At 62.8% G+C, this 56315-nt stretch carries 48 protein-coding genes and 1 pseudogene; 25 read left to right on the top strand and 24 right to left on the bottom strand.

Annotated features, from left to right (window positions below; genetic code table 11):
* The first annotated feature begins 166 nt into the window (after positions 1-166).
* The 8 genes from ACNQPL_RS15940 (at position 167) to ACNQPL_RS15905 (ending at position 7449) form a co-directional block, all read left to right on the top strand.
* Positions 167-1495, top strand: coding sequence for an OprD family porin (locus tag ACNQPL_RS15940; RefSeq protein WP_346612537.1), 1329 nt, complete (start codon positions 167-169; stop codon positions 1493-1495).
* Positions 1496-1659: 164 nt separating this feature from the next.
* Positions 1660-2298, top strand: a complete 639-nt coding sequence (locus tag ACNQPL_RS15935) for a peroxiredoxin (RefSeq protein ID WP_346612536.1) — start codon at positions 1660-1662, stop codon at positions 2296-2298.
* Positions 2299-2708: 410 nt separating this feature from the next.
* Complete coding sequence (gene ssuE / locus ACNQPL_RS15930; protein ID WP_346613486.1) at positions 2709-3302, top strand: NADPH-dependent FMN reductase; 594 nt, start codon at positions 2709-2711, stop codon at positions 3300-3302.
* Between the two features lie 95 nt (positions 3303-3397).
* Positions 3398-4363 (top strand): sulfonate ABC transporter substrate-binding protein, encoded by a 966-nt coding sequence (locus ACNQPL_RS15925; RefSeq protein ID WP_346613487.1) that lies wholly within the window; start codon positions 3398-3400, stop codon positions 4361-4363.
* A gap of 60 nt (positions 4364-4423) precedes the next feature.
* Complete coding sequence (ssuD, locus tag ACNQPL_RS15920) at positions 4424-5572, top strand: FMNH2-dependent alkanesulfonate monooxygenase (protein ID WP_346613488.1); 1149 nt, start codon at positions 4424-4426, stop codon at positions 5570-5572.
* Between the two features lie 10 nt (positions 5573-5582).
* Positions 5583-6380 carry an aliphatic sulfonate ABC transporter permease SsuC gene (gene ssuC, locus ACNQPL_RS15915; protein WP_416467228.1) on the top strand — a complete coding sequence of 266 codons (798 nt, stop codon included), beginning with the start codon at positions 5583-5585 and terminating at the stop codon, positions 6378-6380.
* Positions 6377-7189: an aliphatic sulfonates ABC transporter ATP-binding protein gene (gene ssuB, locus ACNQPL_RS15910; protein ID WP_346613490.1), complete on the top strand. Its 813-nt coding sequence runs from the start codon at positions 6377-6379 to the stop codon at positions 7187-7189. Before ssuC ends, ssuB begins: the two co-directional genes overlap by 4 nt.
* A 44-nt stretch (positions 7190-7233) precedes the next feature.
* Positions 7234-7449: a TOBE domain-containing protein gene (locus tag ACNQPL_RS15905; protein WP_008095172.1), complete on the top strand. Its 216-nt coding sequence runs from the start codon at positions 7234-7236 to the stop codon at positions 7447-7449.
* 72 nt (positions 7450-7521) lie between these two features.
* Here ACNQPL_RS15905 and ACNQPL_RS15900 read toward each other — a convergent pair whose 3' ends face one another.
* From ACNQPL_RS15900 to ACNQPL_RS15880, 5 genes are all read right to left on the bottom strand, one after another.
* Complete coding sequence (locus ACNQPL_RS15900) at positions 7522-12705, bottom strand: hypothetical protein (RefSeq protein WP_416467227.1); 5184 nt, start codon at positions 12703-12705, stop codon at positions 7522-7524.
* A gap of 87 nt (positions 12706-12792) precedes the next feature.
* Positions 12793-13428 (bottom strand): TetR/AcrR family transcriptional regulator, encoded by a 636-nt coding sequence (locus ACNQPL_RS15895; RefSeq protein ID WP_416467226.1) that lies wholly within the window; start codon positions 13426-13428, stop codon positions 12793-12795.
* Entirely contained in the window at positions 13428-15005 is a 1578-nt protein-coding gene (gene gshA, locus ACNQPL_RS15890; RefSeq protein ID WP_416467225.1) for a glutamate--cysteine ligase, read from the bottom strand. The genes ACNQPL_RS15895 and gshA overlap by 1 nt, the downstream gene beginning before the upstream one ends.
* A 154-nt stretch (positions 15006-15159) precedes the next feature.
* Entirely contained in the window at positions 15160-15543 is a 384-nt protein-coding gene (locus ACNQPL_RS15885; protein WP_346613494.1) for a PaaI family thioesterase, read from the bottom strand.
* The gene (locus tag ACNQPL_RS15880; protein WP_416467224.1) at positions 15543-17867 is read right to left on the bottom strand and encodes a Tex family protein; all 2325 of its coding nucleotides are present in this window, start codon (positions 17865-17867) and stop codon (positions 15543-15545) included. Before ACNQPL_RS15880 ends, ACNQPL_RS15885 begins: the two co-directional genes overlap by 1 nt.
* Positions 17868-18095: 228 nt before the next feature.
* Between ACNQPL_RS15880 and ompR the strand changes: the two genes are divergently transcribed.
* Complete coding sequence (gene ompR / locus ACNQPL_RS15875) at positions 18096-18836, top strand: two-component system response regulator OmpR (RefSeq protein WP_346613496.1); 741 nt, start codon at positions 18096-18098, stop codon at positions 18834-18836.
* Positions 18837-18849: 13 nt separating this feature from the next.
* Positions 18850-20163, top strand: coding sequence for an ATP-binding protein (locus tag ACNQPL_RS15870; protein ID WP_346613497.1), 1314 nt, complete (start codon positions 18850-18852; stop codon positions 20161-20163).
* A gap of 53 nt (positions 20164-20216) precedes the next feature.
* Here the strand turns inward: ACNQPL_RS15870 and rimK are convergent, their stop codons facing one another.
* Entirely contained in the window at positions 20217-21122 is a 906-nt protein-coding gene (gene rimK, locus ACNQPL_RS15865) for a 30S ribosomal protein S6--L-glutamate ligase (RefSeq protein ID WP_119137413.1), read from the bottom strand.
* Entirely contained in the window at positions 21119-21601 is a 483-nt protein-coding gene (locus ACNQPL_RS15860) for an ATP-dependent zinc protease (protein WP_346613498.1), read from the bottom strand. Before ACNQPL_RS15860 ends, rimK begins: the two co-directional genes overlap by 4 nt.
* Before the next feature lie 109 nt (positions 21602-21710).
* Here ACNQPL_RS15860 and ACNQPL_RS15855 point away from each other — a divergent pair, with 109 nt between their 5' ends.
* Complete coding sequence (locus ACNQPL_RS15855; RefSeq protein WP_346613499.1) at positions 21711-22112, top strand: RNA-binding S4 domain-containing protein; 402 nt, start codon at positions 21711-21713, stop codon at positions 22110-22112.
* Positions 22113-22251: 139 nt separating this feature from the next.
* Here the strand turns inward: ACNQPL_RS15855 and ACNQPL_RS15850 are convergent, their stop codons facing one another.
* A complete protein-coding gene (locus tag ACNQPL_RS15850; RefSeq protein ID WP_416467223.1) occupies positions 22252-23046 on the bottom strand; it encodes a phosphatase PAP2 family protein in 795 nt (264 codons plus the stop codon).
* A gap of 119 nt (positions 23047-23165) precedes the next feature.
* Here ACNQPL_RS15850 and hslO point away from each other — a divergent pair, with 119 nt between their 5' ends.
* Together hslO and ACNQPL_RS15840 are read left to right on the top strand one after the other, a co-directional pair.
* Positions 23166-24065: an Hsp33 family molecular chaperone HslO gene (gene hslO, locus ACNQPL_RS15845; protein WP_416467222.1), complete on the top strand. Its 900-nt coding sequence runs from the start codon at positions 23166-23168 to the stop codon at positions 24063-24065.
* Between the two features lie 179 nt (positions 24066-24244).
* Positions 24245-25786 (top strand): phosphoenolpyruvate carboxykinase, encoded by a 1542-nt coding sequence (locus ACNQPL_RS15840; protein ID WP_387523616.1) that lies wholly within the window; start codon positions 24245-24247, stop codon positions 25784-25786.
* Between the two features lie 269 nt (positions 25787-26055).
* Here ACNQPL_RS15840 and ACNQPL_RS15835 read toward each other — a convergent pair whose 3' ends face one another.
* Positions 26056-26520: a hypothetical protein gene (locus tag ACNQPL_RS15835; RefSeq protein WP_416467221.1), complete on the bottom strand. Its 465-nt coding sequence runs from the start codon at positions 26518-26520 to the stop codon at positions 26056-26058.
* A 102-nt stretch (positions 26521-26622) separates the two neighbouring features.
* On the opposite strand from ACNQPL_RS15835, the gene ACNQPL_RS15830 reads away from it, so the two are divergent.
* Positions 26623-27063, top strand: a complete 441-nt coding sequence (locus tag ACNQPL_RS15830; protein WP_346613504.1) for a thioesterase family protein — start codon at positions 26623-26625, stop codon at positions 27061-27063.
* Positions 27064-27124: 61 nt separating this feature from the next.
* Here ACNQPL_RS15830 and ACNQPL_RS15825 read toward each other — a convergent pair whose 3' ends face one another.
* The 3 genes from ACNQPL_RS15825 to fdhD form a co-directional block, all read right to left on the bottom strand.
* Positions 27125-27604, bottom strand: a complete 480-nt coding sequence (locus ACNQPL_RS15825; protein ID WP_016484415.1) for a glycine zipper domain-containing protein — start codon at positions 27602-27604, stop codon at positions 27125-27127.
* A gap of 214 nt (positions 27605-27818) precedes the next feature.
* The gene (locus ACNQPL_RS15820) at positions 27819-30164 is read right to left on the bottom strand and encodes an FdhF/YdeP family oxidoreductase (RefSeq protein WP_416467220.1); all 2346 of its coding nucleotides are present in this window, start codon (positions 30162-30164) and stop codon (positions 27819-27821) included.
* 5 nt (positions 30165-30169) lie between these two features.
* Positions 30170-31000, bottom strand: coding sequence for a formate dehydrogenase accessory sulfurtransferase FdhD (fdhD, locus tag ACNQPL_RS15815; protein WP_416467219.1), 831 nt, complete (start codon positions 30998-31000; stop codon positions 30170-30172).
* 175 nt (positions 31001-31175) lie between these two features.
* Here fdhD and lysM point away from each other — a divergent pair, with 175 nt between their 5' ends.
* Positions 31176-31616 (top strand): peptidoglycan-binding protein LysM, encoded by a 441-nt coding sequence (gene lysM / locus ACNQPL_RS15810; protein WP_176511958.1) that lies wholly within the window; start codon positions 31176-31178, stop codon positions 31614-31616.
* Between the two features lie 113 nt (positions 31617-31729).
* On the opposite strand, the gene yrfG is transcribed toward lysM, so the two are convergent.
* Positions 31730-32392 (bottom strand): GMP/IMP nucleotidase, encoded by a 663-nt coding sequence (yrfG, locus tag ACNQPL_RS15805; protein ID WP_416467218.1) that lies wholly within the window; start codon positions 32390-32392, stop codon positions 31730-31732.
* A 64-nt stretch (positions 32393-32456) separates the two neighbouring features.
* Here yrfG and nudE point away from each other — a divergent pair, with 64 nt between their 5' ends.
* Positions 32457-33023, top strand: a complete 567-nt coding sequence (gene nudE / locus ACNQPL_RS15800) for an ADP compounds hydrolase NudE (protein ID WP_346613508.1) — start codon at positions 32457-32459, stop codon at positions 33021-33023.
* Positions 33020-33847, top strand: coding sequence for a 3'(2'),5'-bisphosphate nucleotidase CysQ (gene cysQ / locus ACNQPL_RS15795; RefSeq protein ID WP_416467217.1), 828 nt, complete (start codon positions 33020-33022; stop codon positions 33845-33847). The genes nudE and cysQ overlap by 4 nt, the downstream gene beginning before the upstream one ends.
* A gap of 59 nt (positions 33848-33906) precedes the next feature.
* Here cysQ and ACNQPL_RS15790 read toward each other — a convergent pair whose 3' ends face one another.
* From ACNQPL_RS15790 to rfbC, 5 genes are read right to left on the bottom strand one after another with little or no spacing between them, the layout of a single operon-like run.
* Positions 33907-34362, bottom strand: coding sequence for a YiiD C-terminal domain-containing protein (locus tag ACNQPL_RS15790; RefSeq protein WP_416467216.1), 456 nt, complete (start codon positions 34360-34362; stop codon positions 33907-33909).
* On the bottom strand, positions 34359-35768 hold the full coding sequence (locus ACNQPL_RS15785) for a sigma-54-dependent transcriptional regulator (RefSeq protein WP_416467215.1): 1410 nt from the start codon (positions 35766-35768) through the stop codon (positions 34359-34361). The genes ACNQPL_RS15790 and ACNQPL_RS15785 overlap by 4 nt, the downstream gene beginning before the upstream one ends.
* A complete protein-coding gene (locus tag ACNQPL_RS15780) occupies positions 35765-37579 on the bottom strand; it encodes a sensor histidine kinase (protein ID WP_346613512.1) in 1815 nt (604 codons plus the stop codon). Before ACNQPL_RS15780 ends, ACNQPL_RS15785 begins: the two co-directional genes overlap by 4 nt.
* A 38-nt stretch (positions 37580-37617) precedes the next feature.
* Positions 37618-38478, bottom strand: coding sequence for a dTDP-4-dehydrorhamnose reductase (rfbD, locus tag ACNQPL_RS15775; RefSeq protein WP_416467214.1), 861 nt, complete (start codon positions 38476-38478; stop codon positions 37618-37620).
* Positions 38475-39020 (bottom strand): dTDP-4-dehydrorhamnose 3,5-epimerase, encoded by a 546-nt coding sequence (rfbC, locus tag ACNQPL_RS15770; RefSeq protein ID WP_346613514.1) that lies wholly within the window; start codon positions 39018-39020, stop codon positions 38475-38477. The genes rfbD and rfbC overlap by 4 nt, the downstream gene beginning before the upstream one ends.
* A 192-nt stretch (positions 39021-39212) precedes the next feature.
* Here rfbC and ACNQPL_RS15765 point away from each other — a divergent pair, with 192 nt between their 5' ends.
* From ACNQPL_RS15765 to ACNQPL_RS15755, 3 genes are all read left to right on the top strand, one after another.
* Complete coding sequence (locus ACNQPL_RS15765) at positions 39213-42113, top strand: aminotransferase (RefSeq protein ID WP_416467213.1); 2901 nt, start codon at positions 39213-39215, stop codon at positions 42111-42113.
* Positions 42114-42266: 153 nt separating this feature from the next.
* Complete coding sequence (gene aguA, locus ACNQPL_RS15760) at positions 42267-43373, top strand: agmatine deiminase (protein WP_346613516.1); 1107 nt, start codon at positions 42267-42269, stop codon at positions 43371-43373.
* 976 nt (positions 43374-44349) lie between these two features.
* A complete protein-coding gene (locus ACNQPL_RS15755) occupies positions 44350-45669 on the top strand; it encodes an OprD family porin (RefSeq protein ID WP_346613518.1) in 1320 nt (439 codons plus the stop codon).
* 147 nt (positions 45670-45816) lie between these two features.
* On the opposite strand, the gene ACNQPL_RS15750 is transcribed toward ACNQPL_RS15755, so the two are convergent.
* The 3 genes from ACNQPL_RS15750 to ACNQPL_RS15740 form a co-directional block, all read right to left on the bottom strand.
* The gene (locus ACNQPL_RS15750; protein ID WP_416467212.1) at positions 45817-47478 is read right to left on the bottom strand and encodes an FMN-binding glutamate synthase family protein; all 1662 of its coding nucleotides are present in this window, start codon (positions 47476-47478) and stop codon (positions 45817-45819) included.
* A 216-nt stretch (positions 47479-47694) separates the two neighbouring features.
* Complete coding sequence (locus tag ACNQPL_RS15745) at positions 47695-49065, bottom strand: ATP-binding protein (protein ID WP_416467211.1); 1371 nt, start codon at positions 49063-49065, stop codon at positions 47695-47697.
* A 1-nt stretch (position 49066) separates the two neighbouring features.
* On the bottom strand, positions 49067-49786 hold the full coding sequence (locus ACNQPL_RS15740) for a response regulator (protein WP_416467210.1): 720 nt from the start codon (positions 49784-49786) through the stop codon (positions 49067-49069).
* A gap of 140 nt (positions 49787-49926) precedes the next feature.
* On the opposite strand from ACNQPL_RS15740, the gene ACNQPL_RS15735 reads away from it, so the two are divergent.
* The 3 genes from ACNQPL_RS15735 (at position 49927) to ACNQPL_RS15725 (ending at position 53761) form a co-directional block, all read left to right on the top strand.
* The gene (locus ACNQPL_RS15735) at positions 49927-52188 is read left to right on the top strand and encodes a TonB-dependent siderophore receptor (protein ID WP_416467209.1); all 2262 of its coding nucleotides are present in this window, start codon (positions 49927-49929) and stop codon (positions 52186-52188) included.
* A 128-nt stretch (positions 52189-52316) separates the two neighbouring features.
* Positions 52317-52568 carry a helix-turn-helix domain-containing protein gene (locus ACNQPL_RS15730; protein WP_416467208.1) on the top strand — a complete coding sequence of 84 codons (252 nt, stop codon included), beginning with the start codon at positions 52317-52319 and terminating at the stop codon, positions 52566-52568.
* A complete protein-coding gene (locus ACNQPL_RS15725) occupies positions 52565-53761 on the top strand; it encodes a type II toxin-antitoxin system HipA family toxin (RefSeq protein WP_416467207.1) in 1197 nt (398 codons plus the stop codon). The genes ACNQPL_RS15730 and ACNQPL_RS15725 overlap by 4 nt, the downstream gene beginning before the upstream one ends.
* Positions 53762-54027: 266 nt before the next feature.
* On the opposite strand, the gene ACNQPL_RS15720 is transcribed toward ACNQPL_RS15725, so the two are convergent.
* Both ACNQPL_RS15720 and ACNQPL_RS15715 read right to left on the bottom strand, forming a co-directional pair.
* Positions 54028-54354 (bottom strand): helix-turn-helix domain-containing protein, encoded by a 327-nt coding sequence (locus ACNQPL_RS15720; protein ID WP_416467206.1) that lies wholly within the window; start codon positions 54352-54354, stop codon positions 54028-54030.
* Positions 54341-54439: pseudogene (locus ACNQPL_RS15715) on the bottom strand (type II toxin-antitoxin system RelE family toxin); the annotation flags it as partial. The gene ACNQPL_RS15720 and the pseudogene ACNQPL_RS15715, both read right to left, overlap by 14 nt.
* An 801-nt stretch (positions 54440-55240) precedes the next feature.
* Between ACNQPL_RS15715 and ACNQPL_RS15710 the strand changes: the two are divergent.
* The gene (locus ACNQPL_RS15710; RefSeq protein WP_416467205.1) at positions 55241-55480 is read left to right on the top strand and encodes a type II toxin-antitoxin system RelB/DinJ family antitoxin; all 240 of its coding nucleotides are present in this window, start codon (positions 55241-55243) and stop codon (positions 55478-55480) included.
* Positions 55470-55754: a type II toxin-antitoxin system RelE family toxin gene (locus ACNQPL_RS15705; protein WP_416467204.1), complete on the top strand. Its 285-nt coding sequence runs from the start codon at positions 55470-55472 to the stop codon at positions 55752-55754. Before ACNQPL_RS15710 ends, ACNQPL_RS15705 begins: the two co-directional genes overlap by 11 nt.
* A 62-nt stretch (positions 55755-55816) precedes the next feature.
* Here the strand turns inward: ACNQPL_RS15705 and ACNQPL_RS15700 are convergent.
* A partial coding sequence (locus tag ACNQPL_RS15700; protein ID WP_416467203.1) for an IS3 family transposase occupies positions 55817-56315 on the bottom strand: 499 nt, incomplete at its 5' end.

The following is a 56315-nucleotide window of genomic DNA, read 5'->3' as shown; positions in this document are numbered from 1 at the left end:
TGTCATTATCCTGTAGCGCAGGGGGCCTTAGACCAAAGTAGTGAAATGTTCGGTAACGATTGACTTACCGGTCACTCTTTGGGACTAAATCGCCAATCCACGGTGAGAGGGGCAAAAGATCCCACCGCCAGAGATACACAAAAATTAGAACGTAGAGGAGCAAAACATGTACAAGTCCAGCCTGGCTCTGGCCGTGGCACTGGGGGTTCTCGCCCAGCAAGCAGGCGCTGCCGGTTTCGTTGAGGACAGCAAACTGTCGCTCAGCTCGCGCACCATGTACTTCAACAACGACAACCGTGATGGCGGCGCCGACAACCGCGAGTCGGGTCAGGGCTTCAAGCTCGACTACCTGTCCGGTTTCACCGAAGGCACCGTTGGTTTCGGCGTCGATGTCCAGGCCCTGTGGGGTATTCACCTGGATGGCGGCCGCGGCAAGCACCCTGACAACAGCACCTTCTTCCCGAGCGACAGCGACGGTTCTGCTGTGAGCCAGTGGGCGCGCGTGGGCGGCAACGCCAAGGCTCGCTTCTCGAAGACCGAAGTTCACTACGGTAGCGCGCTGGCGCCGAACCTGCCGATTCTGGTCTCCAACGATGGCCGTCTGCTGCCGCAGACCTTCGAGGGTGGCACCATCCAGTCGAAGGAAATCGACAACCTGACCATCAACGCCGGTCAATTGACCCATGCCATGGGCCGTGCGTCGAGCAACCGTACCGGCCTGTCGGTGGCGGGCGCTACCCAGGACAGCAACAAGTTCCGCTACGGCGGCCTGGACTACAAGCTCACTCCAGACCTGACCCTGCAGTACTACTACTCGAACCTGGAAGACTTCTACAAGCAGCACTTCCTGGGCGCGACTCACGTGTTCAAGATTGCTGACGACCAGTCCTTCAAGACCGACCTGCGCTACTTCGACAGCAGCAGCGACGGCAAGAACGGTGAAGCTGGCTACCGCTTCAGCAACAACGGCGGCTATGCCAAGAACGCTGGCGAAGTCGATAACAAGACCTGGTCCGCGATGTTCACCTACACCCTGGGTGGCCATGCGCTGATGCTCGGTCACCAGCGCGTCAATGATGACGGTGGCTTCGTCTGGCTGAACCAAGGCAACGTCGTGGATGGCAACGGCCGTCCTGAAGGCGCCGGCGGTTCCAGCTTCTACCTGTTCACCGACAGCATGATCAACCAGTTCGCCAAGGCCGGTGAAAACACCACCTTCGGCCAGTACTCGTATGACTTCGCGCGTCTGGGCGTGCCAGGCCTGAAAGCTTCGGTCGCCTACCTGAAAGGTGAAGATGGCAAGAACGCCAACGGCAACGGCCACTTCAGCGAATGGGAACGTGACGCTCGCGTCGACTACGTGATCCAGGAAGGCACCTTCAAAGGCCTGGGCGCCAGCCTGCGTCACGGCGTATACCGTGGCACCGGCACCAGCTCGCTGGCTGACCAGGATCAGACCCGTCTGATCTTCAACTACACTTACAACTTCCTGTAAGCCGTAGCTGATCAAGAAGCCTCGCCCAGAGCGAGGCTTTTTTGTGCCTGTTATTTCGTATGCCTAATGGTTATAAATAAATCAGTATTTATTCTTTTTGTTTTGCATCGGAAGCAGGCACATTGAACCCACAAGGCCAGAACACAGCACAGGAGCCGCACCCCATGAGCCTCAAACTCGGCGACATCGCCCCCGACTTTGCGCAGGATTCCAGCGAAGGCAAGATCCACTTCCACGAATGGCTCGGCAACAGCTGGGGTGTGCTGTTCTCCCACCCGGCGGACTTCACGCCGGTGTGCACCACCGAGCTGGGCCTTACCGCCAAGCTCAAGGACGAATTCGCCAAGCGTGGGGTCAAGGCCATCGCGCTGTCGGTGGACCCGGTCGACTCGCACCACAAGTGGATCGAGGACATCAACGAGACCCAGAACACCGTGGTCAACTTCCCGATCATCGCCGACGCCGACCGCAAGGTGTCCGACCTGTACGACCTGATCCACCCGAACGCCAGCGACACGCTGACCGTACGCTCGCTGTTCGTCATCGACCCGAACAAGAAGGTCCGCCTGACCATCACCTACCCGGCCAGTACCGGGCGCAACTTCAACGAAATCCTGCGGGTGATCGACTCGCTGCAGCTGACCGACAACCACAAGGTCGCCACCCCTGGTAACTGGCAGGACGGTGACGAGGTGGTGATCGTGCCTTCGCTCAAAGATGAGGAAGAGATCAAGCAGCGCTTCCCCAAAGGTTACCGGGCGGTCAAACCCTATCTGCGCCTCACCCCGCAACCTAACCGTTAAAGAATTCTCGTTGCATTGCTCTTAGCCATAGCAGGGATATTCGGGCCGTTTCGACGGCCCTTTTTTATGCCGGAACAAAACCTGTGGCCTCCTTCCCGGGTAAGCGCGCTCTCATAGAACGAACGCAACTTACTGATCTGGCGGGGATCCTGTAGGAGCGGCTTCAGCCGCGAACACCGGCGAAGCCGGTGCCATCCACCGCAGCGCCTCCTTCCCGGCTGAAGCCGCCCGGCGCGCACGCGGGCTTTGTTCTCTGCGCGTTTGCGCGATACCTGTGGGAGCGGGCTCACCCGCGAACAGGCCTTCACAGGTAAAGATAAAAATGGAATAAACAAATGAAAAAATATGATTTCTAGATATATATAGCAGCTGTTAATGTCACCTCCAACAGAACACAAGGAAGCGCTTCAATGCTGGTCGTCTCAATCGGTGGCAGCCCAAGTCAACGTTCACGCTCCGGCGTGCTGCTCGAGCGCTCGCGCCAGTGGCTGCAGGACCGTGGCGTCGAGGTGGTGACTTTCCAGGTACGAGACTTTCCTGCCGAGGACCTGCTGCATGCACGCTTCGACAGCCCGCAGGTGCAGCACTTCCAGCAACTGGTTGCCCAGGCCGATGGCCTGATCGTTGCCACCCCGGTGTACAAGGCGTCGTTCGCCGGTGCACTGAAGACCTTGCTCGACCTGCTGCCCGAACGCGCCCTGGCTCACAAGATCGTGCTGCCAATCGCCACCGGCGGCAGCATCGCCCACATGCTGGCGGTGGATTACGCGTTAAAACCGGTGCTGTCGGCACTCAAGGCGCAAGAGACCCTGCAAGGGATCTTCGCCGACGACAGCCAGATCGCCTACGGAGAAGGCGCCAGGCCGGCACAGTTGGTACCCGCTCTGGAAGAGCGCCTGCAGGACTCGCTGGAAACGTTCCACGTAGCCCTGGCCCGCCGGCCGCGGCCCGTGGAACCCGGCGTACTCAACGAACGCCTGATCAGTGCCCGCTGGAGCATCTGACCCGGTAACAACGGCTTTATCGCGTCATCCACCTTACTCGCCCGTCAACGAGGCAAGCAGGTGCAACCCGAACCTCATTCGCACAGGAGAGCGCCATGCGCACAGTCTTCTTGCGTCGCGGTCTGGTCGCCCTGTTTGCGGCGGCTGTGTCCTTCGGCGCCATTACCCAAGCCCAGGCCGAAAGCCTGCGTATCGGTTATCAGAAATACGGCACCCTGGTGCTGCTCAAGGCCAAGGGCACGCTGGAGAAGCGCCTGGCCGAGCAGGGCATCCAGGTGCAGTGGACAGAATTCCCCGGTGGCCCGCAGCTGCTTGAAGGCCTGAACGTCGGCTCCATCGACTTTGGCGTTACCGGCGAGACCCCGCCCGTGTTCGCTCAGGCTGCTGGCGCCGACCTGCTTTATGTCGCCTACGAGCCGCCAGCGCCGCACAGCGAGGCGATCCTGGTGCCGAAGGGCTCGGCCATCCAGTCGGTGAAAGAACTCAAAGGCAAGAAAGTCGCCCTCAACAAAGGCTCGAATGTTCACTACCTGCTGGTCCGCGCCCTGGAAGACGCCGGCCTCAAGTACAGCGATATTCAGCCGGTCTACCTGCCCCCGTCCGATGCCCGCGCTGCCTTCGAGCGTGGCAGCGTCGATGCCTGGGTGATCTGGGACCCTTACCAGGCCGCAGCCGAACAGCAACTGCAGGCGCGCACCCTGCGTGACGGCAAGAACCTGGTCGACAACCACCAGTTCTACCTGGCCACCCGCAACTACGCGACGCAGCACCCGGCAGTGATCAACACCCTGATCGAAGAAGTGCGTGCCGTGGGTGAGTGGTCCCAGGCCAACCCGCAGCAGGTCACCGACCAGGTAGCGCCGCTGCTCGGCCTGCCTGCCGACATCACCCTCACCTCGGTCAAACGCCAAGGCTATGGTGCTGCGCCGTTGACCCCTGAGGTAGTGGCTGCACAGCAGAAAATCGCCGACACCTTCCAGGCGCTCAAGCTGATACCCAAGCCATTGAGCATCAAGGACGTGATCTGGACACCCCCGGCCAAGGTCGCTAGCGCGCCTTGATTGATTCGCCTGTGCCGGGGCACCGCCCCGGTTTGAGCCACCCTTGAGGAGACAACTCCAATGAGCCTTAATATTTTCTGGTTCCTGCCAACCCACGGTGACGGCAAGTACCTGGGCACTTCCGACGGCGCCCGTGCGGTCGACCACGGGTACCTGCAGCAGATCGCTCAGGCCGCCGACCGCCTCGGGTTTGGTGGGGTGCTGATCCCTACCGGGCGTTCCTGCGAGGATTCCTGGCTGGTGGCAGCGTCGCTGATCCCCGTGACCCAGCATCTGAAATTCCTGGTGGCCCTGCGCCCAGGCATCATTTCGCCGACCGTGGCGGCCCGCCAGGCCGCTACCCTGGACCGTCTGTCCAACGGCCGTGCGCTGTTCAACCTGGTAACCGGTGGCGACCCGGACGAGCTGGCCGGTGACGGCCTGCACCTCAATCACCAGGAGCGCTACGAAGCCTCGGTGGAGTTCACCCGTATCTGGCGCAAGGTGCTGGAAGGTGAAAACGTCGATTACGACGGCAAGCACATTCAGGTGAAGGGCGCCAAACTGCTCTACCCGCCGATCCAGCAGCCCCGTCCGCCACTGTATTTCGGCGGCTCGTCCGAAGCCGCTCAGGACCTGGCCGCCGAGCAGGTCGAGCTGTACCTGACCTGGGGTGAGCCACCCGCAGCCGTTGCCGAGAAGATCGCCCAGGTGCGCGAAAAAGCTGCCGCACAAGGCCGCGAAGTGCGCTTCGGTATCCGCCTGCACGTGATCGTGCGTGAAACCAACGAAGAAGCCTGGGCAGCCGCTGATCGCCTGATCTCGCACCTGGACGATGAGACCATCGCCCGTGCCCAGGCCTCGTTGGCGCGCTTCGACTCGGTGGGTCAGCAGCGCATGGCCGCCCTGCACGGCGGCAACCGTGACAACCTGGAAGTCAGCCCCAACCTGTGGGCGGGTGTCGGCCTGGTACGTGGCGGCGCCGGTACCGCGCTGGTCGGCGATGGCCCGACCGTCGCGGCACGGGTCAAGGAGTACGCGGACCTGGGCATCGATACCTTCATCTTCTCCGGTTACCCACACCTGGAAGAGTCCTACCGCGTCGCCGAACTGCTGTTCCCGCACCTCGACGTGCAGCGCCCGGAGCAACCGAAAACCGGTGGTTACGTGAGCCCGTTCGGCGAGATGGTGGCCAACGATATCCTGCCCAAGTCCGTGTCGCAGAGCTGAGGAGCGGGCCATGAGTCGTGCAACTTCCTCCACCCTGACCCAGCGCCTTGCGCCATGGGCGCTGCCGGTGCTGCTGCTGGCAGCCTGGCAGCTGGCGGTCAGCGCTGGCTGGCTGTCCACGCGTATCCTGCCGGCGCCTAGCGCAGTGGTGGCTGCCGGCGTCGAGCTGGTGCGCAGTGGCGAAATCTGGACCCACCTGGCCATCAGTGGCTGGCGTGCCGGCCTGGGCTTCGTGATCGGCGGCAGCATCGGCTTGGTGCTGGGCTTCATCACTGGCCTGTCGAACTGGGGCGAGCGCCTGCTCGACAGCTCGGTGCAGATGATCCGTAACGTGCCGCACCTGGCGCTGATCCCGCTGGTGATCCTGTGGTTCGGTATCGACGAGTCGGCGAAGATTTTCCTGGTTGCGCTGGGCACGTTGTTCCCGATCTACCTGAACACCTACCACGGCATTCGCAACGTCGACCCCGCCTTGGTGGAAATGGCGCGCAGCTATGGCCTGTCCGGGTTCGGCCTGTTCCGCCAGGTGATCCTGCCAGGTGCATTGCCCTCGATTCTGGTGGGCGTGCGCTTTGCCTTGGGCTTCATGTGGCTGACCTTGATCGTGGCAGAGACCATTTCGGCCAATGCCGGTATCGGTTACCTGGCGATGAATGCCCGTGAGTTCCTGCAAACCGATGTGGTGGTTCTGGCCATCGTTCTGTACGCCGTGCTTGGCAAGCTCGCCGACCTCGCCGCCCGCGGCCTGGAGCGCGTCTGGCTGCGCTGGCACCCGGCTTATCAAGTTGCCAGGAAGGAGGGCGCATGACCGTGCTCAAGGAACAACCGCCACGCCTGCTGCGTGGCATCCCCCTGGCATCCAATGGCCTGCGCAAAACCTTTGGCCAGCGTGAAGTGCTCAAGGGCATCGACCTGCACATCCCCGCCGGCCAGTTCGTCGCCATCGTTGGCCGCAGTGGCTGCGGCAAGAGCACCTTGCTGCGCTTGCTGGCTGGGCTCGACCAGCCCAGCGCCGGTGAACTGCTGGCAGGTGCTGCGCCATTGGTCGAAGCCCGCGAGGAAACGCGGCTGATGTTCCAGGACGCCCGGCTGCTGCCGTGGAAAAAGGTGATCGACAACGTCGGCCTGGGCCTGGCTGGCAACTGGCGCCCGCGTGCGCTGGATGCGTTGGAGGCGGTTGGCCTGGCTGACCGCGCCAATGAGTGGCCGGCGGCACTCTCCGGCGGCCAGAAGCAGCGCGTAGCGCTGGCCCGGGCACTGATCCACCAGCCACGCCTGTTGCTGCTCGATGAGCCACTGGGTGCCCTCGATGCGCTGACCCGGATCGAGATGCAGCAACTGATCGAACGCCTCTGGCGTCAGCACGGGTTCACCGTGTTGCTGGTCACCCACGACGTCAGCGAGGCGGTTGCCGTGGCTGACCGGGTGATCCTGATCGAAGACGGCGAGGTCGGGCTCGACCTCACTGTTGACCTGGCGCGGCCAAGGGCGCGTGGTTCGCACCGCCTGGCTGCGCTGGAAAGCGAAGTGCTCAACCGTGTTCTGTCGGTACCGGGTACTGCGCCCGAGCCGGACCCTGTAGCCCCTCTGCCCACGCAATTGCGTTGGGCGCACTGAAAAACTCACTTACCAGACTGAAGCCAAAGAGAAGGAATCAAGCCATGACTATCAAAGCGATCAACGTCCGCAACCAGTTCAAAGGCACCGTGAAAGAAATCCTCGAAGGCCCGGTACTGTCGGAAATCGACGTACAGACCGCCTCCGGTATCGTGACCTCGGTCATCACCACCCGCTCGGTCAAAGAGCTGGAGCTGCAAGTGGGCAGTGAAGTGATTGCGTTCGTCAAATCCACCGAAGTGTCCATCGCCAAGCTGTAATGGCCATGGCGGCGCTGGGCGACCCAGTCGCGGGCCTTGACCGCGATCGGGCCGCCAGGCGGCCCTTACCCTTTAGGGCTGAGCGGGCCGCAGTCCGCTAAAGAGGTTGTTGGCCTGGCTTTCCGTGAGGGCGCCGCGCCAGGCGCCTGCGCCCAGGTTGCGTTGCTCGGCAAGCTTGATGTGACCGGCCTCTAGTCGTGTAAAGCCTTGTGCTGGCCTGCGCTTGAAGTGGAAGTGCGCATACCAGAGAGGGCTGTCGGTGGCCGCATCGTCGATCCGGTATTCCTCCAGATACTCCAAAGCCTGCCCCTGCCTGTTCCTGGCCGGCTCCAGCACCCGTGACCAAACGATCCTCACTTCACCTTGGCTTTGCAGGTAATCCAGATGACCAGGCTCAGGGCGCTGCGTCGTTTTGACCTGATCGATGCGTAACTGCCTGCCCGCCCTGCGCATCTCATTGGCAGCGGTTCTCAGGCTACCGGGGAGCTGGCGCTGCGCCTCGGTCAATGCGTCCTCACCCCGGCGGACGATGCTCTGCGCCAGCTCCTCCAGCGTCGTGGCGTAACCATCGGCCAGGTCTTGCAGGCTGGCAGGCGTCATGTTCAACGCCTTGTACTGCTGGAGCTTGGCTTGCTGCGCAGCTACCTCAGCCAATCGCTTCCTGGCGCTGGCCTCCAGCACCGTAAGATCGGCTGCCGGTGATGCGGGCTGCGCGGTGCTAGGTTGCCACCGGTTATCGGCGGTGCGGGCGAAGGTGAGGTGTGTTTCCTCGTTCAGCCTGTTGCCCAGTTGCATCTGCCGCTGGCCGTCCAGGGTGACTTCACGGCCTATCAACAGTTGCTGGTCCACGGTTTCGAACAGGCGGGGCCTGCTTGGCCCGCGGGAGGGGGTTGGCATTCGCCCGGTCGGCGCGGAGGCCTGGACCCCTGCCTCGGCTTCGGCGATCAGTTGGCTCATGGCCGCGTGCATTCGCTGTGTGCCCTGCGCCGTGATGTAGTCAGGGAAGTCGTCATGCCAACTGGTCATGTGGTTGTCAAAGCGCTGATAGCGGTCTTTGAGCTGACGGAGGAAGCGGTGTGTCTCGGCGCGGCTGAGGCCTGCGCTGGGTAGGTCGTGGTGGCTGAATAACGCGCTTCGCAGGTGGCTGATTTCCTGGTTTACCTGGCGCAGCATCAAGAGGAAATCGTAGCTTCGCTGGCTCGGCACCTTGACGATGCTGGCCACTTCGATGGAAAGCCGCACGGTCCGATACGCGTTCGGGTCCATTGGCATCTGCAGTTTTTCGAGTGATTGCTCGTAGACGGTGAGTTCGCTGCCGCGCAGTTTCTGCTTGACCCGGGGCACCCGATGGAATTGGTCTTCGAGCTTGCTGAGCGTATGGCAGAGACGGTCCTTCACTCGCTGTATCTGCCGCAGTTGCTCAAGCGCGTTGTCCGGGGACGCGTCCAGCGCCTGCTCAAGCTGCCTTGCCAGAATGAAGTCTTCATTCATTCGCAGCTTGAGCTGCTTGATCAGCGTGGGGTGCTGCCTGCCCAGGTTGAAGGCCAGCTGGTTGTGCATGCCTTGGTAAGCGCGGCCCAGCGCTGGCCTGATCCTGTGCAGCTTTTCCAGGCTTTGTTCATGAAATGTGACAAATGCCTCCAGTTCCTCGGCAGACTCCTGCAGCGCACGGTTGATAGTCGCCCGGGGCGCAGGGGTGCCTTGAGGCCCATTGGGGCCAACGCCGCGCGCGGTGTTCAAGGCCGAGATTTTTTCGGTCAGCTGTGCTTGGTGGGCCTGAAGGCCATTGTTGATCTCCTGTACCACTTGCGTGGGCGAGGCCAGCTCAGGTTGGCGGCCAAGGTAGCCGCGCAGGTGCTGCCAGCCCTGCCGGTACAGCCTGCCCAGGTAGGCCCCGCCACCGGCCAGCCCGCCGTCGACGATACGCCCGCTCAGGCTACCGTGGGGCTGCCAGGTGCCCAACCCGTCGAGTTTTACAGGCTGCTTGTAGCTGCGTGCTGCGCCGCCTTTGAGGCGCCAGGTGCGATAGGTGGCGTCCCACTCGACTTGATAATACCGCCCCTGGCGGACGATGAAGTCGTCTCCGGTCTCGGCATGGCGGTAGACACCTTTGCCGTGGCCCTCGGCATGCTCGTGCCAGCGGCCCGGGGGCGCTTCGGTTTCATAGCCGCTGAAGGGGTCGGTGCGCCCCCGGCGTGTCACGGTGGTAGGTCGCAATCCGTCCAGGCGCTGGCGCACCTGGGTGCGCGTGCGTGCCAGCGCAGTGGATGAACTGGATAAAGCTGCGGCGGGCACCACATCGAAGAGCGCATCCACCAATGACAGGAACACGCTGTTCAGGTGCTCGACCCCCTCACCGGGGTCACCTCGCAGAAACGCCTCCACACTCGCGTTGGCGGCGTTCCAGCCATCGTACAGGGCAACTCCGGCACCTATCCCGGGCAGGAAGCCCAGCGCCAGCTTGATGTAGTCGTATACCCGGCCATGCCGGATCGCTTCGTTTTCCAGATACAGGTCGACCTGGCTGCGCGACGAGGCGCGGTGCTCGAAGATGAGCCGGCCCATCTGCAGGTTGGCCCGCACCTGGGCGATTGGCTCAGAACGGGCATTGCCTACGCCGATGAACCCAGTGAATGGTGGTTTGAGCAGCGCCTGATTGATATAGGACAGGCGCGCTTGTGGTTTGCCTTCCAGCGGGAGGTTGGCAAGGTAGGTGCGCATGGCCTCGTCGATGGCCATCTCCTCCAGCGCCTGGCATGCATGCGCGCTGTCTTCGTGCTGGGTGATGACTTTGCCGTTGGGTGCGTCTGGCAGCAACAACAGGCAGGGTCCGCTCAACGGTTTGAGCAGGAAAATGCCAGACAGCGTCTCGCGGTCGCTGCTACCGTCCGCAGCTACGCCGGGCCGCAGGTCGAGTGCGTGGTGCGCGATGGTGCGGGTAAGGGTGGGGTCCTGCTGTTCGCGGCAGAACAGCTCGAAGACATCCATGCCGTCTGCATCCAGGGTTCCGGGCCGGCTCATCAGCAGGATCTTCAACTGGTGCTCGAAGGGCGCGCGGAGCGTTTCCTGACGAAGTTGCGCTTGCCATTCGGACTCGCCCGCAGTGCCCTTGAAGGTGTCGAGTATCTGCTGCTCGTAGGCGCCTGCCACATTCAGCGTCTTAACCAGATTGGCGATGTAGCTGTGGTTGAGCGTTTGCTGCAGGGCAGGCGTCGCCGTAGCGTCGTCGATCAGGATATTTGCGTTGGCAAGGCGCAAGGTCAGGTCGTCGTTCAATGCCCACAGCAGAAGTTGCTCGAGGGGCACGAGGCTGCGTTCTTTACTGAACGTAATGACCTCTTTGTAGGCATTGGCGACACCGGACTCCGGCAGCGGAATACGTTGCTTGCCGGTTCGGTCAGCGATGTCCAGAGTAATTCGGGGTACCGTTGTCAGATTGAGCGACTGGCGCAGGTGGCTGTTCATCAGGTTGCGTACGAACTGCCCGCGCTCAGGCAGGTCTATGGCCAGCAAACGGCTCGAAGCCAGCATGCTGGCGCGCAGGGCCTCGAACTGTGCCGCCAGTGCTTGGCGGTGGGACGCATCAAGGTGGCTCAGTGAATGCAACTGGGCATGCAGGTTTGCGGTGCGGTTACGCTCGGCCAAGCGTTCGAACGCTTGGGTTCTGGCGGCGTTGTTGCTTGCGCCCAGTTTCCATCGCAGTTGCAGCTGCGAGGCGGGCCCGGCCTGGGTCAGCAGGGCCAGGTGGGTTGAGGCCAGGTAATCGAAAACGTGGCTGGTGATGGGTTCGCTGATCAGGGCCGGCGTGTGCTCGCCGCTGTCGATCAGCGCAAGGAGCGCATCGATGTCCTGTGGCCAGGCGCTTTCCAGCAGCACTTCTGGCCAGGCGCCTTGCAATGTGTTGAGCAGCCGCTCGGTAAGCTGGGCGTGGTCTGTGTAGCAGGTCAGGCCACCGTCGTACCCAGGTTTGTAGAGCAGCACCGCAGTGTCTGCGTCTTCCACTGTGCCTTCGTGTATTGCCCTGAGCGTGATGAAGCCGGTCAGTGCCCAAGTGCGAGTTCCTACCCGTAGTTTCAGTGCACAGGGAACGACTTGTCGCGCAAGGCTTGGCTCGGGCCGCTCTACCAGTTGTCGAACCCATTGCAGGTGCGGCTCGCTCAGGTCGCCCAGGCATTGCTGGAATGCGGCTTCCCGCAGCAAGGTGTTGGCAAAGTGCTGGCTGAGGCGCTCGAACCTGCTGGCCTCACCGTCGGTTTGCCCCCAGGCTTCGCTAGTGGAATTTTCGGGCACTGCGCCCAGCAGCTGTTGCAGGTCATTGTCCAGTGCGTCCAGCTTCGCCTGGTGCGCCTGCAGTTCATCCAAGCGTGCAGAGCCGGGCCCAGAGTCGTCACCCAGATAGGCAGCCAGCAGTTGCTCCTGGCGGTCGATGCGCTGCTTGCGCCAGCCTAGCGGTAAGCGCTCGTCGAGCGAGTCGAAATGCACCTCGTCGTCCGCCAACGCTTCATCGGCACTGACCAGGCCTGCCAGTTCCTCGCTCAAGGCGTCAGGCAGCTCGACGTGCAATTGCATGCTCTGGCCGGCTGGCTGCGCGTGGTCCAGTACGCTGCTCAGCAGGCCGGCGACGCCATCACCCGCGAGCGCGATGACGGTAATGAACGAGCTGTCGCTGTCGCTGGCCAGCGCGGCGGGTGGGGAAGGCCACAGGCGGTCCCGATGCTCGTGGGCCCACTGCAGCAGGGCCGCTTCGCTGTGGAAGGCGCGGACCGGATTGTGGGCGTCTGGCCGGTACAGCAGCCAGGGGTCGTCATTGCCCACGGGTGTGATCAACAGTGCAGTGGGGCATGCGCCTATTGGTACGCCCGGTTGATCCCAGTGCAGTTGCGCGTACTGGCTGTCGCTGCCCAGCTGGCCCAGGTTCCAGGCCTTGTCTGCGATTCGGTCCAACCCGTAGTTGAGTTCCAGCGCGGTCTGGAAATGCGCGTGCAGCTGTTTCTCGGCAAAAGCTCTGCGTGCTATCGACTGCCCGGGCATGCGTGCGTCCCAGTAGCTGGCGTGCCCGGTCGAAGCCAGCGACGGCGCCTGTTCGAACAGGCTGTTCAGTGCCTGGACCGCCTGGCGTCGTCGCAGGTCGGCCTCGCCCAGGGCATTGCCGCGCCCGGCGATTATCCAAGGGGTAGTTGGCAGGGGCAGGGGGGTGGGGAAGTCGTCCAGGTGAATGGGCGTCGTGTCGGCTGACGAGTCGAGCGATTGGGGCATGGTCGTGATCCACGTTGGGCTGAGTGCTGGAGAGGAGCGCCCATTTCAACGTTCGACCCAAGGCGAACTGCGTTAGATATTGCTTGTTCAGCCTGTGTGGCGTTTACCCAGGAACGGCGGCAGGTAGAGCCCCAGATAGGCTTCGAATACCCGCATGCCTTCCTCGGCCATGCGCGGGGTGATCTGTTCGTGCAGCTGCATCGAGCGGGCATACACCCGATCGCTCAGCTCCATGGCCAAGGCGAACACATCCACATCGGCCGGCATCGTCGGCAGCTGGAAATGCTGGTCGAACAGCCGGTGCATCAGCTCGCCCAGCTCCATGTCGTGCTGACGGTCAGCTTGCACCACTTCGCTCAGGCCATGCTGGGCAAGGATCAGTTGGCGCGCCGCGGCGTCCTCGTTGTAGATGTCGAGCATGCGCTGCTCGATCAGCCGTGACAGTTGGTGCCAGGTGCTGAACGCAGCGCTGTCGATGGGGGCACTGAGTGCTTCGCGAAAGGCCCGATGCACATCGGCGGTCAACGCTTCGAGTAATGCTGGCACGCTGGCGAAGAAGTGGTACACCGACGAAGGCGGGATCTGCGCCCGCTCAGCCACGCTGTAGATAGACAACGCCGCCACCCCTTGCTCGGCCAACAACTCGCGCGCTGCCGCCAGGATCGCTTCGATCCTGGCCTGGCTGCTGGCGCGGGGCTTGCGCGGGGAGGCGGTGCGGCTCATCAGTTGCTGATCGCCAGGATGCTGGCCTGGTAGGCGCCGACGAACAGGTCGAAGTCGCCGACTTCTTGCTGCTCAAGGCGCGATTGCTCGGCCAGCGAGTTGCGCGCGAGGGTTTCGAAGGCCTGTTGACGCTCGGCGGGCAGTGGCTGCTCACGGAAGGTCTCGGCGTGGTTCTGGCTTTGGCGCAGGGAAAACTCGATGAAACTTTCGTCGTGCTCGGCCATGCGTGCCAGCACCTGGGCCGATGGCGTCAGGGAGGCGTCATCGACCTTGGCCTGCTGCGCTTCCAGGGCCTTGGCGTGTTCGTCACCCCCTTGCGCAAGGTCGAGCAACTCTGCCAGTTGGCCGATGCGGCCGAGCAACTCGGTGGCCCACACTTTCAGCTCGATCGGCTGGCCGTTACGGTGCAGTTCCAGGCCAGGGCGACGGCCTTCCTTGACCACGGTCAGGAAGTTGTCGGTGCACTGGCCGCATTCGCCGTTGTCCAGTTGCGGGCTGTCGTCCAGCGCGCAGAGCAGCAGGAACGCATCGAGGAAGCGCGCTTCGGTCAGGTCGATGCCCACCGGCAGGAACGGGTTGATGTCCAGGCAGCGCACCTCGACATACTGCACGCCGCGCGAGGTCAGGGCCTGGATCGGCCGCTCGCCGGTGTAGGTGACGCGCTTGGGGCGGATGTTCGAGTAGTACTCGTTTTCGATCTGCAGAATGTTGGTGTTCAGCTGCACCCACTCGCCATCCACGTGCGTGCCGACTTCAACATAGGGCGGGTAGGGCGTGCCAACGGCCTTGCGCAGGCTGTCGGTATAGCTGGCCAGGTTGTTGTAGCAGGGCGTGAGGCCGGCCTGGGCGTTGCTCTGGTAACCCAGGTCACTCATGCGCAGGCTGGTGGCGTACGGCAGGTACAGGGTGTCGGCGTCCAGTTCTTCGAGCTGGTGCGGGCGGCCCCGCAGGAAGCCCTTGTCCAGCGCCGGCGAGGCACCGAACAGGTACATCAGCAGCCAGCTGTAACGGCGGAAGTTGCGGATCAGGGCAATGTAGGCCGAAGACTGGAAGTCGCGGTCGTCTTCAGTGCTGCCTTCGGCTTCGCGCAGCAGTGGCCACAGTGCCTCTGGCAACGAGAAGTTGTAGTGGATACCGGCGATGCACTGCATGGTGCGGCCGTAACGCAGGGCCAGGCCCTTGCGGTAGACGTGCTTGAGCTTGCCGATGTTCGAGGTGCCGTATTCGGCGATTGGAATATCTTCCTCGGCCGGCAGCGTGCACGGCATCGACGGGCTCCACAGGTATTCGTCGCCCAGCTTGCTGTAGACGAAACGGTGGGTCTGCTCGAGGCTTTCGAGCACCTTGGCCGGGTCGGGCAAGGCTGGGGTGATGAACTCCAGCAGCGACTCGGAATAGTCGGTGGTGATCTGCTCGTTGGTCAGCGCCGAACCCAAGGCCTCAGGATGCGGGGTCTGGGCCAGGCGACCTTCAGGGGTCACGCGCAGGCATTCGCGCTCAATACCGTGCAGGCACTGCTTGAGCAGGGGGAGATTGGCGCCGAGCAGGCTCAGGCGGCGGTTGAGGAGGTCGCTCAAGATGGATTCCTTCACGCATCAGTCGCCCCAATATGGGGGTAGAGTTGACGGTCTACAAGGGTAGGAAGAAAGGAACTGGCGTTGTCGCCTGGTTTACGCGGTTTCGGCAGTGCCAGCGCACTGCCGAAAAATACCGCAGATACCGCTTGGTGAGCTAGAGAACGGCGAAGGTTCCCTGCGCTTTTGCCACCAGCTTGTCGCCTTGGACTACGTCGGCGTCGACCACCAGAGTGCGGCGCCCGGCATGCAGCACGCGGGCCGTGCACACGACCTCGCCGTCACTGACGGCGCGCATGTAGTTGATCTTGCATTCGATGGTCACGCTCTGCTGGTCGAAGCCATGGCTGGCCGAGCAGGCCAAGCCCATGGCGATGTCCACCAGGCTGAAGATGGCCCCGCCGTGCAGCTTCTGACCGCGGTTGCGCAGGTGTGGCTCGAGCGCCAGGGCAACCTCGGCAACACCTGTGTCCAGGCGTTGCACGCGGCAGCCGAGGAGCTGGCTGTAGGCGCTTTGCACCAGCTCTTGGGGGATTTCCATCACTTCTTCTTCAGCTGTTTGGCGTTGGCGAACAGCGAAGCCATGGCATTGTTGGCTGGGGCGGCGGTCGCGGTTTCACGCTGGCGCGGCGCCTGCTGCTGGCGGTTGCCGCCGTTGCCGCGGTTGCCGCCACGGTTGCCTTCGACCTTCTCGCCCGGGGTGTCGCTCATGCGCATGGACAGGCCCACGCGTTTGCGCGGGATGTCCACTTCCATGACCTTGACCTTGACCACGTCACCGGCCTTGACCGCTTCGCGCGGGTCTTTGATGAACTTCTCCGACAGCGCCGAGATGTGCACCAGGCCGTCCTGGTGTACGCCGATGTCGACGAAGGCACCGAAGTTGGTGACGTTGGTGACCACGCCTTCGAGGATCATGCCGGGCTCCAGGTCCTTGAGGTCTTCGACGCCGTCCTGGAAGGTAGCGGTTTTGAACTCGGGGCGAGGGTCGCGGCCAGGTTTGTCCAGCTCTTGCAGAATGTCGGTGACGGTCGGCAGGCCGAAGCTCTCGTCGGTGAATTTCTTCGGGTCGAGGCGTTTGAGGAAGGCACTGTCGCCGATCAGCGAACGGATATCGCGGTCGGTGTCGGCGGCAATGCGCTGCACCAGCGGGTAAGCCTCAGGGTGAACGGCCGAGGCGTCCAGCGGGTTGTCGCCGTTCATCACGCGCAGGAAGCCTGCGGCCTGTTCGAAGGTTTTCTCGCCCAGGCGGCTGACTTTCTTCAGCGCTGCGCGGGTGGCGAACGGGCCGTTGGCGTCGCGGTGGGCGACGATGTTCTGCGCCAGGGTCGCGTTGAGGCCGGAGATGCGGGTCAGCAGCGCCACGGAAGCGGTGTTGACGTCGACGCCCACGGCGTTCACGCAGTCCTCGACCACGGCGTCGAGGCCGCGCGCCAGCTTGAGCTGGGACACGTCATGCTGGTACTGGCCGACACCGATGGATTTCGGGTCGATCTTCACCAGTTCGGCCAGCGGGTCCTGCAGGCGGCGGGCAATCGACACGGCGCCACGGATCGACACGTCCAGGTCGGGGAATTCCCGGGCCGCCAGTTCCGATGCGGAGTACACCGAAGCACCGGCTTCGGAGACCATGATCTTGGTGATCTTCAGTGCTGGGTATTTTTTAACCAATTCGGCGATCAGCTTGTCGCTTTCACGGCTGGCGGTGCCGTTGCCGATGGCGATCAGCTCGACCGAATGCTTGGCGCACAAGGCGGCGAGGACCGAAAGGGTGCGGTCCCAGTCGTTGCGTGGGGCGTGCGGGTACACCGTGGCCGTGTCCAGCAGCTTGCCGGTGGCATCCACCACCGCCACCTTGCAGCCGGTACGCAGGCCCGGGTCGAAGCCCAGGGTGGCACGCGGGCCGGCTGGGGCGGCCAGCAGCAAGTCGTGCAGGTTGTGGGCGAAGACGTTGATCGCCTCGCCTTCGGCGTTGTCACGCAGCTCGCCGAACAGGTCGGTTTCGAGGTGGGTGTACAGCTTGACCTTCCAGGTCCAGCGCACCACTTCGCCCAGCCACTTGTCAGCCGGGCGGTTGCGGTTTTCCACGCCGAAGTGGCCGCCGATCATCACTTCGCACGGGTGCAGGGTGCCCGGCAGCTCTTCGCCGACCTTCAGCGATGCGCTCAGCACGCCTTCGTTGCGGCCACGGAAGATCGCCAGGGCGCGGTGCGACGGGCAGTTGCGCAGCAGTTCGTCGTGGGCGAAGTAATCGCGGAACTTCGCGCCTTCTTCTTCCTTGCCGGTTACCACACGGGCGCTGAGCACCGCTTCCTGCTTGAGGAAGTTGCGCAGCTTGTCGAGCAGGGCGGCGTCTTCGGCGAAGCGCTCCATGAGGATGTACTTGGCACCTTCCAGCGCTGCCTTGACGTCGGCCACGCCTTTTTCGGCGTCGACGAACCGCGCGGCTTCGCTTTCCGGGGTGAGTTGCGGGTCGTTGAACAAGCCATCGGCCAGCTCGCCGAGGCCGGCTTCCAGGGCAATCTGGCCCTTGGTACGGCGCTTCTGCTTGTACGGCAGGTAGAGGTCTTCGAGGCGGGTCTTGGTATCGGCCAGCTTGATCTCGCGGGCCAGCTCCGGGGTCAGTTTGCCCTGTTCCTCGATGCTGGACATGATGCTGGCGCGGCGCTCATCGAGTTCGCGCAGGTAGCGCAGGCGCTCTTCCAGGTGGCGCAGCTGGGTGTCGTCCAGGCTGCCGGTCACTTCCTTGCGGTAACGGGCGATGAAGGGCACGGTCGAGCCTTCGTCCAACAGGCCCACGGCCGCCTCGACCTGCTGCGGGCGTACGCCCAGTTCCTCGGCGATACGGCTGTTGATGCTGTCCATGTAAACCACCTGACATTTGTGAATACGGGGGCTGCAAGGCGCGTGTTTCGCCCGGCGGCGCTGGATGAAAGCCGCGCATTATACCCATCGAGGACGGCTTGCGGTGATGGCGCCAGGCCAGTTGACCAGGCCGGGAACTGGCGCCGGGGGAAAAATCTGCTAACAATGCTCACGGCACGCGTGGCAATGGCTACGCCATAATGCGCGGCGATATCAGAGGAGTTATTCATGACCGGCACCCCAAACAACGCTGAAGGTGACAAGATTCTCATCGTCGACGACGATCCGGGGCTCAGCAGCCTGCTGGAACGTTTCTTCACCAGCAAGGGGTACCGTGCCCGTGCGGTGCCCAATACCGAACAGATGGACCGCCTGCTGCAGCGCGAAGTGTTCAACCTGGTGGTGCTTGACCTGATGCTGCCGGGTGAAGATGGCTTGTCCGCGTGCAAGCGCCTGCGCCAGTCGAACAACCAGATCCCGATCATCATGCTCACCGCCAAGGGCGACGAACTCAGCCGTATCAAGGGGCTGGAGCTGGGCGCTGACGATTACCTGGGCAAGCCGTTCAACCCGGACGAGCTGATGGCGCGGGTCAAGGCCGTGCTGCGCCGGCAGGCACCGAGCGTGCCGGGCGCCCCGGGCAGCGAGGACGAGTCGGTCACCTTCGGCGATTACGAGCTGTCGCTGGCTACCCGTGAGCTCAAGCGCGGTGAAGAAGTGCACATGCTGACCACCGGCGAGTTCGCCGTGCTCAAGGCGCTGGTCATGCACGCGCGCGAACCGCTCACCCGCGACAAGCTGATGAACCTGGCCCGTGGCCGTGAGTGGGATGCCTTGGAGCGCTCCATCGACGTACAGATTTCGCGCCTGCGCCGCATGATCGAACCGGACCCTTCCAAGCCACGGTATATCCAGACTGTGTGGGGCGTAGGTTACGTCTTCGTGCCGGACGGAAACGCCGGAAAATGAACCCACACCGTCGATGAAAACGCCGCTCTGGTTCCCGCAAAGCTTCTTCGCCCGCACATTGTGGCTGGTGCTGATCGTCGTGCTGTTCTCCAAGGCGTTGACCCTGGTCTACCTGCTGATGAACGAGGACGTATTGGTCGATCGGCAGTACAGCCACGGTGTAGCACTGACGCTGCGTGCCTATTGGGCAGCCGATGAGGAAAACCGCGACAAGATTGCCGAAGCCGCAGGCCTGATCCGTGTGACCGGTTCTGGTGTGCCGGAAGGCGAGCAGCACTGGCCTTACAGCGAAATCTATCAGCGGCAGATGCAGGCCGAGCTGGGTGAAGACACCGAGGTGCGCTTGCGCATCCATGCGCCGCCGGCGTTGTGGGTCAACGCGCCAAGCCTGGGCCCAGGTTGGCTGAAAGTCCCTTTGTACCCGCACCCGCTGCGTGGCCAGAAGATCTGGAACGTGCTTGGCTGGTTCCTGGCCATCGGCCTGCTGTCGACCGCCTCGGCGTGGATCTTCGTGCGACAGCTCAACCAGCCGCTCAAGCGCCTGGTGTTCGCTGCCCGCCAGTTGGGCCAGGGGCGCAGCGTGCGGCTGCCGATCAGTGATACGCCGAGCGAAATGGCCGAGGTGTACCGTGCCTTCAACCAGATGGCCGAGGATGTCGAGCAGGCCGGGCGTGAGCGCGAGCTGATGCTGGCCGGTGTGTCCCATGACCTGCGTACGCCGCTGACACGCCTGCGCCTGTCCTTGTCATTGCTCGACAGCGACAACGAGCTGAGCGATGACATGGTCCGCGATATCGAGGACATGGACGCCATTCTCGACCAGTTCCTGGCCTTCATCCGCGATGGCCGCGATGAACCGGTGGAGGAGGTCGACCTGGCCGACCTGGTGCGCGAGGTCGTGGCGCCCTACAACCAGCCAGAGGAGCGGGTACGCCTGTGCCTGGAGCCGATCCCCCCGTTCCCGCTGCGTCGGGTATCGCTCAAGCGCATGCTGGGTAACCTGATCGGCAATGCCCTGCACCACGCTGGCAAAGGGGTCGAGGTGGCCGCCTATGTTTCGGGCGACGAGAGCGCGCCTTACGTGGTGCTCAGTGTGCTTGACCGGGGTGCCGGTATCGACGAGTCGGAGCTGGAGACCATCTTCAACCCGTTCATCCGCGGTGACCGTGCCCGGGGCGGCAAGGGCACCGGGCTGGGCTTGGCGATCGTGAAACGGATCGCGGCGCAGCATGGTGGCAATGTGGAGTTGCGCAACCGCTCCGGCGGCGGGATCGAAGCGCGGGTAAGGTTGCCATTGGGGCTTTTGCTGCCGCGCAATGCTGTGTGATCTGCTCCGGCCCTTTTGCGGCTAAAGCCGCGAGGGGGCCGGCACGGTCAACCTCAGCCTTTACCTTTGGTGCGGGTCTGGTTCGGCCCGCCATTCTTCTCCAGATGCTCGATGATCATCCCGGCCACATCCTTGCTGGTGGTCACTTCGATACCTTCCAGGCCCGGTGAGGAGTTCACTTCCATCACCAGCGGGCCGTGGTTGGAACGCAGGATGTCTACACCTGCCACGCTCAAGCCCATTACCTTGGCTGCACGGATAGCGGTAATCCGCTCTTCAGGTGTGATCTTGATCAGGCTGGCGACCCCACCCCGATGCAAGTTGGAGCGGAACTCGCCTGGCTTGGCCTGGCGCTTCATCGAGGCAATCACCTTGTCACCCACCACGAAGCAGCGAATGTCGGCACCGCCGGCTTCCTTGATGTACTCCTGAACCATGATGTTCTGCTTGAGGCCCATGAACGCTTCGATCACCGACTCGGCGGCCTGGGTGGTCTCGCATAGCACCACGCCGATGCCCTGGGTGCCCTCGAGCACCTTGATCACCAGGGGTGCGCCATTGACCATCTGGATCAGGTCGGGGATGTCATCTGGTGAGTGGGCGAAACCGGTAATTGGCAGGCCGATGCCGCGCCGTGACAGCAGCTGCAACGAGCGCAGCTTGTCGCGGGAGCGGGCGATGGCCACGGACTCGTTGAGCGGGTAGACGCCCATCATCTCGAACTGGCGCAGCACCGCGCAGCCATAGAACGTCACCGACGCGCCAATGCGCGGAATCACCGCATCGAAACCTTCCAGTGGTTTGCCGCGGTAATGAATCTGCGGCTTGTGGCTGGCAATGTTCATGTAGGCCCGCAGGGTATCGATCACCACCATTTCGTGGCCACGCTGGGTACCGGCTTCGACCAGGCGGCGGGTGGAATACAGACGCGGATTGCGCGACAGCACAGCGATCTTCATGCAGCACCTGTGACAGGGGAAAGGGTGGCCGGAAAGGCCGGTTTGTCTTGCACGTACTTGAGCCCCGGGTTGACCACCAGCTGCCCATGGATAAGCGCCTTGGAGCCGAGCAACAGGCGGTAGCGCATGCTCTTGCGGCAGGCCAGGGTAAATTCCACCTGCCACACGCGGTCGCCCAGCGCCAACGGGGTGCGGATCACGTAACGGGTCTGGGCGTGGCCATTGGAGCTCTTGATGGTCTTCATGGTGACCAGCGGCGCTTCGCAACGGCGGTGACGCAGTTGCACGATCGAGCCCAGGTGGGCGGTAAAACGCACCCATGGCTCGCCGTCGCGCTCGAAGGGTTCCACCTCTGTGGCGTGCAGGCTGGAGGTGCTGGCCCCGGTGTCGATCTTGGCGCGCAGCCCCGCCACACCGAGGTCGGGCAAGGCGACCCACTCGCGCAGGCCGATCACAGTCAGATGGTCAAATGTCTTCACGAAGCACACCCTGGGGATAAGGTGGTGAACTGTAAGCACGACGGGGACTTTTTGCATCCGTCAGTTACGGTAGTACAGTTCGATGAAAGACAGAATTCGAGGTAACGGGATGGCACAAAAAGGCGAAGAAGACGACAAGGTCCGCCTGGACAAATGGCTATGGGCAGCGCGGTTCTACAAGACTCGCGCGCTGGCCAAGGCGGCGATCGAGAGTGGCAAGGTGCATTGTCGGGGCGAGCGCTGCAAGCCGGGCAAGGAGCCACGGGTGGGCGATGCGTTCGTGCTGCGCACCGGTTTCGATGAGCGCACGGTGGTGGTCAAGGCACTGTCTGCTGTACGCAGAGGGGCACCTGAGGCGCAGGCGTTGTATGAAGAAACCGAAGAAAGTGTGAAGCGCCGCGAGCAGGCCGCAGAGATGCGCAAGGCAGGTGCGATGGGTGTGACGACCGATGGCCGGCCGAACAAGAAACAGCGTCGGCAGATTCACCAGTTGCATGGCAGTTTTGATTGAGCGCTGCCGGCGATGGGCTGCAGAGCAGCCCTGACGATCTAGCGGATCACCGCTGATCGCCCTGCGCAGTTCTTTGAGCATGCGCGGATTTTGTAGGAGCTGGCTTGCCGGCGATGGGCTGCAAGGCAGCCCTGATGATTTAGCGGATCACCGCCAATCGCCCGACCAACGGTAGCCTGGCTGCAAGCTTGAACAACGGTGCCGTGCAGCGCAGCAGCAACGCGCTGCCCTTCGCCGCCAGTGGCGTATGGCAGCTCCAGCCCAGTGCCAGCACTGCCATCAGCAAACCACCGATGTAGTCATCCTGCCCCCAATGCGCACCCGCCACCAGGCGCGGCAGCATGAACAGGAACGCCAGGCCCCAGATCACCAGACGCTGCACCAGGCGCCGGCTGAACAGGCTCATGAACAGCGCCCAGATCAGCAGCACCGAGGCGTGATCGCCCGGGAAGCTCTTGCTGGAGCGGTCTTTCAGTTCCCAGGCTTTTTCCAGGTTCGGGTAGTAATCGCTGAGGTGGACGACGTTGTCGAACACCATCGACGGGCTATCGTGTTGCCAGCCCATTGCATCCACCCACTTGGAAAACACCGCGCGAATCACCACTAACAGGATGAGCGTGACGAGAAAGCCGAAAAAGGCCTCACGCACCTGGCTGGCCTTGAACACCCAGTCACCGCGGATCAGCACGGCCAGCAGGATCAGGCCAACGACGATGTCGAAGGGCCGAAGGCTGCCGACGGTCCAGATGTAGCGCCAGGTGGTGTTGTCGGCCAAGGGCGCATTAAGGCTGTGGAACAGCCATTCGTCGAAAGTCAGGCACAGGATCTGGCCAAAAGGCCATAACCAGAAACACAGTAGAGCGATAGGCAGCAATGTGCAGGCTGCCAAAGGGCCCCAGGACCACCTTGCTTGGAACAGTGGTCGATTGTCCATAAAATACCTCTATTGCCAACGGGAATCGGAGCGCCTTGTGAGCGCTCTGTCATGGGTTTTCGCAAGTGTTCGAAATCCCGTGTAACCATTTTGTCATCATTTTCAGATAGCCAAAACCTATGAGCGATTTGCCAGATACCGATTTCACCCAACGTTTCATCTTCGACGACCGCGATATTCGCGGCGAGTGGGTGGCACTCGATGACAGCTACGCCGCGGTGTTGGCTCGTCATGCCTACCCACAGCCCGTGGCCGCACTGCTCGGCGAATTGATGGCCGCCACGTCGCTGCTGGTTGGCGCCATGAAGTTCGACGGCTTGCTGGTGCTGCAGGCGCGCTCGGCTGGGCCGATCCCGCTGTTGATGGTTGAGTGCTCGAGCGAGCGCGCCATCCGCGGCATGGCGCGTTACGAAGCGGACCAGATCCCTGGCGAAGCGACGCTGGCGCAGTTGATGCCCGACGGCCACCTGACCCTGACCATCGACCCGGTCAAGGGCCAGCGCTATCAGGGTACTGTCGAGCTCGACGGCGCCAACCTGTCGGAATGCTTCACCAACTACTTCATCCAGTCCCAGCAGACCAACACCCGCTTCTGGCTCAATGCCGAAGGCGGCAAGGCCCGCGGCCTGCTGTTGCAGCAGCTGCCGGTCGACCGCCAGCGTGATGAAGAAGAGCGTGAAGACAGCTGGCAGCACGTGATCGCCCTCGCCAAGACGCTCAAGGCCGAAGAGTGGGCCGAGGACAACGAAACCCTGCTGCACCGCCTGTACCACGAAGATGCCGTGCGGCTGTTCGATATCCAGCCGCTGCGCTTCCAGTGCAGCTGCTCGCGCGAACGTTCCGGCAATGCGCTTGTCAGTCTTGGCGAGCACGATGCCAAGCAGTTGGTGGACGAGTGTGGCGGCAAGGTGGAGATCGATTGCCAGTTCTGCAACGAGCGCTATTTCTTCGATGCCAGCGATGTGGCGCAACTGTTTGCCGGTGGCGGCACGGACACGGCGTCAGAAACTCGCCACTGAAACGTTTAATTGCAGGGAAATCTCCTGTCGAATTGCGCAAAAGCGCGGTTACGACAGGAGGGGCCTACTTTTTTTGGGCGTTTCTGGCATAATCCGGCCACTTTTTTCGCTGTAGTAGTTTTTTACAGACAACTACAAAACGTTTGGAGCACTCGGCCTCGGGCCGGATGGGGTATCTCATGACGCAAGCCAACAACACCGTGTACACCGACCTGAGCGTCGATGAGCTGGTAAAAGAAGCGCTGCAACGCGGTGAAGGCGTGCTAGCCGATACCGGCGCACTGGTCGTGGAGACTGGGCACCGTACTGGCCGTTCGCCGGCTGACCGTTTCATCGTCGAAGAACCTTCCACCCAGGATGCCATCTCCTGGGGCCCGATCAACCGCAAGTTCCCGGCCGACAAGTTCGATGCCCTGTGGGACCGCGTCGAGGCGTTCAACAACGCCCAGGATCACTTCGTTTCCTACGTTCACGTAGGGGCGGCCGCCGAGCACTACCTGCCGGTGAAGATGACCACCCAGACTGCCTGGCAGAACCTGTTCGGCCGTTGCCTGTTCATCAACCCTGAGCAGTTCAACCCGGCTGGCCGCGACCAGTGGCAAGTACTCAACGTTGCCAACTTCGTGTGCGAGCCTGAGCGTGACGGCACCAACTCCGACGGCTGCGTCATCATCAACTTCGCGGCCAAGAAGGTGCTGATCGCTGGCATGCGTTACGCCGGCGAAATGAAGAAAGCCATGTTCTCGGTGCAGAACTTCCTGCTGCCGGCTGCCGACGTGCTGCCAATGCACTGCGCTGCCAACATCGGCGAAGAAGGCGACGTAACCCTGTTCTTCGGCCTGTCCGGCACTGGCAAGACCACCCTGTCGGCCGACGAAAGCCGTTACCTGATCGGTGACGACGAGCACGGTTGGGGCGAAGGTGTTGTCTTCAACATGGAAGGCGGCTGCTACGCCAAGTGCATCGACCTGTCCGAGAAGAACGAGCCGGTCATCTGGAAAGCCATCAAGCACGGCGCAGTGCTGGAAAACGTCGTTCTCGACGCCAACAAGCATGCCGACTACACCGATGTCAGCCTGACCCAGAACAGCCGCGCCGCCTACCCTCTGGAGCACGTCGCCAAGCGCGCCGAAGCCAACCTGGGTGGCGAGCCTAACGCAGTGATCTTCCTGACCTGCGACCTGACTGGCGTTCTGCCGCCGGTTTCCATCCTGAACAACGAGCAGGCGGCCTACCACTTCCTGTCCGGCTACACCGCGCTGGTCGGTTCCACCGAAATGGGTTCGGGCGGCGGCATCAAGTCGACCTTCTCCACCTGCTTCGGCGCCCCGTTCTTCCCGCGCCCGGCTGGCGAGTACGCCGAGCTGCTGATCAAGCGTATCAACGGCTTTGGTTCCAAGGTGTACCTGGTCAACACCGGCTGGACCGGTGGTGGCTACGGCGTTGGCAAGCGCTTCAGCATCCCGACCACCCGTGGCGTGATCGCTGCCATCCAGAGCGGCGCACTGATCGGTGCAGAGACCGAGCACCTGGACATCATCAACTTGGACGTGCCGAAGGTTGTTCCAGGCGTCGAAACCGAACTGCTCAACCCGCGCAACACCTGGGCTGACCAGGCGGCCTACGACGAAGCTGCCAAAGGCCTGGCCAAGCTGTTCACCGAAAACTTCAAGAAGTTCGACGTGTCCGACGCCATCAAGGCTGCTGGTCCACAGCTGTAAGCTGGCGCTAGCTTCTGAAAAAAACCGCCCTTCGGGGCGGTTTTTTCGTATCAAGGCCATTGCTGCCTTGCATGCAGGATCCGAACGATTTCCACGGCGTGTTCCTTGATACCTTCCTGGTTTATAGATCGATGGGGCCTGGGCAGCACGTTTGGCTTTTTCTGCGAAGCTTTCGTCCAGTGAGATGGCCGCCTTCGGGTTGGCCTGCGCAATATGGTCCATGATGCGCAGGCGGTCATGGCGTGCCATGTCACGCCAAACCAGCCGCATCAGCGCATTTTGGCTTTGAGTTCGCTGCGGCGAGCTGCGAACAGTCGCTCCACTTCCTCCTCCTCCATTGGCTGCGTAGGATCTTTCAGGCTGGACTCTACCTGCTCGACAAACCATGCCTCGTAGGCCGCTGCTTCATGCGCTCGCTTCAGGGCCTGTGCCCGGTCTGGGCGTTGATAGGTGCTCATCTGGCCGGGATCGAAGGCTGAAGCGTCGACCTCGAAATGGTCGATGCCCATCTCGAGCAGGTAGCTCACCAGTGTTTCGAATTTCTTGAACAACCGAACGTTGCCGCTGCGCTGGGCAATCAGCACATGCTCCTGATGATTCACGTCGACTTGGATGGCCCAGCCGCCTGGCTGGCCGACGATGTGCGTGGCATTGATTCGTCCGGTTTCCACCATACGGCTCAAATTGGCATGATCTACTTGATGACTGGGCATCGGGACTTTTCTCGGTTTCATCGGGATGAACCATGCTACGCAATCTATAGTTGATTGCGACTATAGCCCTTCCTCTCTTGCTGTGGGAAGTTTCCTCACGGTGTAACCAATTATGGATATCTCATGACCGAATCCCCCAACCGCAACGCGTTCTCCCACTTCCACCCCATCCTCACCCGTCCTCAGGACAACGACCACAATGGCCATGTCGCCGGTGCGACCGTGCACGGTTTCTTCGAAACCGCCATCCAGGCTTTTCTCGTCGAGCAAGCCGAGTTCGACCTGCGTGAAGGCGCGCTGGCAGCGTTCGTGGTCAGTTCGGCGGCAGACTTCTTTGCATTGCCAGGCTTCCCGGATGTGCTTGAGGTGGGCCTGGGCGTGACGCGTCTGGCGGGAAGTACGGTGGAGTACCGGCTGGCGCTGTATCGCCCGGGCGAAGCGGATGCTTGCGCCGCAGGCACGGTGGTGCAGGTGTTCATCGAGCGTGCAAGCGGCCGGCCGGTGCCGCTACCGGAAGCGCTGCAGGTCATCCTGGCCGGGTTGCAGCTCGACGCGCAGGCATAAAAAAGCCCGCGGGTGCGGGCTTAATGTTGTTCTTCAAGTATGCCGAGGCCGCTCTGCGACCTCAGTCGCGCCAGTGGCGCTTGTGCTTGCGGTGGCCATAGTGGCGGCCGCGGTCGTAGTGACGACGGTCGTCGTAGCCGCGACGGTAGCGGCGATCGTCATGACGCTCGTCTTCATCGGCCTTGTTGCCCATGTAGTTACCCAGCGCGCCACCAGCGCCGCCGCCTGCGGCTGCACCAATGTAGCTGCCGGTGGTGCCGCCCACCGAGCGACCGACCACGTTACCGCCTGCTGCGCCCAGTGCGCCGCCGATAGCGGCCTCACCACGCTGGCGCTTGTCGGCACCCAGGGCACCGCCGGCCGCGCCGCCCAGGCCGGCACCAATGGCGCCGCCGGTGCTACCGCCGATGGAGTTGCCCACTACGGAGCCGAGTACCCCACCCAATGCGCCGCCAATGCCGGCCTCGGTATTGCCGCCTGCCATGGCAACGCCGCTGAGCAAGCTGAAAGACAACAACAGAATCGAGGAGTACTTCTTCATCAAGAGAGCCTCATAGGGATGACGAGGGCGAATTTGAGGCTCCGTGCTGCGGCTGGCAACGAAAATCCGACGAGTAGCACGAGTTGTACACAATTCTCTAAGTTGCTGTATTTCCTATGAAACTTAATCCATTTTCGCGTGTCTGAGGTTATTGTGACGAAGCCCTGGACCCTTGTGGAACAGGGCTTTTTCGTTTTTGCCGGCCAGCCAGCCCTTACACGATCCGCCCGTCGTCGCGCGCCCGCTCAAGCTTGATGGCGACGAACTTGGACGTCGGTGTATGGCTGCCTTCACCGATGCTTTCCAGTGGAATCAGCGGGTTCACCTCCGGGTAATAAGCCGCCGCCTGCCCAGCCGGAATATCGAAGGCGAGCAGGGTGAAGCCGTGTACCCGGCGCACATGCTCATCCCCCCACAGCGAAACGATGTCGACCTTCTGCCCCGGCTGGAAGCCCAGGCGGATGATGTCTGCTTCGTTGGCGAACAGCACGTCCCGCTGGCCGCGCACGCCGCGATAACGGTCATCCAGGCCGTAGATGGTGGTGTTGTACTGATCGTGCGAGCGCATCGACTGCATGATCAGGTCCGGCAACTGGCCGCTGGCGCGCACGCGCTCGTCGAGCAGGCTGTCCGGCAGCAGGTTGGCCTTGAAGTTGGCGCGGCCGCTGGCGGTTTTCCACTGGCGGCTGCCGGCGCTGTTGCCCAGGTAGAAGCCGCCAGGGTGGCTCAGGCGCTGGTTGAAGTCATCGAAACCGGCAATGGTGTCGGCGATCAGGTCGCGGATGCGGCCGTAGTCGGCTACCAGCCAGTGCCAGTCCACCGGGCGCTTGCCCAGCGTGGCAGCGGCAATGCCAGCGACCACCGCCGGCTCTGAACGCATCTGGCGCGACAGCGGCTTGAGCTGGCCGTTGGAGGCGTGGACCATGCTGAACGAATCTTCCACGGTAACCGCCTGCGGGCCGTCGGCCTGCAGGTCGATGTCGGTGCGGCCCAGGCAGGGCAGGATAAGCGCCTGCTTGCCGTGGATCAGGTGGCTGCGGTTGAGCTTGGTGCTGATGTGCACGGTCAGCGCGCAGTTGCGCAGCGCTTGCGCGGTCCGCTCGGTATCCGGCGTCGCCTGGGCGAAGTTGCCGCCCAAGCCGATGAACACTTTGGCGCGCCCCTCAAGCATGGCGTGAATCGCCTCGACGGTGTTGTGGCCATTGTGGCGCGGTACCGTAAAGCCAAAGCGTTTTTCCAGGGCATCGAGCAGCGCCACCGGCGGGCGTTCGTTGATGCCCATGGTGCGGTCGCCCTGCACGTTACTGTGGCCACGTACCGGGCACAGGCCTGCACCGGGCGCGCCGATGTTGCCGCGCAGCATCTGCAGGTTGACGATTTCCTGGATGGTCGGCACCGAATGGCGGTGTTGGGTAATCCCCATCGCCCAGCACATGATCACGCGCTTGCCGCGGCAGTACATGCGGGCGGCCAGCTCGATATCGGCCAGCGTCAGGCCGGACTGTTCCTCGATGTGCTGCCACGAGGTGGCGTCCACCGCCGCCAGGTACTCATCCACGCCATGGCCATGCTCGGCAATGAAGACGTGATCGAAGACGGCCGGTTCACCGTTGGCCTGCGCTTCGCGCTCCCACTGCAGCAGGAACTTGGCCATGCCACGCAGCATTGCCATGTCGCCACCCAGGGCCGGGCGGAAGAATGCGGTGTTGGTCGGCCGGTCGCTGTTGGTCAGCATCTCCAGCGGGTTTTGCGGATGCTGGAAGCGTTCCAGGCCGCGCTCCTTGAGTGGGTTGACGCACACCACCTGGGCGCCGCGTTTCACGGCGTCGCGCAGCGGGTCCAGCATGCGCGGGTGGTTGGTGCCGGGGTTCTGGCCCCAGACGAAGATCGCATCGGCATGCTCGAAGTCATCGAAGGTGACGGTGCCTTTACCCACACCCACGCTTTGCCCCAGCGCCACACCGCTGGCCTCGTGGCACATGTTGGAGCAATCCGGGAAGTTGTTGGTGCCATAGGCGCGCACGAACAGCTGGTACAGGTACGCCGCTTCGTTGCTGGCCCGCCCGGAGGTGTAGAACTCGGCCTGGTCGGGGCTGGTGAGTGCGTTCAGCTCACGGGCGATCAGGGCGAAGGCGGCGTCCCAGGCGATCGGCTGGTAGCGGTCGCTGGCCGGGTCATAGACCATCGGTTCGGTCAGGCGGCCCTGGTATTCGAGCCAGTAGTCGCTCTGCTGGCGCAGTGCGCTGACGCTGTAGCGGGCGAAGAAGGCCGCGTCGACGCGGCGCTTGGTCGCCTCCCAGTTGACCGCCTTGGCGCCGTTCTCGCAGAACTTGACCATGCCGCTCTCGGGCGAGTCGCCCCAGGCGCAGCCGGGGCAGTCGAAGCCCCCGTTCTGGTTGGTCTTGAGCAAGGCGCGCAGATTTTTCAGCGCATTGTCGCTGCCGACCCAGGCCTTGGCCACGCTGCGCAGCGCGCCCCAGCCACCGGCGGGGCCGTGGTAGGGCTTGTAGCGAGGGGTGGAGGCTGGGGCGTTGTCTGGAAGAGGCTGGTACGAGGTCACGGCTGTTACGACTCCGCCGCTGGGCTGTAGACCCGCGGTGCACTGTGTTTGGGCAGATGGATGAGGTTGAGGTTGTGCTTGCGCGCCCACTGCAGGGCGAGGCCCGTGGGCGCCGACAGGCTGACCAGGGTCTGGATGCCGGCGCGCAGGACTTTCTGGATCAGCTCCAGGCTGCAGCGGCTGGTGACGATGGCCAGGCCGCCTTCAGTGGCGATGCCTTGGCGCAGCAGGGCGCCGATCAGCTTATCCAGCGCGTTGTGCCGGCCGATGTCTTCGCGGCCGAGCAGCAGCTCACCCTCGGCATTCATGAACAGCGCCGCATGCACGGCACCGCAGTGCTGGCCCAGGGGCTGGAAGGCATCGATGCGTTGGCGCAGGCCGGCCAGCCATTGCGCGGGAGGCAAAGGCGCGCCGGGCAGTTCGGCCAGTTCCGGCAACGCCTGCTCCAGGGCCTCGACACCACACAGCCCGCAGCCGCTGGTGCCGGCCAGCTGGCGGCGCTGGTTTTTCAGGTTCCAGAACGCGCGGCTGGAAATCTCCAGGTCGGCATACATCGCCGAGCCGCTGCCCGACAATTTCAGGTCATAGATTTCTGCTGTGCCTTCGACAATGCCGCTGCCCACGCTGAAGCCGACGGCAAAATCTTCGAGGTCGGTGGGGCTGACCAGCATCACGGCCTGGTTAAGGCCATTGAAGGCGATGGCCAGGGCGACTTCTTCGGCCAGCGGTGTACTGGCGCGTGTGGCATCGTCGAGCTGGATGTAATCGTAGGAGTTGCTGGCGGCAGGCAAGGCCAAAGGCGTAGAGGCCGCGCAGACCGGAGGTTTGCTGTTCATCGGGGCTGACTACCGGCGGCTATTTGATAGCACCAGCCTAGGCCCGCGCGCTGGCCACGTCTAATCGCTAGGGTCTATGCCTTGATAGAGCGCGTCGATTGGCCGCAGTGGGGCGGGAGGGGAAATCCTGGCCTAGACTCCTGACTCCGAGGTTTCAGTCAACAAGGAGAACGCAATGAGCCTGTTCAGTTTCGTGAAGGAAGCCGGCGAGAAGTTGATCGACCTGCTGACCCCGGGCAATGCCAATGCCGAGGAGCAGTTGAAGAAGCACGTGGAGAGTGTCGGCCTGGGCAACCCCAACATCACCGCCACTGTAGAGGGCGACAAGATCATCCTCAAGGGTGAAGTGGCCAGCCAGGAGGAGAAAGAGAAGATCATCCTCGCGGCGGGCAACATCAATGGCGTGGCCAGCGTAGATGACCAGATCACCGTAACCGGGCCGGTGGTCAAGGCTGCGCGGTTCGTGACCGTGAAAAAGGGTGACACGCTGTCAGCTATTTCCGTAGTGGTGTATGGCAACGCCAACCAGTACAACAAGATCTTCGAGGCCAACAAGCCGATGTTGTCGCACCCGGACAAGATCTACCCGGGGCAGGTGCTGCGCATTCCTGACTGATAGCTCTTCAGCGCTGTGCTGGCCTCTCGCGGGCAAGCCCGCTCCTACAGGATCATCGCAGGCCTTGAGCACTGTGCAGTACCTGTGGGGGCCGGCTTGCCGGCGATTTGGCCTTAAAGGCCTACCAACAATGCCCGGTAATCCTCGACCGCCTCGAACTCTTGAGTATCCCGCGGCGCCGCCTGGCTATCCGGCTGGCGCACCGCCAGCAAATGCCCTACGCCAAATCGCCGTGCACTGCGCAGGATCGCCAGCGTGTCGTCGATGAACAGGCTGCGTTCAGGCACAAAGCCGATATCCGCCTGCAACGCATCCCAGAACTGCGGGCTTTCCTTCGGGTAGCCGTAATCATGCGAACTGATCAACCGCTCGAAATAGGGCGCCAGTTCCACCCGCTCCAGCTTCAGCGACAGCGAGTCGCGATGCGCATTGGTGATCATCACCACCCGCTTGCCCGCCTGGCGGACTGCGGCAAGGAACGTGTCGGCGTCGGGGCGCAGGGCGATCAGGTCGGCGATCTCGCGCTTCAGCTCGCGGATCGGCAAGTTCAGCTCGCGGCTCCAGAAATCCAGGCAGTACCAGTTGAGGGTGCCGGCATTGCGCTCGAACAGCGGCTGCAGCTCCATTTCCGCCATGGCTCGGCTCACGCCATGCACCTCGGCGTAACGCTGGGGCAGGTGCTCCAGCCAGAAGCGGTTGTCGTAGTGCAGGTCGAGCAGGGTGCCGTCCATGTCCAGCAGGACGGTATCGATGGCGGACCAGGTAAGAACAGGCATGGGAAACTCTCGTTCAGTCGGCAAGCCACGGTATAGTAACCCGTTCACGCCAAGGAGCCGCCCCATGCGCCAGAAACCCACCGTACTCAGCCGCGAGATTGTCGCCAGCAGCCGCTTGTTCCGCGTCGAAGCCGTGCAGTTGCGCTTCAGCAATGGCACCGAACGTACTTATGAGCGCCTGGTCGGCCGTGGCAATGGTTATGGTGCGGTGATGATCGTGGCCATGCTCGATGCCGAACACGCGGTGTTGGTCGAGGAATACTGCGGCGGCACCGACGAGTACGAGCTGTCGCTGCCCAAAGGGTTGATCGAACCGGGTGAAGACGTGCTGGCCGCCGCCGACCGGGAGCTCAAGGAAGAGGCCGGTTTTGGCGCACGTCAGTTGGAGCACCTGACCGAGCTTTCGCTGTCGCCGGGCTATATGAGCCAGAAGATTCAGGTGGTGCTGGCCACGGACCTCTACGAGGAGCGCCTGGAGGGCGACGAGCCGGAGCCGATGCGGGTCGACAAAGTGAACCTGCGCGAGCTGTCGGCCCTGGCCATGCACCCGCAGTTCAGCGAAGGCCGGGCGCTGGCCGCGCTGTATCTGGCGCGTGACCTGCTGATTCAGCGGGGGCTGCTCGACGCATGAACGACCAGCAACTGATGCATGAGGTGGTGAAGCTGGCCGGCCTGGCGGGCGAGGCGATCCTGCCGTTCTGGCGGGCCGATGTGGCGGTGACCAACAAGGCCGATGACTCGCCGGTGACCGCTGCCGACCTGGCCGCGCACCGGGTCATTGCCGATGGCCTGCAGGCACTGGCACCACAGATCCCGGTACTGTCCGAGGAAGACTGCAATATCCCATTGGCTGAACGGCAGGGCTGGCAGCGCTGGTGGCTGGTCGACCCGTTGGACGGCACCAAGGAGTTCATCGCAGGCAGCGAGGAGTTCACCGTGAACATCGCGCTGATCGAGCAGGGTGAAGTGGTGTTCGGCGTGGTGTCGATGCCGACTACCGGGCGCTGCTATTTCGGTGGTCGCAGCCTGGGTGCCTGGCGCGTAGAGACGGGCGGGCAAGCCCAGCCGATTCAGGTACGTAATGCACCGCCTGCCGATGGGCGCTTTACCGTGGTGGCCAGCCGTCGCCACTCCAGCCCGCAGCAGGAAGCACTGCTGGCCGGGCTCGGCGCTGCGGTTGGCGAACTGGAGCTGGCCAATATCGGCAGTTCGCTGAAATTCTGCCTGTTGGCCGAAGGCAGCGCCGACTGCTACCCGCGCCTGGCACCGACCTCGCAGTGGGACACCGCGGCTGCCCAGGGCGTGGTGGAAGGCGCCGGTGGCGAGGTGATCAACCTGGACGGCCAGGCATTCCGCTATCCGCCCCGCGAGTCCCTGCTCAACCCCTTCTTCCTCGCCTTGCCTGCAGCCGCCGGTTGGCGCCAGGCACTCATCCAGTTGGCGGTGGCCTTGTAGCAGCGGCCTTGCGTCGCGAAAGGGCCGCGTAGCGGCCCCGGCAATTCCTGCGGTGCAGGTCAGCGGTGCAGCACGTACTGGCCGTTGAATTTCACGGCGGGCTCGTCGCGGCCAGCGTTGCTGACCGTAGTCTCCAGCGTCAGCCGCGCCCGGCCACGGCGCTGGAACATGGTCACGAAGCGTTCCCAGGCCTTGTCATCCGGCGCCGCGCAGCGCGCCACCGCCGTCCCTGTCACCGGCAGGGGGTAGCTGATCTGGCCTTCCTGGATGACGATATGCCCGTCATCAATACCCAGCTCGCGCAGGCGCAGGTGCAACCAGCCCCAGCCCACCAGCACGGCCGCGCAGTACAGGCTGCCGCCGAACATGGTGCTCTTGTGGTTGACGTTGGCAGCCAGTGGTAGCTGCAGGCGCAGTGCCTGGCCTTGCCAATCGATGACTTCCAGGCCCATTTCGCGGGTCAGGGGAATATCGCTGTGCAGTACAGACTGCAGGTACTGGCTGTCGCTGCTCATGAACGGTGGTCCTCGTGGTCGTCTGCCCCGCTGTTGCCGCCGTCAAAATTGAGGCCGTGCTTGCGCAGTTTGTCGTGCAGGGTCTTGCGCGGTATGCCCAGTGCTTCGGCCAGGCTGCGCATGGTGCTGTGTGGCTGGGCCAGTTCGGCGGCGATCAGCGAACGTTCGAACTGCTCGACCTGTTCGCTGAGGTTGCCCGGCAGTGCCGGGGCCGAGGGTGCTGTCGCCACGGGTGGCGGGTTGTCCAGGGCCAGTTCCAGGCCGAGAGCGAAACGCTCGGCGGCGTTCTGCAGTTCACGCACGTTGCCTGGCCAGCCATGGCGCAGCAGCATGGCCCGTTGTGCCGGCTGCAGGCTGTGCGGCGGCAGCCCGTGGCGCTGGCTGGCGGTGTCGGCGAAATGCTGGAACAGCACCAGGATGTCATCGCCACGTTCGCGCAGTGGCGGGATACGCAGCGGCGCCACGTTCAGGCGGTAATAAAGGTCGGCGCGAAAGCGCCCCTGGTCGGCAGAGTGGCGCAGGTCTTCCTTGGTCGCCGCGATGATGCGGATATCCAGCGGAATCAGCTGGTTGCCGCCCAGGCGCTCGACCACCCGTTCCTGCAGCAGGCGCAGCAGCTTCACCTGCACGTCCAGGCTCATGCTTTCGATTTCGTCGAGGAACAACGTGCCGCCATTGGCAAATTCGAACTTGCCGATGCGGCGTTTCTGCGCGCCGGTGAAGGCGCCGGGCTCATGGCCGAACAGTTCGCTTTCAACCACCGACTCTGCCAGCGCGCCGGCATTGATGGCCACGAAAGGCCCATCGCGGCGGCTCGACAAGTCGTGCAGGGCACGGGCCACCACCTCTTTGCCAGCACCGGTTTCGCCGAGGATCAGCACGTCTGCGCGGGTGCCGGCCAAGGCGCCGATCTGCTCGCGCAGGCGCAACATGGACGGCGAGTGGCCGACCAGGCGGGTGGCCAGTTGCTGGCGGTCGCTCAGGGCCAGGCGCAGGCTGCGGTTGTCCAGCACCAGCCGGCGCAGGGCCAGGGCGCGGCGCACGCTGTCGAGCAGGGCATCGCTGGCAAAGGGTTTTTCAAGGAAATCGTAGGCGCCTGTGCGCATGGCTTGCACGGCCAGGGGCACGTCGCCGTGGCCGGTGATCAACAGCACCGGCAGTTCTTTGTCACGGCCGTGCAGTTGTTCCAGCAGTTGCAGGCCGTCGATGCCAGGCATGCGAATATCGCTGACTACCACGCCCGGCCAATCAGGCTCGATGCGTTCGGCCAGGCCCTGGGCGTCGGCCAGGGCGACTACCTTGAGCCCGGCCAGGTCGAGGGTCTGGCTCAGGGCCTGGCGCAGGTGCGGGTCGTCGTCGACCAGCAGTACCTGGGCCTGGCTGTCGATGCAAGTCTCGGTTGTCATGCCGAGGGGTCCTCCGAAGGTTTCAGGTTGGCGCCGGGCGCGGCCACGCGCATTTGCAGCGTGAGCAGGGCGCCACCTTCCGGGTGGTTGCCCAGCAGCAGTTCACCACCGAGGGCACGCATCAGGCTTTCGCAGATGGCCAGGCCCAGGCCCAGCCCCTGGGTGCGGGTCTTGGTGGTGAAGAACGGCTCCTTGGCGTGTTCCAGGGCTTGGCGGCTGAAGCCCGGGCCGTTGTCGCGGATGAACAGGTAGACGTACTCATCGCGTTTTTCGGCACTCAGCCACAGGCGGCGCGGGTTGGCTTTTTCGGTCAAGGCATCGAGGGCATTGGCCAGCAGGTTGCCGAGCACCTGGCGCAGGCGGGTTTCGCCTGCCTGTACCCACAGCGTGGCATCGGGCAGGTCGCGGATCAGCTCCACGGCCATCGCCCGGCGGCGCTTGGCCAGTAACGCCAGGGCGTCGTCCAGCGCCGGTTGCAGGGCCACGCTTTCCGGCGCGTGGCGATCGCGACGGGCGAAGGCGCGCAGGTGGGCGATGATTGAGGCCATGCGCCCGGTCAGCTCACCGATCAACTTGAGGTTGCCGCGGGCATCTTCGGTGCGTTGGTGATCGAGCAGGATCTCGGCGTTTTCCGCATAGCTGCGGATGGCCGCCAAGGGCTGGTTGAGTTCGTGGCTGATGCTTGCCGACATGGTGCCAAGCACCGACAGCTTGCCGGCCTGGACCAGCTCGTCCTGGGCGCGCACCAGTTCCTGTTGGGCGTTTTCGCGCTCCAGCACCGCGCTTTTGAGGCGGGTATTGAGGCCTTCGAGGTCGGCGGTACGCTGCACCACGCGATTTTCCAGCTCATGCCGGCCGCGGGCTTCGAAGTCGATGCGGTCGATATAGTGCCGCCGCCGTTGCATCACCAGGCCTGCCAGCAGCATCAGCACCAGCAAGGCACCACCGCCGATGGCCATGACCGTCTGCACCGAGCGGTCGACCAGCATGCGTGGGGCGAGGATGCTGACCTGCCAGCCGGTCTCCTTGATGTCGCGGGTCTGGGTCAGCCAGGCATCCGGGTTGAGCACCAGCGGCTGTGGTGCCTGGGTGGGGTAAGGCTGGATGGCGATGATCGCCTGGCGTTCGGCCTCGGTCAGCGCGCGAGTGGCGCGGAAACGCCAGTCGGGCCGCGAGGTGAGGATCACCACGCCGTTGTGGTCGGTCAGCAGCAGCTGCTCGGGGGTACGGCCCCAGAGCGTCTCGGTATGGTCGAGGTCGACCTTGACCACCAGCACACCGACGATGCGCTCGCGGTCGCGCACTGCGGCGGCAAAGAAGTAACCGCGCTTGGCCGAGGTGGTGCCTTGGCCGAAGAAGCGCCCAAGGTGCCCGGCCATGGCTTCGTTGAAGTACGGGCGGAAGGCGAAATTGCGGCCCACGAAGCTGTCGTGCTTGTCCCAGTTGGAGGCAGCGAGGGTATTGCCGCTGACGTCCATCAGGTACATCACTTCCGCACCGGTCTGGTGGACGATGTCTTTGAGCAGGCGGTTGGCGTTGGTCACCGCTTCGAGCTTGAACGGGTCGGCCAGCACGCCACGCAGCGCGGGCAGGTCGCCGAGTATCTGCGGCAGGGTTTCGTAGCGGTGCAGGGTGCCGAGCAGGTTGGCGACGTACAGGTCGAGGGTCTGGCGGTTCTGCGAGGCCAGTTCGTCCTGGTAATAGCGTTCGGCAAGGTGGTGCAGGGGCCACAGCAAGGGCGCCAGGCACAGGGCCAGCAGGGCCAGGCTGCGCCAGCGGGGACGGCGTGGGTGCGTGGGTTTTGCAATCATCGCGTAAATGCGCCAGAAGGGTCTGGCGCAATTATGCGCTACTTGAGGCAGTCGATCAGCGCCTGCTGCCAGTGAGGTAGCTGGATGCCCCATTCGCGGGCCAGGCGCGCGCAGTCCAGGCGCGAGTTGAGCGGGCGGCGCGCGGGTGTCGGGTATTCGCTGGAAGCGATCGGCAGCAGTTCGGCGCAAGGCAGGCCACGGGCTTTCAGCTGTTCGCCGATGGCCTGGGCGAAGCCGTACCACGACGTTTCCCCTTGTGCGGTCAGGTGGTAAGTGCCCCAGGCACCGGCCTCGCCGGCTTGCCAGCGCTCGACCAGCGCGCGGGTGCTGGCAGCGATGGTCGCGGCCCAGGTGGGCGCGCCGACCTGGTCGTCGACCACCCGCAATTGCGGTTTTTCCTGCAGCAGCCGTTGCATGGTCAGCAGGAAGTTGCGCCCGTACAGCGAGTAGACCCAGCTGGTACGCAGGATCAGGTGATCGCCACCGACCGCCGCGATGGCCTGTTCGCCGGCCAGTTTGCTGCGCCCATAAACACCCAGCGGGTTGGGCACGTCCTTCTCGGTATAAGGCGCAGCTTTGGCACCGTCGAAAACGTAGTCGGTGGAGTAGTGGATCAGCGGAGCGCCGAGCCGCAGCGCCTCTTCGGCCAGCACGCGAGGTGCCTCGGCATTGATTGCAAAGGCCGTGTCTGGCTCGCTCTCGGCCTGGTCTACGGCGGTGTAGGCGGCGGCGTTGATGATCAGGCCGGGCGCCAGCTGGCGCAACGGTTCGCGCAGCGCCTCGGGCCGGGCCATGTCCAGGTGCTCACGGCCAAGCAGGTGCAGCTCGCCGAGCCCGGCCAGTTGCACCTTCAGTGCTTGCGCAACCTGGCCGTTGCAGCCACACACGAGCACTTTCATGGGAACAGATCCGCGTCTGCCAGCAGGGCGCCAGCCTGGTCCTTGGCTGACAGCAAAGGCGGGGCCTGCAGGCCCCAGTCGATGGCCAGCTGCGGGTCATCCCAGCGGATGCAGCGCTCGGCGGCGGGGTTGTAGTACTCGGTGGTCTTGTAGAGGAAGTCGGCCGATTCGCTCAGCACCAGGAAGCCATGGGCAAACCCTGGCGGGATCCAGAACTGGCGGTGGTCTGCGGCACAGAGCCGGGTAGCCACCCAGCGGCCGAATGTAGGCGAGCTGCGGCGGATGTCCACGGCGACGTCGAGCACTTCACCCTGGGTCACGCGGACCAGTTTCCCCTGAGGGTTGTCGATCTGGTAGTGCAGCCCACGCAGCACGCCGCGCTGTGAGCGTGAGTGGTTGTCCTGGACGAACCGCGCATCAAAACCGGTCTTTTGGGCGAATTCACGGGCGTTGAAACTTTCGAAGAAGAAGCCGCGGCTATCGCCGAAGATCTTCGGTTCGATGATCAGTACGTCAGGTATGTCGGTAGCAATTATGTTCATGGCGATTATCTTACCCGTGTACTCAGGGATGGACCTTACCGGCCTCGTTCAATTTAGCCCGCCTTGGCCTGTTGCAGCCTAGATTGCCATCATGACTGCGCACGGGCGCACACTCATCATTTCATCTTTGCCACTTGTTTATCGGCCTTGGCAATGGCGAGATAAGCGAAAAGTAAAAGAGGTTTCATCTTCATGCCCCTCAGCACCCTGATTCAGCGTTCCAGCCTGCCCAGCCCGTCGCTCAGCCAAGCCCAGGCGCATGCCTTGCTTCAGGCGCATTATGACCTTGCCGGCAGCCTGTCGGCGCTGGGCAGCCAGCAGGACCTGAACTTCCGGTTGGACACGGGGCAGGGGCGGTTCGTGCTCAAGGTCTGCCACGGCAGCTATGCCCAGGCCGAGCTGGAGGCGCAGCATGCGGCGCTGGCTTATCTGCGCGACAAGGGCTTGCCGGTGCCCGCCGTGCGCCCGGCCCGCGATGGCCAGGGGTTGCTGGCGCTGGATATCAACGGGCAACCGCTGCGCGCACGCCTGCTCGACTACATAGAAGGGCAGCCGCTGACTCGCCTCAAGCATATGGAACCGCGGCTGATGGCCGAGCTTGGCGCGCTGTGTGCGCGGGTCGACCAGGCGTTGGCCGATTTCGACCACCCAGGCCTGGTGCGCACCCTGCAATGGGACCCGCAGCATGCTCAGGCGCTGATCGAGCATCTGCTGCCGGTGCTGCAGGATGCCGGGCAGCGCGCCCGCATCGACAAGGCCACACGGCTGGCCGCTGAAAAACTGGCAGTGCTGGTCGATCACTTACCGAGCCAGGCCGTACACCTGGACATCACCGACGACAACGCCGTCTGGGCTCGCGACCCCGCGCGGCAGTGGCAGCTGCAGGGCGTGATCGATTTCGGGGACCTGCTGCGTACCTGGCGTATCGCCGACCTTTCCGTCACCTGCGCGGCCTTGCTACACCATGCCGAAGGCGACCCACTGCGCATTCTGCCAGCGGTGCGTGCTTACCAGGCCGTCAACCCGCTAAGCGAAGCCGAGTTGCGCGCCCTGTGGCCGCTGGTGCTGAACCGTGCCGCTGTGCTGGTGCTGAGCAGCGAGCAACAACTGGCGGTGGACCCTGGCAACCAGTACATACGCGACAACATCGCCCATGAGTGGGAAATCTTCAACACCGCTACCGCCGTGCCATTCGCGCTGATGGAGGCGGCCATCCTGCAGGCCGCCGGTAGCGAGCCGAGTGGATCGGCGCTGGCGAATTGCGCGCCACTGCTCCCGGGCTTGGCCGGGCAGGCCGTTACCCGGGTCGACCTGGGTGTACTCAGCCGCCATTGCGAGGCTGGCAACTGGGAGCAACCTGGCTTCGACCAGCGCCTGCTGACCGCGCAACCGGCCCCGGCGTGCAGCCTGCACGGGCAATACCGCCTGTCACAAACGCACATCGACCGCCCCGAAGAACCAGCCACGTGCGCGTTGGGCGTGGAGCTGCACCTACCCAACGGTACAGCGGTCCAAGCGCCGCAGGCAGGTACCTGGCAGCGCCATGGCGTTGGCCGCGGTTGCCTGCACACGCCGCAGTGGGCCCTGTGGCTGAGCGGCCTGGAAGATACCCCGGCAGACGGCCAGCCCGTGGCCAAGGGCCAGGCGCTGGGCAGCAGTTGTGGTTTCCTGAGTGTCCAGTTGTGCCTGGACAGCGCTGTTCAGCCGCCGTTTTTCGCCACGCCCTCCCACGCGGCCGCTTGGCTGGCGCTGTGCCCATCCCCTGCGGCCTTGCTGGGCTTTGACTGTGACGCCGAGCCGCTGGCCGACCCGCAAGCTTTGCTGGCCCGCCGCGATGCCAGCTTCGCCCGTTCGCAGAAGCACTACTATGCGCAGCCGCCGCACATCGAGCGGGGCTGGCGCAATTACCTGATCGACATGCAGGGCCGTTCCTACCTCGACATGCTCAACAATGTCGCGGTACTGGGCCACGGTCACCCCCGCATGGTGGCCGAATCGGCGCGGCAGTGGTCGCTGCTCAATACCAACTCGCGTTTCCACTACGCGGCCATCGCCGAGTTTTCCGAACGCCTGCTCAAGCTGGCGCCGCCCGGCTTCGACCGGGTGTTCCTGGTCAACAGCGGCACCGAAGCCAATGACCTGGCGATTCGCCTGGCCTGGGCCTACAGCGGTGGGCGCGACCTGCTCAGCGTGCTGGAGGCTTACCACGGCTGGTCGGTGGCCACCGATGCCATTTCCACCTCCATCGCCGACAACCCGCTGGCCCTGGAAACACGCCCGGACTGGGTGCACCCGGTCGAGGCGCCGAACACCTTCCGTGGCCGCTACCGCGGCGCTGACAGCGCAGGCGACTACCTGCGCGACGTCGATGCCAAGCTCGCCGACCTCGATGCCCGTGGCCGGCAACTGGCCGGCATGATTTGCGAACCGGTGTACGGTAACGCTGGCGGCATTTCGCTGCCTGCGGGCTACCTGCAAGACGCTTATGCCAAGGTGCGAGCGCGCGGCGGGGTGTGCATCGCCGATGAAGTGCAGGTGGGTTACGGCCGCCTGGGTGAGTACTTCTGGGGCTTCGAGGAGCAGGGTGTGGTGCCGGACATCATCACCATGGCCAAGGGCATGGGCAACGGCCAGCCACTGGGCGCGGTCATCACCCGGCGTGAGATTGCCGAGGCGCTGGAAGCGCAGGGCTACTTCTTCTCTTCGGCGGGCGGCAGCCCCGTCAGTTGCCGTATTGGCATGGCGGTACTGGATGTGATGGACGAGGAGGGGTTGTGGCAGAACACCCGCGACACCGGGCGTTACTTCAAGGCGCGGTTGCAGGCGTTGGTCGATAAACATCCGCTTGCCGGTGCTGCCCACGGTTCGGGCTTCTACCTGGGGCTGGAACTGGTGCGCGACCGCGAGACCCTGGAACCTGCCACCGAAGAAACCATGACGCTGTGCAACCGCCTGCGTGACCTGGGCATCTTCATGCAGCCGACCGGGGATTACCTGAACATTCTCAAGATCAAGCCGCCCATGTGCACCACCCGGGCGAGCGTCGACTACTTTGTGGACAGTGTTGATCGGATACTGTCTGAAGACTTGTAGGCATCCGGATGCCGTGCAGGCCGATTGTTATCGGTTTGTACGGCATTTTTATTCGCCATTCGGAAGTATGGTGCTTTTAATGCCGATATATATCGGTTATAAATCCGCCATCTCCCATTGACCATCGGCCTAGGGCCTTTGCAGAGGTTACCCATGAAAACCCTCAACTCCACCCCCCGCGCCGACGGTTTCCACATGCCTGCCGAATGGGCACCGCAAAGCCAGGTGTGGATGGTATGGCCAGAGCGTTCGGACAACTGGCGCCTGGGCGGCAAGCCTGCGCAGGCTGCCCACGTGACCCTGGCCAAGGCCATCGCCCGCTTCGAACCGGTGACCGTAGCGGTTTCCGCCGGCCAGTACGAAAACGCCCGCCGCCAGCTCGACCTGCCGAACATCCGCGTGGTTGAGATCAGCAACGATGACGCCTGGGTGCGTGACACCGGCCCGACCTTCGTCATCAACGATGCCGGCGAAGTGCGCGGCGTGGACTGGGGCTTCAACGCCTGGGGCGGTTTTGACGGCGGCCTGTACGCACCGTGGAACCGCGACGAGGAACTGGCGGCCAAGGTCATGGAAATGGAGCGCTGCCAGCGCTACCACACCGAAGGTTTCGTGCTCGAAGGCGGCTCGATCCATGTGGACGGTGAAGGCACCCTGATCACCACCGAAGAGTGCCTGCTCAACCGCAACCGCAACCCGCACCTGAACCGCGAGCAGATCGAAGAGATCCTGCGTGAGCACCTGGCAGTCGAGACCATCGTCTGGTTGCCGGACGGCTTGTACAACGACGAAACCGACGGCCACGTCGACAACTTCTGCTGTTACGTCAGCCCAGGTGAAGTGTTACTGGCCTGGACCGATGATTCCAATGACCCCAACTACGCACGCTGCCATGCGGCCTACGATGTGCTGAAAAACAGCCGCGATGCCAAGGGCCGCGAGTTTGTGGTGCACAAGATGCCGATCCCGGGCCCACTGTTTGCCACTGAAGAAGAGTGTGCGGGCGTTGACCAGGTAGCCGGTAGCCAGGAGCGCGACCCTTCGGTACGCCTGGCCGGCTCTTACGTGAACTTCCTGATCGTCAACGGCGGCATCATTGCGCCGAGCTTCGATGACCCGGCGGATGCCCAGGCCAGAGCTATCCTGGCCAAGGTCTTCCCGGACCACGAAGTGGTGATGATCCCCGGCCGAGAGCTGTTGCTCGGGGGCGGCAACATCCACTGCCTGACCCAGCAGCAACCGGCGCCGGTCACGCGCTGATCGCTCGCTGTCATTCATCGCCTGTATTGGGGCCGCTTTGCGGCCCATCGCGACCGGTCCGGCGCCCCGGCAAGGCCGCTCCCACACTGACGGCGTTACGGCCCTGATTCAGGGCATGCGCGCACAATGTAGGAGCTGCCTGGCCGCAGCGCGGCCTCGGGATTTTCAAGTGAACATCATCACCGGGGCTTTTTTGCGGCGACATCCGGCACGCTGAGATGGCATATGTTTTGTATTGTTTTCAGAGAGTTAACTCGGACAGGCCGGTTACCCCGTTCTGTAACAATCGCGACGTAGATTAGCCGCTCACGGGCCAGGAGTACGTGTAGACATGAATGCAGCAAGTGAGACGGCTTTGCGCCCATCGGCAGTGAATCATCAATCGCTCAAAACATTGACGCAGTGGTTGAGACACCCTGGAAGCAAAAGGGTCAGGACGACCGACCCACGACGTCTGCTTGACGGTCGCTATCCCCAAGGGCTGATAAGCGATGCGGAGCTGGAAGCACTGCTGGGTGTATGGCGCTGAGAGGGCATCAGCCCGCCCCATGAAAAACGCCACCGCAACTGCGGTGGCGTTTTTGTTTGTGCGGACAGCAAAGATCACAGTATGACGCGTCAGTAAGTCTTGCGCCCGTGCCTGCGACTTATCCAATGCGTCAAAACGACTCATCTGACAGAAGATAAAATGTCCGCTGATGGCGTGATCGTGCAAGGAAATGCCCTGTACCTCCCGGTTATTTTGGTTATATCGACCTGCATTTCACGACTTTTTGACATTTGTAATCGCACACGGCTAGGATTCGGCCAACGCCTGCTGGCCATGACATGGCCATGCTGCTGCACAAGGCCCGTCGCACAACCCTTGGCGGGCTTTTCAGTTTGGATCCGCATAGCGTCGAACCTACGAAGGGGCGTTGGTTCCTGGCGTCATATTGCAGAGCGTTTTTGATTAAGAAATAAGGAAAAAAACAACATGTTGAAAACCAGGATCAGCCTGGTCGCCTTGGCGATGATCGCCGCGACCCAGGCTCAGGCCAACGAGCAGGCCGACAGCAAGGGCTTTATCGAAGACAGCCACGCAAACGTTCTCCTGCGTAACGCTTACATCAACCGTGACAAGAAACACGGTACCGATGACCAGATCGAATGGGGCCAAGCGGCCATCGCCAACTTCTCCTCTGGCTTCACCCAGGGCACCGTCGGTGTTGGCGTCGACGCATTTGGCCTGTACGCCGTGCGTCTGGACGGCGGCAAGGGCCACAACGGTGGCGCCGGTGTCGACTTCTTCAAGCCGGGCAACACCAAGAACGCCGATGGCAACGCCAGCGGCCCGCACGACCTGGCCCGCGCTGGCGCAGCCGTGAAGTTCCGCATTTCCAACACCGTGCTCAAGTACGGTGACCAGATGCCGGCACTGCCTGTGCTGCAGTACGACGATGGGCGTCTGCTGCCAGAAAGCTTCACCGGCACGCTGATCACTTCCAAGGAAATCGAAGGCCTGGAACTGAACGCCGGCCGCTTCACCCAGGAAGCGCGCAAGAGCGCCGAGCGTCGTGACGGTGGTGGCCTGAAGTCGATCAACGTCTTCGGCGGTAGCTACAAGTTCACCGACAACTTCACCGCGTCGCTGTACACCGCAGACAACGAAGACGTGATGAAGAAGCACTACCTGGGCTTGAACTACGTCTTCCCGATCGCCGATGACCAGTCGCTGACCCTGGACTTCAACGGCTACAAGTCGGACATCGACAACAAGTACGTGCAGGCCGCCGGCCTGAACGGCGACTCCAACACCATCTGGAGCCTCGCTGCGACCTACGCCTACGGCGCGCACTCGTTCACCCTGGCGCACCAGCGCAGCACCGGCAGCACCGGTTACAACTACGGCTGGTACCAGAACGAAGGCGGCGTGGGTGACGGTGGTTCGACCATCTACCTGGCCAACTCCTACTGGTCCGACTTCAACGCCGAAGACGAGCGTTCCTGGCAGCTGGGCTACGGCCTGGACTTCGGTGCCTACGGCATCCCGGGCCTGACCTACAAGCTGGCCTACGTGGTGGGTGACAACATCAACACCCGCAACAACGCCAACCCGCAAGGCTTTGGCGAAGGTAAAGAGCGCGAGATCTTCAACCAGATCCGTTATGTGGTACAGGACGGCCCGGCCAAAGACCTGTCGATCAAGCTGCGCAGCTCGTTCCTTCGCACCAACAACGCTGTACAGCAGAACGGCTACAACGACGACGGCAACGAAGTCCGCGTATTCGTCGAGTACCCGATCAGCATCTTCTGATACTGATCTGGCAGAGGGCTGCCTTGCAGCCCTTTCGCCGGCAAGCCGGCTCCCACAGGTACTGCGCTGCATTCACGGCCTGCGCGGTGCCTGTGGGAGCCGGCTTGCCGGCGATGAGGCCGGTGCAGATGCCCGGCATCCGGCCCTTCAAGCAGGCTCTGCTTCTTTTCGGTGAACCGCTTTCGCGATAATCACCTCCCCCGTCTCCGGTGCAAAGCTGTCGCTACGCGCCATCCGCCACATGCGCGCATAGAACTCGCTTTCTATCGAGCCACTGAGCAATTCGCCTGGCTTGAGGAACTGGTGCAAATCCGAAAACAGGCTGATCTCGCTGGTGCTGATGCGCCGCGCCAGGTGTTTGGGCTTGAGCTGCGAAGGGTGTTCGAGGCCTGCGGCCGCAAGCATCTCGGCCAGGGCGTGGAGGGTGTTGCGGTGGAAGCTGGCAACCCGCTCGGCTTTGTCCGGCACCACCAGCGCGCGCTGGCGCAGTGGGTCCTGGGTGGCCACGCCGGTCGGGCACTTGTTGGTGTGGCAGCTCTGCGACTGAATGCAACCAATGGCGAACATGAAGCCGCGGGCCGAGTTGACCCAGTCGGCGCCGATGGCCAGCACGCTGGCAATATCGAAGGCGCTGACGATCTTGCCCGCCGCGCCGATGCGAATGCTCGAGCGAAGGTTCAGGCCGACCAGGGTGTTGTGCACGAACATCAAGCCTTCGCGCATGGGCACGCCCATGTTGTCGCTGAACTCGCGTGGCGCTGCGCCGGTGCCGCCTTCCTTGCCGTCGACGACAATGAAATCCGGGGTGATGCCGGTGGCCAGCATGGCCTTGGCGATGCCCATGAACTCCCACGGGTGGCCCAGGCAAAACTTGAAGCCCACCGGTTTGCCGCCAGACAACTCTCGCAGGCTGGCAACAAAGTGCAGCAGCTCCAGCGGGGTGTGAAACGCGCTGTGTGCGGCCGGCGAGATGCAGTCCTCGCCCTCGCGCACACCCCGGGTGGTGGCGATTTCGGCGCTGACCTTGTGCCCCGGCAGGATGCCGCCGTGCCCCGGTTTGGCGCCCTGGCTGAGCTTGATCTCGATCATCTTCACCTGCGGGTCGCGGGCCTGTTCAGCGAAGCGTTGTGGGTCGAAGCGGCCCTGGTCGGTGCGGCAGCCAAAATAGCCGCTGCCGATTTCCCAGATCAGGTCGCCGCCATGCTCGCGGTGGTAGGGGCTGATGCTGCCCTCGCCGGTGTCATGGGCAAAGCGGCCCAGGCGCGCGCCCCGGTTGAGCGCGGCGATGGCGTTGGCGCTGAGTGCGCCGAAGCTCATCGCCGAGATATTGAAGATCGAGGCAGAGTAGGGCAGGCGGCACTGCGGCCCGCCAATGGCGATGCGCAACGAGGCAGGGTCCGGGGTCGCCACCGGCAGCATCGAATGGCTGATGAATTCGAAGCCGGGTTTGTACACGTCGTTCAAGGTACCGAACGCTTTTTCGGCGCTTTCGTTCTTGGCGCGGGCGTAGACCAGTGACCGCTGCGAGCGGGAGAAGGGCAGTTTGTCGTCGTCGCCCTCGATCAGGTATTGGCGAATTTCCGGGCGAATGGTCTCGATCAGGTAGCGGATGTTGCCCAGGATCGGGTAGTTGCGCCGCACCGCGTGGTGGCTCTGGCGCAGATCATTGAGGCCGACCAGGCTGAGCAAGGCGGTGAGTGCAGTCAGTGGCCAAAGCCAGGCGTGCGTGGCAAGCAAGGGCAGGCTGGCGAGGGTGAATGCCAGGCAGATCGCCAGGCAGGCGTAGCGGCTGGGGAGGGAGTGTTTCATGGGTCCATCGCAGGCAGGATGACCGGGCAAGCATAGGTAAACTGGCCGTTCGGAAAACCAGGGGAATCGGTAAAACACTGTTACCTGATGGTGGGTTGTGTTGTGGCTTGGGGCCTCATCGCCGGCAAGCCGGCTCCCACAGGTACAACGGTGCCTTTGGAATCAGCGCGGTCCTTGTAGGAGCCGGCTTGCCGGCGATTGGGCTGCACAGCAGCCCTATGCGGGCAGCAGAACACTCGCGCGCAACCCGCCACCCTCCCGGTTTGTGAGCATCAGCTCACCGCCATGGCTCACCGCAATTCGCTGGGCAATGCTCAACCCCAATCCATAGCCGCCGGACGCTTGGTTGCGCGAGTTTTCCCCTCGTACGAAAGGATCGGTAACGGTCGCCAGCAGCCCCGCTGCAATGCCGGGCCCGCGGTCATCGACATGGATGGAAACACCCATGGATGCGCGCTCGAGCGTGACCGATACCTCCCTGGCATAGCGCAGCGCATTGACCAGCAAGTTCTGCAGGCAACGCTGCAGCAGCAAGGCATCGACCCGCAGGCTACCCGCTTTGCCTTGCACCGGCAGCGGCTCGTCGGCGCTAGCCAGGTCGGCGCACAGCCGTGCCACCAGCCGGTCGATATCGACGTGCTGCAGGTTCTGCTGTTCGCCTGCGCGCAGGTAATCCAGCACCTGGCCGATCATGTCGTCCATCTGCGTGATGTTCTGCCGCAAGCGCTCGCGGTGGTCATCATTCGGTAGCCGTTCGAGGCGCAGGCGCATGCGTGTCAGCGGGGTGCGCAGGTCATGGGACACGGCGGCCAGGAAGTAAGCCTTGTCATTGACCATGGCAATCAGGCGTTGCTGCATGGCGTTGAAGGCCTGGGCAGCCTGGCGCACTTCCTCCGGGCCATCCAGGGCCAAGGGTGGCTGTTCCAGGTTGCCGCCCAGGCCACGTGCGGCATCGGCCAGGCGCCGCAGCGGCCGCAGGCACAGGCGTACCGCGATCAGGCACACCAGCAGCACTGCGACGATACGCAGTGCATACACCCGCAGCAGGTAATCGCTGATCAGCACCCACGCCGACTCACCGCTCCAGCCCTGCAACTCCTGACCGTCGATGGTCAGCCAGTGGCCGTCGGCCAAAGGGACGGCGAACTGAAGATGCGCCTGGGCCGTGCGCAGCCCGAACAGGCTGCGCCAGACGATCGGCTGGCCCAGCTCATCGGTCAGTTGCACCTTGAGCAGGCGCACCGCCTGGGCATGCCCCAGTTCGTACTTCAACGCCTGTTGCAGCAGCAGCTCGACGCGGCGTCGCCCGCGGCGGTGGTCTTCCTCCACGGCTGGCACATCGTCGGCGCAGCGCAGTTGGTAGTGGGCCGGCACCTGCAAAGCAGGGGCAGCACGGCAGTCAGCCTGGGCGATCATCGGTGCGCTGCGCGCAGCCATCAGCCTGACGGGGGCCTCCAGCACCTGGGCAAAACGCACATCGAACCAGATGCTGCTGGACATCAACTGGATCACCAGCGTGCCGCTGACCATGATCAGCAGGAGCTGGCCAAACAACGTGCGCGGCCATAGCCGCCGCAGCCAGCGCATTTCAGCGGGCTGCTTCGGCGCGGGCAATGCTCATCAGGTAGCCTTCGTTGCGGATGGTGAGGATCTGCACCTCGCTGGCGGGCCCGCGGCGCAGCTGCTGGCGCAGGCGGCTGATACACATGTCTACCGAGCGGTCGTCGGGGTGGTGGTCGCGGCCGAATGCGCTGCGCGTCAACTGGTCGCGTGAGACCACGCGGTTGTTGGCCTCCAGCAGCTCACGCAACACCCGGTAATCGGAGCGCGGCAGGGTCAGCGTTTCGCCGTCCGGGCGGGTCAGCAGGCGTTTTACGTGTTCCAGGCTGAAGCCTGCAAAGCATTGGGCGGCTGGCGCGGGTTGTTCGACAGCCATGTCGAGGCGCTGGGGGCGGCGCAGCACGGCCTTGATGCGGGCTATCAATTCGCGAGGTTCGAACGGCTTGGCCAGGTAATCATCGGCACCCACTTCCAGGCCGATGATGCGGTCCAGGGTGCTGCCCTTGGCCGACAGCATGATCACCGCCAGGCCCGGCACTGCCTGCAGTTGCCGGCACAGGCTCAAACCGTCCTCGCCCGGCAGCATCAGGTCCAGCACCACCAGCTCGACCTTGTGCCGCGCCAGCTGCTGGCGCATGGCTTCTCCGTCAGCCGCAGCCAGCACGGTGTAGCCGGCATCGGTCAGGTAATCACAAAGAAGTTCGCGGATCTCGTCGTCATCATCGACGACCAGCAAGGTAGTGCTCATTACTAAAAACACCTGTTCGGTGAGTGCCAGCAGCGCTCATTACATTCGATTACATCCCCGTACAAGCCGGGCATGGAGCCAAGGAGGCGGATGCCTAGAATCCTAACAAAAAATCATCTGCAAATACGAAGCCTTCCCAAATGAAACCTCAAAGCATGACGATTCACCCGCTTGCCTTGTTCGTTGCGCTGGCCATCAGTGGCAGCGCTGTGGCCGCCGAAAGCCAGCCGCTGGAGCTGGACGCCACGCAGGTCGAAGACAGCGCGCTGCTGCCCGCCGACGCCGCCGGGCAACTGGGTTACACAGTAGAAAGCACCCGCAGCTCCACCGGCCTGGATCTTACCCCCAGGCAGACGCCGCAGTCTGTCACCAGCATCACCCGCCAGCAGATGGACGACCGCGACATCCACACCATCGAGCAGGCCCTCGACACCACGCCAGGCGTGAGCACGAGCAAGTCTGAAGTGGGCGGGCGCACCGATTTCCGTGCCCGGGGTTACTCGATCAGCAACTGGAAGGTGGACGGCCTGCAATTCCAGGGCGGCTCGGACTTCAGCGGCGGCGGCAACGCGCTGAACATGGACCTGTACGAGCGCATCGACATCGTCCGTGGCGCCAACGGCCTGCTCGGCGGCACCGGCGACCCCTCGGCCACCGTCAACCTGATCCGCAAGGCGCCGACCAGAACCTTTGGCGGCAGCGCCTACGCCACCTACGGCAGTTGGGACAAACGCCGCCTGGGCGCCGACCTCAACCTGCCGCTGTCCGAAGATGGCCGCCTGCGCTCGCGCTTCGTGATGACCCAGCAGGACGCCAACTCATTCCGCGACAACCAGTCCGAGCGTTCCCGCGCGGCCCTGGCCAACTTCGAATTCGACCTGGATGACGCCACCACACTGGGCGCCGGTTACCAGTACGAATACAACAAGGTGGTGGGCGGCGGCTGGGGCGCCAACATCCCGATCTGGTACCGCGACGGCAGCACCACCAACCTGCCGCGCAGCACCAACCTGGTACCGAGCTGGAGCTTCGGCGAATACACCACCCGTACCGCCTTCGGCTCCCTGGAACACCGCTTCGACAACGACTGGGCCCTGGACCTGAAAGTGGCCCAAAGCACCGCCGAGGTGCTCAACCACCGTGGCTTGGCCAAGGTCAACTCGGCCGGGCGCGGCAGCTACGGCGGCTACTGGGACCAGGACGGCAGCGGTGCAGTGCTCAACGGCCTGCACAGCTCCAGCGACACCACCCAGCAGTCCGCGCAAATCGACTTGTCCGGGCCGTTCCAGCTGCTTGGGCGCACCCATCAGGCGATGGTCGGCTACAACGACAGCCGCACCGTAGCCTGGTCGCCGGAATACACCTGCACCATGCTCGGCGCCGACCGCATCAGCGCACCTTCGGTAGGCTGCCAGTTCCGCGCCAACAACGGCCTGCCAGTAACCGACTGGCACAACGGCGTGGACAGCGACTACGACATGCTCGCCTCGCGCACCGGCCGCCACAGCAAAACCACCACCCGCCTGCAAGGCATGTACGCGGCCACCCGCTTGAGCATCACCGACCCGCTGTCGGTCATCGTTGGCGTACGCACCACCGATTACTCCGCCACCACCAACAATGTCAGCGGCGTGCGCAGCAACCAGCAGAACAGCGGCATCGTCACGCCGTACCTGGGCGCCGTGTACGACCTCAACGACACCTACTCGCTGTACGCCAGCTACACCGACATCTTCAACCCGCAGACGGCAGAGACCGAGAGCGGCACCAGGGTCGAGCCGATCCGCGGCAAAAGTTACGAAACCGGTATCAAGGGTGAGTGGCTGGACGGCCGCCTGAACGCCTCTGCAGCGTACTTCCGCACCAAGCAGCAGAACAAGGCGGTACTCGATGACGGCCTGACCACCCCGACCGGTGGCGATGCCTACAAGGCCGGCACCGGCCAGGAAACCGACGGCATCGACCTGGAAATCGCCGGCGCCCTGACCCCGAACTGGAACCTGTACGCAGGCTATACCTACCTGCACTTCCGCCGCGTCGACAGTGACGGGCGCAGCGACCCGTCGCACCTGTTCAAGGCCTCCACCACCTATCGCCTGTCCGGCCCGCTCGACCGCCTGACCGTGGGCGCTGGGGTTAAGGCACAAAGCAACATCCGCGCGATCTCGAGCCCTGCCGGGCAGCCGGTTAACGGCGTGAGTGGGGGGGCTACTGATGTGAACTGGTCGGGCTATGCGATCTGGAATGCCATGGCCAAGTACCAGGTGACTGACGACACCTCGGTTAGCCTTAATGTCGACAACCTGTTCGACAAGCACTACTTCACCCAGTACGGGTTCTATGCCGGGGCGATTTATGGGGACCCGCGGAATATGTCGGTGACGGTGAGTACGGCGTTCTGAGGGTTGCACCTCCAGAACCACGCTGGAGGTGTTCATACTCCGCTTGTCCCTTCGTCTGACAGGGGCTTTGATTTCTCCAGTAGTCTCGTATACGTTACATCAGGCACTGAATGTTACGGATACGGGACATGGACCATTCTCTGATTGCTGAACGCCTGGCGACGCAAATGCGCGCTCGCCGGGTTAATCTCGGGCTTACTCAAATTCAGCTCGCTGATCGCGCAGGCCTGCCCCGGCAAAAAATCATAGCCATGGAACAAGGCAGTCTTTCGGTGGCCATGGCAGCTTATGCCAAGGCGCTCGGTGCTTTGGATTGTGAGCTTCAGGTGGTACCCGCTGTGATGCCCACGCTGGACGAGATTCAGGGGATGTTTGAATGAGCGCCGCCTTGAAGGTTGCCACGCCTCAGGGGGATAGCGGCACGATCCTGGCAAGCAATGGCGACTACCTTTTCCGCTACGGGGCTGAGGTGCAGCCCGCAGCAGCCGTCAGTTTGCTCATGCCGGTACGTTCAGAGGAATACCGGCACCGGGAGCTTCATCCGATTTTCCAGATGAACCTGCCTGAAGGTTATGTGCTGGAGCAACTGCGCAATCGCCTGGCGAAGATCACCCACGTTGACCCCATGTTGCTGCTTGCGCTGTCCGGTAGCAGCTCGCCGATAGGGCGGGTTCATGTCAGCTCGCGTGAGGTGGATGCTTTGCTGGAGCGACAGCATTTTCCGGGCGAAAAACTGAGTGAGATCCTTTCATGGGATGGCTCGCAGGATATTTTCGCTGACCTGGTGGATCGCTACATCCTCCGTGCAGGTATATCAGGCGTCCAACCCAAAGTATTGGTCCCTGAGCAGGTCGATTCGGTGCCGCAACGCTTCACCTCTAAAACGTCCGACTTGATCATCAAGAGTGGTCGCGACGAGTTCCCCGGCTTGGCCATCAATGAATTTCTGTGCATGTCTGTCGCTAAGGCCGCAGGAATACCGGTTCCGCCTTTTTACCTCTCGGATAATGCAAAGCTTTTTGTCATGCGCCGCTTTGATCGCGACGATGAGGGTAGCCCGCTTGGCTTTGAAGATATGACCGCGCTGATGGGGATCTCCGCTGAGCAGAAGTACAGCAAGAGTTATGCGGCGATCGCCAAGGCTATTCGTCTTTTTTGCGCCCCAGAAGCAGTGCAGGAATCACTCAGGCAGTTGTTCGAGATGGTGAGTTTGAGTTGCATCGTAGGCAACGGTGATGCGCACCTGAAGAATTTTGGCTTGCTGTATTCCAACCCGGCCAAGAGAGACGCAAGGCTAGCGCCGGCTTACGACATCGTTAATACGACAGCCTACATTCCAGAAGATGTGTTGGCGCTTTCGCTGTCCGGGAACAAATCATTGTTTGCATCCCGTCAGGGCCTATTGGACTTCGCTGAGCTCTGTGGGGTTGAACAGCCGGGGCAGATCATAAGGCACCAATTGGAGGCGCTGGAGCAGGTGCTGCGCAACGCCGCGCCAATCTGCGAACAGGCGCCGCATGTTGTGGCTGCCATCAAGCAGAGTGCAGGACCGTTTATTCAGTCATTTGGTTAAGGACAGAGTGGTTGAAATGGCATCGATGCAACCTCCTCGCTGCGGGATTGTTCGCTGCGGTCCGACGTACGCCTGAGCGGACCTGGACGTGAGTAGTGCATTTAAGTCCGAGTGAATTTCGTCCGCTTGGGCGAACCCAGGAACGTTATGGGAGGCGTTGGGGGTGTTCGCGAGGCTGCTGAAATCGAATGCGTTTGAAAATTTCTGAGGCAAATGTTCGAGGTTTGGGGTGAGAGGCCTTACGGGCTCACCCCACATTTGCGGATCTAAATATCGAGAGACTGCATCGGAATGCCGAGCGCAGCCGCGATTTTTTCGCGTGTGGCCTTGCGTGGGCGTTCTGCGGCCTCCTGCTGCGAGTAGGCTGACTGGGTTATGCCCAGGCGTTCGGCAACCTCCGCTTGTGTAAGGTCCAGGTGCTTGCGCCATGCAGTAATGGGAGTCAGCCCCTCTTTGACCATGTATCCAACCACGTCATTGGGGACCAAGTCCTCCTGTGGGCGGCTTGCGATGTAGTCGGCATATGGCAGCACCACGAAAGCAGGGCGGCCATCCGCCCCATTGATGATCTGTACGATAGTAGGTGTGTTCATCGCGCTTCCTGACCTCTTCGATGTTGATGATCCTCACCCCGCCATCCCAGTCAAAAAGCACGCGGTAGTTTCCTACATGGAGCCGGGTGCAGGGAAGCGGCTGCTTTAGGCATGGCGGGTTTTCTAGGTTTGAGAATATGCAGGGCTTCGGCGCGCTTGGTTCGGTGAAGATGGGTTTGGAGGGGCAGATCCTGCAAGCTGCCTTGCTTTACAGCAAGGTCTCGAATTCCTAGTGGGCTGTAGGAATAATCTTTCCAGTGCCCAGGCGTGAATAGGGCCAAGGCCGGCAGGCCGGGTCAGTATGTGGAGACTGGTGGAAGTGGCCGGCATCAAGGTACGAGGAAGGGACCATTTTCCACCGCACGTGCACCTCACGGGACGCGGTGTAGATGTGGTCATCAGTCTTGAATCTGATGCAGTGCACAGGAGGTCGATCTGTTGAAGGAGTCGATGAAAAGGCGTCGATGAAACGTCCCCGCCTGCGGGCTGTTCAGCCACGGTCGGGCGCGCGGCTGGAGCTGACTTTTACCAATGGTCAGCGATACGACTTGGACATGAGCGATGTGCTTGCGGCGTAGCCAGGGCTGGTATCTCTTGCTAAGGGCAATGAATTCCAAGGCGCCAAGCTGGGTGACGGGGGATGGACAGTGTGGCCCGGGCTGGACATTCAAATCGGGCAGACACGTTGTTGTTGGACGCCCTTGCCCAGACCCCGTCGGGTACCTCAATGCGTAGCTATCAACAGACCAGCTCTTAATGGCTGTTTGTGAAGTCGAATCGGCGTGTAGCAGCATCGTCCTTCGTCGGCTTGTGCCTTGAACCACTTGTCTGATGCCAAGAATTACGTCACTGTAAAGACAATTGTCATTACAGTGAGCAAGGCATCATGGCGTCCATCAATGTCCGTATCGACGACGATCTTAAAATCCGGGCCTATCGTGAGCTTGAACGGTTGGGCGTTACGCCCTCCGAGCTCATGCGCCAAGCATTGCAGTACGTAGCCGAACGGGGTCAGTTGCCATTCAAGCCGGTCTTGCTTACGGAGGAGGACGAGGCTTTGCTCGCTACCGTGCGTGAGCGGCTCGCTGCTCCCCAGCGAGTGAAGGTGTCTCTGGATGACCTATAGCCTTGAATTCGATGCACGCGCGCTCAAGGAATGGCAGAAACTGGGGGACACTGTGCGTGTCCAGTTCAAGAAGAAGCTCGCTGCCGTTTTGCTGGATCCCCGGATAGAGGCCAATCGGCTTGCTGGTCTGCCCGATTGCTACAAGATCAAGCTGCGCAGCAGCGGTTATCGCTTGGTTTACCAGGTTGTGGATGATGACGTTGTGGTGTTTGTAGTGGCTGTGGATAAGCGTGAGCGTGGGGAGGCATATCGCAAGGCTGCTGATCGATTGTGAAGCCAAGGACGGGTGTCTAGTCCTGAAATGGGTTTACATCTGTTCAGGTAGGCCGACAGGCCTCAAAACGCCAGATGCACAGCATCGGGCGTTTTGTTTTTCAGGGCCATATGAGGCCGTTCTGTGTTGTAGATCTGCACTGCCTCGTCAACCATCTGCCTCGCTTGCTCCAGATCTGCAGGACTACTCAACAGCAGCTCCATCTTGAGGATTCCGTTGATTCGCTCGGCTAGCGCGTTCTGGTAGCAGTCATACCCATCGGTCATGGAGCACTGAACGCCGTGCCGTTGATGCAGTGACTGGTATAGAGCCGAGCAGTATTGGATGCCTCGATCCGAATGGTGGACTAATGGCTGGCGATGACGTCGCTTGCGCAATGCCTGCTTGAAAGCTTGCGCCACCGATTCCGCATGCAGGCTTTCATGGACGTGGTGGCCAACGATTTTCCTGGAGTACGCATCCGTTATCAGGCTCAGGTATAGCGGGCCGTTACGTGCGGGCAGGTAAGTAATGTCGGCCACCCAGACGTGTTCCGGCCTTGTCGGAACAATCTGGCTTGGC

It is taken from the genome of Pseudomonas sp. LFS044, from assembly GCF_047978245.1.
GTDB lineage: Bacteria > Pseudomonadota > Gammaproteobacteria > Pseudomonadales > Pseudomonadaceae > Aquipseudomonas.
The sequence above is the reverse complement of the archived record's forward strand: the minus strand, read 5'-3'. Positions and strand labels throughout refer to the sequence as shown.

What these genes read in the sequence shown, in the direction of transcription:
- ACNQPL_RS15940 (WP_346612537.1), top strand. Translation starts at nt 167, where the DNA reads ATGTACAAGTCCAGCCTGGCTCTGGCCGTGGCACTGGGGGTTCTCGCC.
- ACNQPL_RS15935 (WP_346612536.1), top strand. Translation starts at nt 1,660, where the DNA reads ATGAGCCTCAAACTCGGCGACATCGCCCCCGACTTTGCGCAGGATTCC.
- ssuE (WP_346613486.1), top strand. Translation starts at nt 2,709, where the DNA reads ATGCTGGTCGTCTCAATCGGTGGCAGCCCAAGTCAACGTTCACGCTCC.
- ACNQPL_RS15925 (WP_346613487.1), top strand. Translation starts at nt 3,398, where the DNA reads ATGCGCACAGTCTTCTTGCGTCGCGGTCTGGTCGCCCTGTTTGCGGCG.
- ssuD (WP_346613488.1), top strand. Translation starts at nt 4,424, where the DNA reads ATGAGCCTTAATATTTTCTGGTTCCTGCCAACCCACGGTGACGGCAAG.
- ssuC (WP_416467228.1), top strand. Translation starts at nt 5,583, where the DNA reads ATGAGTCGTGCAACTTCCTCCACCCTGACCCAGCGCCTTGCGCCATGG.
- ssuB (WP_346613490.1), top strand. Translation starts at nt 6,377, where the DNA reads ATGACCGTGCTCAAGGAACAACCGCCACGCCTGCTGCGTGGCATCCCC.
- ACNQPL_RS15905 (WP_008095172.1), top strand. Translation starts at nt 7,234, where the DNA reads ATGACTATCAAAGCGATCAACGTCCGCAACCAGTTCAAAGGCACCGTG.
- ACNQPL_RS15900 (WP_416467227.1), bottom strand. Translation starts at nt 12,705, where the DNA reads ATGCCCCAATCGCTCGACTCGTCAGCCGACACGACGCCCATTCACCTG.
- ACNQPL_RS15895 (WP_416467226.1), bottom strand. Translation starts at nt 13,428, where the DNA reads ATGAGCCGCACCGCCTCCCCGCGCAAGCCCCGCGCCAGCAGCCAGGCC.
- ACNQPL_RS15885 (WP_346613494.1), bottom strand. Translation starts at nt 15,543, where the DNA reads ATGGAAATCCCCCAAGAGCTGGTGCAAAGCGCCTACAGCCAGCTCCTC.
- ACNQPL_RS15880 (WP_416467224.1), bottom strand. Translation starts at nt 17,867, where the DNA reads ATGGACAGCATCAACAGCCGTATCGCCGAGGAACTGGGCGTACGCCCG.
- ompR (WP_346613496.1), top strand. Translation starts at nt 18,096, where the DNA reads ATGACCGGCACCCCAAACAACGCTGAAGGTGACAAGATTCTCATCGTC.
- ACNQPL_RS15870 (WP_346613497.1), top strand. Translation starts at nt 18,850, where the DNA reads ATGAAAACGCCGCTCTGGTTCCCGCAAAGCTTCTTCGCCCGCACATTG.
- rimK (WP_119137413.1), bottom strand. Translation starts at nt 21,122, where the DNA reads ATGAAGATCGCTGTGCTGTCGCGCAATCCGCGTCTGTATTCCACCCGC.
- ACNQPL_RS15855 (WP_346613499.1), top strand. Translation starts at nt 21,711, where the DNA reads ATGGCACAAAAAGGCGAAGAAGACGACAAGGTCCGCCTGGACAAATGG.
- ACNQPL_RS15850 (WP_416467223.1), bottom strand. Translation starts at nt 23,046, where the DNA reads ATGGACAATCGACCACTGTTCCAAGCAAGGTGGTCCTGGGGCCCTTTG.
- hslO (WP_416467222.1), top strand. Translation starts at nt 23,166, where the DNA reads ATGAGCGATTTGCCAGATACCGATTTCACCCAACGTTTCATCTTCGAC.
- ACNQPL_RS15840 (WP_387523616.1), top strand. Translation starts at nt 24,245, where the DNA reads ATGACGCAAGCCAACAACACCGTGTACACCGACCTGAGCGTCGATGAG.
- ACNQPL_RS15835 (WP_416467221.1), bottom strand. Translation starts at nt 26,520, where the DNA reads ATGAAACCGAGAAAAGTCCCGATGCCCAGTCATCAAGTAGATCATGCC.
- ACNQPL_RS15830 (WP_346613504.1), top strand. Translation starts at nt 26,623, where the DNA reads ATGACCGAATCCCCCAACCGCAACGCGTTCTCCCACTTCCACCCCATC.
- ACNQPL_RS15825 (WP_016484415.1), bottom strand. Translation starts at nt 27,604, where the DNA reads ATGAAGAAGTACTCCTCGATTCTGTTGTTGTCTTTCAGCTTGCTCAGC.
- fdhD (WP_416467219.1), bottom strand. Translation starts at nt 31,000, where the DNA reads ATGAACAGCAAACCTCCGGTCTGCGCGGCCTCTACGCCTTTGGCCTTG.
- lysM (WP_176511958.1), top strand. Translation starts at nt 31,176, where the DNA reads ATGAGCCTGTTCAGTTTCGTGAAGGAAGCCGGCGAGAAGTTGATCGAC.
- yrfG (WP_416467218.1), bottom strand. Translation starts at nt 32,392, where the DNA reads ATGCCTGTTCTTACCTGGTCCGCCATCGATACCGTCCTGCTGGACATG.
- nudE (WP_346613508.1), top strand. Translation starts at nt 32,457, where the DNA reads ATGCGCCAGAAACCCACCGTACTCAGCCGCGAGATTGTCGCCAGCAGC.
- cysQ (WP_416467217.1), top strand. Translation starts at nt 33,020, where the DNA reads ATGAACGACCAGCAACTGATGCATGAGGTGGTGAAGCTGGCCGGCCTG.
- ACNQPL_RS15790 (WP_416467216.1), bottom strand. Translation starts at nt 34,362, where the DNA reads ATGAGCAGCGACAGCCAGTACCTGCAGTCTGTACTGCACAGCGATATT.
- ACNQPL_RS15785 (WP_416467215.1), bottom strand. Translation starts at nt 35,768, where the DNA reads ATGACAACCGAGACTTGCATCGACAGCCAGGCCCAGGTACTGCTGGTC.
- ACNQPL_RS15780 (WP_346613512.1), bottom strand. Translation starts at nt 37,579, where the DNA reads ATGATTGCAAAACCCACGCACCCACGCCGTCCCCGCTGGCGCAGCCTG.
- rfbD (WP_416467214.1), bottom strand. Translation starts at nt 38,478, where the DNA reads ATGAAAGTGCTCGTGTGTGGCTGCAACGGCCAGGTTGCGCAAGCACTG.
- rfbC (WP_346613514.1), bottom strand. Translation starts at nt 39,020, where the DNA reads ATGAACATAATTGCTACCGACATACCTGACGTACTGATCATCGAACCG.
- ACNQPL_RS15765 (WP_416467213.1), top strand. Translation starts at nt 39,213, where the DNA reads ATGCCCCTCAGCACCCTGATTCAGCGTTCCAGCCTGCCCAGCCCGTCG.
- aguA (WP_346613516.1), top strand. Translation starts at nt 42,267, where the DNA reads ATGAAAACCCTCAACTCCACCCCCCGCGCCGACGGTTTCCACATGCCT.
- ACNQPL_RS15755 (WP_346613518.1), top strand. Translation starts at nt 44,350, where the DNA reads ATGTTGAAAACCAGGATCAGCCTGGTCGCCTTGGCGATGATCGCCGCG.
- ACNQPL_RS15750 (WP_416467212.1), bottom strand. Translation starts at nt 47,478, where the DNA reads ATGAAACACTCCCTCCCCAGCCGCTACGCCTGCCTGGCGATCTGCCTG.
- ACNQPL_RS15745 (WP_416467211.1), bottom strand. Translation starts at nt 49,065, where the DNA reads ATGCGCTGGCTGCGGCGGCTATGGCCGCGCACGTTGTTTGGCCAGCTC.
- ACNQPL_RS15740 (WP_416467210.1), bottom strand. Translation starts at nt 49,786, where the DNA reads ATGAGCACTACCTTGCTGGTCGTCGATGATGACGACGAGATCCGCGAA.
- ACNQPL_RS15735 (WP_416467209.1), top strand. Translation starts at nt 49,927, where the DNA reads ATGAAACCTCAAAGCATGACGATTCACCCGCTTGCCTTGTTCGTTGCG.
- ACNQPL_RS15730 (WP_416467208.1), top strand. Translation starts at nt 52,317, where the DNA reads ATGGACCATTCTCTGATTGCTGAACGCCTGGCGACGCAAATGCGCGCT.
- ACNQPL_RS15725 (WP_416467207.1), top strand. Translation starts at nt 52,565, where the DNA reads ATGAGCGCCGCCTTGAAGGTTGCCACGCCTCAGGGGGATAGCGGCACG.
- ACNQPL_RS15720 (WP_416467206.1), bottom strand. Translation starts at nt 54,354, where the DNA reads ATGAACACACCTACTATCGTACAGATCATCAATGGGGCGGATGGCCGC.
- ACNQPL_RS15710 (WP_416467205.1), top strand. Translation starts at nt 55,241, where the DNA reads ATGGCGTCCATCAATGTCCGTATCGACGACGATCTTAAAATCCGGGCC.
- ACNQPL_RS15705 (WP_416467204.1), top strand. Translation starts at nt 55,470, where the DNA reads ATGACCTATAGCCTTGAATTCGATGCACGCGCGCTCAAGGAATGGCAG.